Source organism: Nocardia pseudovaccinii, from assembly GCF_050942345.1.
Classification (GTDB): Bacteria; Actinomycetota; Actinomycetes; order Mycobacteriales; family Mycobacteriaceae; genus Nocardia; species Nocardia pseudovaccinii.
This window is the reverse complement of the sequence record NZ_CP192074.1, coordinates 3,040,367-3,098,037: the sequence shown is the minus strand read 5'-3', so window position 1 is coordinate 3,098,037 and position 57,671 is coordinate 3,040,367. Positions and strand designations below refer to the sequence as shown.

Genomic DNA, 57,671 nt, shown 5'->3' with positions numbered 1-57,671 from the left:
TCTATCGTGGAATAACCTTGCAGCAATTTGCCGAACTGACCGATAGATCGGTGACCGCGATAGTCAATATCGAGAACGGGGAGAGCAGACCTGGCATTCTCTTCCTGCGGAAGCTCCGAGACTCGGTCGGCATGCCGACGAGCGTCTTGCGCGACGTGCTGCTGTGCTTCCCGACACACCCGGATTCTCCGGCCGCGGACTCGATTCAAGAACTGCTGTTCTGGAAACTGATCGACGCCAGCCCCGGCAGTATCGAGGAATCGCAAATCCAGGATCAGATCTTCCGGGAGTTCACGGAAGTCGCCGATGAGCTGGCGAGCGGCTGGAATGTCACCACACAGGAGCGTGCGGCCCTCGCCGAAATCGGCCGGGACGCAATCCGAACGGCAATTCTCAATTTCGTTCCCCCAGGGGATTTCGCACCGGTGGCAGGGTCGGCGGCGCGCTACGCGATGCTCAGATCCACCTACTACGCCCAGCCGTCGACGAGTGCGACTGTCCCGGGCGCCGATCAACCCCCGGCGACTCCGTGGCAGAAGTCTGTTTCGACCGAAGGGCCAGAGCTGACAGATAATCCGGGGCCCGATCAGGCACTCGATATCGTCGGCGGCAGGCCGGGAGAATTCAGCGAGCCGCCGCGGGGCGATCGGTCGGACACGCTCGACGTGCTGCACGCGTACGGAAAGGACAGAAGGAGTCACGCGCACCGGCCACCCGGGGGCGATAGGCACGTCCGCTCGACCAATGATGGCGGCACCCCGTGGTCGGCGTTGAAACGCAATGCCGACAAGCGATTCCGGCACGCACGCGCGACTCCGGCCACGAACCCGGCCATCGAGACGGACGCGATCGAAACCGAACCCGTGCCGCCGGACCGTGTCCAGGCGCTGGTGGACCGGCTCGGGCTGAGCCCAGTCCAGTTGAGACAGTTGGCCGCTGGCGCCATCGCCCTGCTGCGGAATTATCTGGGTCCGGACGCGACGCTGTTGTCCTTGACGACACCGGTGGACCCCGACGATGTGGTGCAGGCGTCGGCCGCCCGCGCCCACGCGGTGGCGCGGTGGTGGAATTCCCTCACCCTTCCGCAGCAGGCTGCCCTGATCCTGTTGCATCCGCATCAGATCGGCAATGCCGACGGTGTTCCGTACTCGGTCCGGGACGAGGCGAACCGTCGATCGATCATCGACGACATCAAGGGCTTCCTGAAACGTAGGGACGACGCCGATCAGACGGGACTCCTTGCCGAGGCGAGGACACTGCTCGGTCTCGGACGGCCCGGCCTCGCACTCTCGCCTGAGCAGAAGGTCCATCTGACCAATCTGGTCAGAACCCTCCAGCATTTGGCCGCATTGGAGCAGGATGTGCGCGAGTTCGGTTCGCCCCCAGTGCAATTGATCGCATTCGACGCGACCGCCTACGACGGCGACGGCCGGATCATCGTGTCGATCGACGATGCGGACGAGGCGGCGATCGTGACTCGGCACCTCGGCGGAGTGGGCAACACGTTGCTGAAATTGCCGAAGCGGGCGCAGGCCGGTATCGCGCAGTATGTCGAGTCGGCCCGGCACAACCCGGGCGTCCCGACGGCGACCATCATCGATATCGGTTTCCATCATCCGAACACGATCGAGGAGATCAGGTCATCGGAACTCGCCGAGCAGGGCGGCCATGTGGTCGCCGCCGACATCGCCGCCTATGACGCGACACGCGCCGCCTGGGCGAACCTGCCCGGTGGTGCGGCACGGCCGCGACTGAGAACCGTTGTCGCACACAGCTATGGGTCGACCACGCTGTGCTACGCGGGCATCGGGGGACGCTTGGCCGCCCATCTCGATCAGGTGGTACTGACCGGATCCCCTGGTGCCGGGCCGATGGCTCACGCGGACGAATTCGGCATCGGCGCCGACAACGTATTCGCGGTGGCCGACGACCGCGATCCGGTGACGAAAGCCGGGGGCGCAACCCCGGAGCCGACCGACCGATACTTCGGCTTCACCCATGGCAGTAGCCCGGTCGGCCCCTGGGGGGCGATCCGGCTCGCGGCCGCGATGCCGTCGACCGTCCGCAGTGTCAAGCGGATCCACGGTGGCTACCTGGCCTACCTCGAACCGGGGCAGCCCACAGTATCGCTGCGTAATATCGCCCTGGTCTGTGCGGGTAAAGCCGACTCGGCCGAACGTGCGCAGCACCGGCCCGCCGCGGATGCGACCGGCCGACTGCGTGATCTGCGCTGGTGGCAAGCGAACGAGACGGCGCTCGCCGTCGTCATGGGTGACGATGAACCCGAAGGTGCGGCCGAGCCGAACCGGCTGACGGACAACGGAAGCCAGCTTGTGCTCGGCCCGGCGGCACCCCCGGCCACATCGTCGCCGTGGCGGCGGCGCGGAGCAGGCGAACCCGTACGCGCCCCCGCGCGTGCCGGTGCCGTACCTGACGTGGCAGCGGCTTTCGACCTTCCCAAGGGCAAGCGTCCGGACCTGACCGGCATCGATCGCGATCCACTGGAGGCATTGCGCGAGCGACACCGCACCGGGGTGGTATTCGCGGCCGACCCGAATCTCGGCGACGACGCGCATGCCTTCGAGCCGACCGGCAGAAAGCCGAATCCGCCTGCCGAAGAACCGGTTTCGCTACGACAACTCCTCAGCACGAACAAGCCGTACCGGCGGCTGTACATCTCCAACGCACTCACCGGCGTGGGTGACAACGTGCAACGGTCGGCGCTCCCGCTGCTGACACTGGATCTGACCGGCTCACCGATGGCGGCCGGTGTGACCTCGTTCGCGCTGTTCCTGCCACAAGTCCTCTTCGAACTCCCCGCCGGTTATATCGCCGATTTCCACGATCGGCGGCGGACCATGCTCCTCGCGCAGGCCGTCGGTCTCACGAGTACCGCGGCCGCCGGTGCGATGGTCCTGGTCGGAGCGTCGGATCTCGGCACCGCGCTTGCCACCGCAACCTTGGTCGAGGGCACCGCGGCCGTCTTCTACCGGCGCAGTCTGCGGTCGGCGGTCCTGGACCTGGTCACCTCCGCACAGCGGCCACGAGCGAACCGGCTCTCCGAAATCGAAGTCGGCATAGCGACTACCGGTGGACGTGCGCTCGGCCCCATCCTGCTGGACGCGGCGAAGTCGTTGCCGTTCATCACCAACGGCGCGACCTACGGGTGGAACCTGGCAACGCTGTTTCGGATGCGCGACTCCCTTCCACTCCATGCCGCGGCGGACTCACACAGCTTCGGAGATTCACTGCGCCGCATGGGCGAGGGGATGCGGACGGTATGGCAGGAACCGTTCCTCCGCGAATATTCCGGTCTCACGATGCTCACCAATGCCAGTTTCGCGGCCCTCAACCTTCGGACCGCCGCCGTGCTCGACGCTGCGTCAGCGCCGGGTCTCGCCGCCGGAGCGGTGTTGGCCGCCGCGGGCGTAGGTAGCGTCGTGGGCGGACTACTGCCGAACCGGTTTATCGAGAAGGTGCGCGCTGATGTCGTGTATCCGGCGCAACTAGCCGGTTTCGCCGGTGTCGCCACGCTGCAGGCGGTCAGCACCGACCCCATCGCGATAGCGGCGGGCGCATTCGGCGTCGCGGCGCTCGGTGTCAGTATGAATGCCCGGGTCGCGGCCTACGAGCAGGCAGTCCTGCCGCCGAGTCTCTATGGCCGGGCTACCAGCGCGAAGAGTATGGTCCTCGGGGCGGGCCCGGCCATGGGCGGCCTACTCGGCGGCGCCGTGCTGTCGTCCCAGGGCATCACCCCGGCCGGCTGGATTCCGGTGGCCATCATCGGCGCCGCCGCGGCCGGAGCTGCCACCCGCAGACTGGTCAACCGAGGCCGTGGGCTGCTCGGATTCCGTTGGCGCCGAAACGAAGCCACGCCCGCGGGTACTGCGGAAGCGATCCCGGAACCCGTATCCGCGGCCCAGCGGGCACTGCCCGGCCACGCGGATTCATTCACCCAAGGCCGAGCCGGTACCGACCGCGACTTCGCCGCGGCGGCGCACGCCTATCTGGCAGATCTGATCACCGTCACGAGGCACCACCTGACCCACGCCGACGATCGCGCCACCGGACTCGATCTGCTGAGCCGAATCACCGATGTCCTGTCGGTGGTCGATACGCGGCTGGCACTCGGGCAGGCGCCGGGGACAGCCCATCACGAACTGCGGCAATTGCACAGCGAACTCACGGCGCTACTCGACGATGCGGCGCAGGACCGCGGCGACGAAATAACGGACCTGGCGTCCACCCGGCTCGCGCCCGCAACGCCCGGCACGACCGCACTGGACCGAACACTGACGCGGTTGCACCGAGTGGGTCACCCCTTCGGGGATTGCATCACCCGGGTTTCCCGCGCGGCCTGGGCGCTCGGCGTCGACAACGGAGTCCAACCCGTGCCCGGCGAAAACGACTGGGAAGCCCTCGAGGAGGCCGTCACCGCACAGCTCACCCCGGTGTACCCGCCGACCACCCCGACCGGCGGCGATCCACTCGCGTCCATCGTCGAGGCCGTCCGCAACAGGCACAACGGAACCGACAGCGCGGTAGTCCTCGTCGATGACGGCACCGAGATGCACAGCTATCTGGTCACCGAAGTCGACGGCGAGGTCGTCGTATTCGACACCAACGTCGAGGACCCGGACTCCGACGAGCCGTCGACGCCCCGTATCCGAACACAGGACAAGTGGACGCAGTCCTTCACGCACATCGAGGAAGCCTTCGTCGCCTATCTGAAATCCGGCGACAACAAGCTGACCGCGCGCGACGAGCCCATCCCCGACGCCGCCCGATCATTCCCCCGCCGGGGCCCGATCACCGGTCCACCAGCCGCCGCCAGCGCCGCCGCGAACGACATGCCACCCACCCCGGAGGTACCCGAGAGTCCGCGGACATTCACCGCCGAGGAGCTCGAAACCATAGCCGACCTGAAGCGGCAACTGCTCGAGATCGATCCGAAGGCCTTCGAATACATCCGCGACCTGCCATTACCCGAGCCCGGGGAGCCCTCCGGCGACGAGTGGGTCAGCAATCGGGGCGCATGGTTCGACGCGTTGTTCTCGGACGAAGTCGAGAAGCTACGAGAAGTGGAGCTCACCGAGAAGGACTACCTCGAGTTGGGACGCATCCTCGAGCGATTTCCGGTCTATGTCACCCTGACCCTGCTCGTCGCAACGGGATTGAAGGTCGAGCAACTGCTGCATCTTCCCCGAACCAGCCCGGGCTCGCTGTTCTTCAAACAGGTCAAGCGGGTACAGGGCGATAAAACAACTATCGTCTACAAGTTCCGGACCATGCCGGAGGACGAGCAGGAAAAGCCGAGCAACCGCGATACCGCCGACCGCATCAGCCGGGGGCAGCAGTTCGTGCGCGACACCTCGTTGGACGAGCTCCCCCAGCTGCTGGCGATCGCGCGCGGCCGGATGCAGTACTACTCGGGCAGGCCGATGCTCGACGGCGACCGCGAGCGGATGCGCAGGGTGCTCACCCCCGACGAGTTCGCGTTCTGGGATGCGCACCCGAAGGACGACCTGTGGTCGGCACTGCATTTCCCCGGCTGCCGCGCGCTCGACCCCGATTCGGACGAGTACCTGCGCTCGCGGTATCTGGCGGCGCGGCTCTGGTCGATGATCGGCAGTCGACGAGCCGAGGAGTACATGATGCAGGTCGTCGACCGGTACTTGCTCGGCATTCTCCCCGGAAAACTGCGCGAACTGGTGTGGGGCACCGGAACCGATGTGCTCGCCGGTGTCGGCCACATCCTCGGGCGGATCGGCAGCTGGACCCAGCGCGTGGCCCTCAGCGTTTTTCCGGATCCCGACGCATCGGCGGCTGCCGTCGCCGACGGCCCGGCAGATGATCGAGCACCCGTCCCGGCGCGGGGCGCGATGCCCCCTGGTGCCGACACGATTGCGGCTGCCCTCGGCATCAGCCCGCAACGTGCTCGCGAAATCTGGGTGGACCAGGCGATCACCCCGGTGCACGGCGGAGCGAACCCCATGGTGCTCACCGGGTTCGGTCCGGGAGACGCCGGACGCCGGTACTGACAAACTCCGCCGACACCGGCAGGTGCTGCCGAACACGAGCGAAGGGCCGGACGGGACTAGGGCTAGGCTTCGAACCGAAGGGAACAAGGCCGAATGGAGAGGGCTGATATATGGCGTCCGCAACAGCATCCGCACAGATCGGGGTTACCGGCCTGGCGGTCATGGGTAGCAATATCGCCCGTAACTTCGCCAAGCACGGCTACACGGTGGCACTGCACAACCGCAGCATCGCCAAGACCGACGCGCTGCTTGCCGAACACGGCGGCGACGGCAACTTCGTGCGCACCGAGACGATCGAGGAGTTCGTCGCGGCCCTGGAGAAGCCGCGCCGGGTGCTGATCATGGTCAAGGCGGGCGACCCGACCGATGCCGTCATCGCCGAACTCGCCGACGCGATGGAGCCGGGCGACATCATCATCGATGGCGGCAACGCGCTCTACACCGACACCATCCGCCGCGAGGCCGCCATGAAGGCGCGCGGCTTGAACTTCGTCGGCGCGGGCATCTCCGGTGGTGAGGAGGGCGCGCTCAACGGTCCGGCGATCATGCCGGGCGGCCCCAAGGAATCCTACGAATCCCTCGGTCCGCTGCTGGAATCCATTGCCGCGCAGGTGGACGGCACACCGTGCTGCACGCATATCGGACCCGACGGCTCCGGGCACTTCGTCAAGATGGTGCACAACGGCATCGAATACGCTGATATGCAGCTCATCGGCGAGGCATACCACCTGTTCCGCGACGCGCTCGGCTTCGACGCCAAGCAGATCGCCGATGTGTTCACGCAGTGGAACTCCGGCGAACTCGAGAGCTACCTCGTCGAGATCACCGCCGAGGTGCTCGAGCAGGTCGACGCCAAGACCGGTCAGCCGCTGGTGGACGTCATCGTCGACGCGGCCGAGCAGAAGGGCACCGGCCGCTGGACCGTGAAGTCCGCACTCGATCTGGGCATCCCGGTCACCGGCATCGCCGAGGCGGTCTTCGCGCGAGCGCTGTCGGGCTCGCGGGCGCAGCGCAAGGCCGCGGTCGGTCTCGCCGCGGGCAAACTCGGCGAAAAGCCCACCGACGTGGCGCAATTCACCGAAGACATCCGCCAGGCGCTCTACGCGTCGAAGATCGTCGCCTACGCGCAGGGCTTCGATCAGATCGCCGCGGGCAGTGCCGAATACAACTGGAACCTGCGTCCCGGCGATATGGCCACCATCTGGCGCGGCGGCTGCATCATCCGAGCCCGCTTCCTGAACCGGATCAAAGAGGCCTACGACCAGAACCCGGAACTGCCGAGCCTGATCCTCGCCCCGTACTTCCGCGAGGCGATCGAAACGGCCATCGACAGCTGGCGCCGTGTGGTCGCCACCGCCACCCTGCTCGGCATCCCGGTACCCGCGTTCGCATCCTCGCTCTCGTACTACGACGCTTTGCGCGCCGAACGCCTGCCCGCAGCCCTCACCCAGGGCCAGCGCGACTTCTTCGGCGCCCACACCTACGAGCGCATCGATGCGCCGGGCAAGTACCACACGCTGTGGAGCGGCGACCGCAGTGAGGTTTCGGCCGACTAGCCGAGCACGATTCCCAATCGTGGCAACGCCTTACCGTTGTGGTCGTGCCGCGGGATGATCCGGTTTCCGGCCTCGGACGATGTTCGATGCCTGTGGTGACATCTCGCGGCCCAACGGAAGTTGAACAGGGGCTTTCCACAGTGTTGTGTCGGCCCAGACCTACGAATAATGCGGATATTTCTGCCCGAGATGGCGGATGATCTCACTGCGCCACTGCCCTAAATTTCGAATTGCAGTAGCCCGGTCCCGGCGAAAAGCCGGGCGGGCACAGCATTCGAGCGCAGAGGAATCGGGTATGCGGTTGATCGTGGTCGACGATAACGATGATGCGGGCGAGGCGCTGGTGCACAAGCTGCGCCTGCGTGGGCACCACGCCGATCGCAAACGTAGAGGCTCGGACCTGCTGGTTACCCACCATCGCTATCACGCGGTCATCCTGGACCTCGACCTGCCGGATATGTCCGGGCTGACGGCGCTGCGCAAGCTGCGCGAGGTCAGCTCGGTGCCGGTGGTCGTGCTCACCGCGGATACCGATGAGCGCTCGGTGGTGCGGGCATTGCGCAGTGGTGCCGACGACTACCTGGTGAAGCCGCCGCGGGTAGCCGAGTTGGCGGCCCGGCTTTACGCGATCACCCGACGGCTTCCGGTGCCCGCCGTCCCCACCCCGACAACGATGGTCGTCGCGGGCGATGTCCGGGTGGATCTGGAGGCCGGGACGGTTGAGGTCGGCGGTCGAGGGGTGCAGCTGACCCGGGTCGAATTCGCGGTGCTGCGCGCGCTTGTCGAGCAGCCGGGTACGGCGGTCAGCCGTGAGCAGCTGCTCGACCGCATCTGGGGCGATGCGTTCGTCGCGGTATCGCATGCGCTGTACGTGCACGTCAATGCGCTGCGCACGAAGCTGAACCGTCCTGGACTGATCACCACCATCCACAGCTACGGCTACCGGTGGAATCCGAGTGCCGCCGTGGCGAATTCGGTCGATATCGAGGAGTCGATGGCGGTGGGTGCCCTGGCAGGGCGCACCGCCTGACCGGTCACCCCATTGGCGCATCCGACGATCGCGGCATCAGGGCCGCGGCAAGTAGCGCGCCGGTGAGAAGCAGTGCGCCACAGATCAACAGGGCAATGCGGAAGCCACTGCCGAACGCGACGGCATCGGTGATTCTCGCCCCCGAAATGCCGACAAGCCCCGGCAGCGCGGCGACGGCGAGCAACTGAGCAGTGCGGGCGACAGCATTGTTCACCCCGGAGGCGATCCCGGAATCCCTTGCGGAAACCGCGGCGAACACCGCACCTGTCAGCGGAGCCACGAACGCCGCCAATCCGATACCGAGCATGACGGTCCCCGGGAACACCGCACTGAGATAGGTTGCGCGCGAGCCGATCCCGGTCAGCAGAACCGCGCCACACGCCGCGAGCGCAGGCCCGAGGATCATCGGGATCCGTGCGCCGCGCCGCTGCGCCCACCGACCGGCCGACGCGGACGACACCAGCATGATCCCGGTAATCGGCACCGTCGCCGAGCCCGCCGCCAGCGGCGAATACCCTGCGACCACTTGCAATTCCAGTGGCAGCAGGAAGTACACGCCGCCGAGACCCGCATATACCGCAGCTGTCACCAGATTGGCCGCGGTGAACACACGCGAGGTGAACAGTGCGGGCGGCAGCAGCGGATGATCACCGCGCAGCTGGACCCACGCGAATAGCCCGAGCAGTGCCACGCCGAGCAGCGACATCCACCCTCGCCCGCCGATGAACCCATAGGTCAGCGCACCCAGCCCGGCCACGGCGGTCGCCGCACCCGGCAGATCGAGCGGCCGCGCATCCGCATCCCGCGATTCCGGAAGGTAGCGCACCGATACGACGGCGACCGCCACGGCGAAAGGCACGTTGACGAGAAATACCGTGCGCCACCCGGCCAACTCGGTCAACCAGCCACCGGCAATGGGTCCGACCGCCTCGATAACGCCGATCAGCCCAGCCCACATGCCAATTGCGGCACCATGGTCCCGACGATCGATTGTCGCCGAGATCAATGCCAGGCTGCCCGGCGTGATCAGCGCACCCGCGATCCCTTGCAGCACCCTCCCCGCAACGAGCATTTCCATCGAGGACGCGACACAGCACAACAGGGATGCGAGCGCGAAACCGACACTGCCCCAGATGAATACCGGGCGTCGCCCCAGCCGATCCCCCAGCGCCCCACCTACCAGGATCAGCGATGCCAGGGCCAAGGTGTAGCCACCGACTACCCACTGCAGATCGGCCACATTGTCGCCGAGACTCGAACCGATCCGCGGCACCGCGATATTGACGACCGACGCGTCGAGCACCACGACCGCCGAGCCGAGCACCGACGCCGCGACAACCCAGCGTCCGGTGACCGAACGCAGGCGCGGTGGTGCGGGCGCGACCAGGTTCGGTGCGGCGAGATCGCTCATCGTCCGCGAGAGCCGCGTTCGATCAGTTCCCCGGCCTCCGCCGCCACGAGCACATCGGCGGATCGGCGAAGCAGCCATTCGCGGCTGCCGGTCAGTCCCCGCAGGATATCGGCGCGCAGCGTGGCCGCGAGATCGTCCTCGGTGAGCTGTATATCGATGCTGATGTGAGGCCGCACTGGCTTACTCCGATGGATGCTTGATCGCCGACGCAGGATCAGGTGTCGCGTACAAACCTTGCGGTCCACTTCTCCGACAACGGAATTCTCGACGCTGTCACCACGCCCCCGCCAACCGGCGAATCGCAGATTTACATCGGCTTAAGTTTGGCCGCGCTGCGGATCAATGCCGAGTTCGGAGAGGTTCATGGCCATCTTCTGGTGCACTGCGGGGACCCAATCCAGCGCACGCAGCACCGTATTGCGCAGACCGCGCAGGGGTGCGCTGCCGACGGTCGCGACGCGCGTCATCTTGTCCGTGAATGCGACGACGCTCTCCGCGACCGGCCGTCGTTCGGCCTCATAGGTATCCAGGACACTGTCGTCGGCACCGTCACGTATGACCGCGGCGAGCTTGGCGGCCAAATTCAGCCCGTCCTGCAGTCCGGTGTTCATGCCCTGTCCCCCGGCCGGACTGTGCACATGCGCGGCGTCACCGGCGAGGAAGATCCGCCCGGCGCGGTAGTGCTCGGCCAAGCGGTGGTGCACACGGAAACGGGAGCTCCAGACGATTTTCTCGACGGTGGCCGGATTCCGCTGCGGGCCACGGGTACTCAGCAGATGTTGCACGTGGAAGTGGTCGGGCTGCGGCGGGGCATCGTCCACGGTGGCCACGATGCGATGCCGTCCGCCCGGCAGCGGTGCGATGACCGTGACGCCTTCCGGAGAGAAGTACAGCCGGATCTCCGCATCCGGCACATCACCGCCCAGCACCGCATCGGCGAGGACGAAGGACTGTGCGTAGGTGTCCCCTTCGAAAGCGATACCGGCCTGCTCGCGGACCAGACTGTGCATCCCGTCGGCGCCGACCACATAGCGTGCCCGGATCGCCTCGCCCGCGGCTGTCGTCGCGGTGACACCGTCCGGATCCTGGGCCAACGACGTCAGCTCACACGGCCGCGTGACCCGGGTGCCGGTGGCCTCCAGTCGCTCCAACAGGATCTGCTCGGTGCTGTCCTGCGGAATCAGCAGCGTATAGGGGTAGTCGGTGGGCAGATCGTCGAAGCCGACATGCAGCAGCACCCGGTCGCGTTCGCGAACGGTGGCCTGCGGCACGACTATTCCGCGCGCGATCATTTTCTCGGTGACGTCCAACTCGGTGAGCACCTCGAGCGTGCGGGCGTGTACGACGGCGGCGCGGGAGGTGTTGTCGCCCGCGGCCTGTTTGTCGATGAGGACGGCGGAAACGCCCTTATCCGCGAGGGACGCGGTCAGCGCCATGCCGACCGGTCCGGCGCCGACGACGAGCACATCGGTCTGGGTGGGAATGTTCATGTCGGTGACGCTACGGTCGGACACCTCGTGGCCGCGTCCGTCGAATGACTGTAGTAGCCAGGGTGATTCGCACGTGCGCTTAAGTCATGGCGTACCTGGCGAGCTCGGCGCGCGAAGCCACACCCAACTTGGGGAACGCCTTGTACAGGTGGTAGCCGACGGTCCGCGCGCTGAGGAAAAGTTGAGTGCCGATCTCCCGGTTGGTTGCTCCGGTCGCGGCCAGTCGAACCACCTGGAGTTCCTGCGGAGTAAGCGAAGCCAGCGGATCGGATTCGCGGCTCTGATCCGATATCGATATCCCGGTCGCCCGCAATTCCGCCGCCGCACGCTCCGACCACGGGACGGCGCCGAGCAGATCGAAGGTCGCCATGGCCGCCTGCAAATGTGTCCGCGCCTCGACACGCCGGTTGTGACGGCGCAGCCATTCGCCGTACATCAGCTCGGTCCTGGCCTGTTCGAAGGGCTGATCGCCGCGCGCGTGCAATCGCAGTGCGCGCTCGTAGAGATCGGCCGCATCGCCATCGGTCAGCAGGGCGTGACAGCGATGCAGGACCGCCAGCGCCCACGGCTGGCCGATTGCCTTGGCCCAGTTGGCGAACCGAGTCAGCGCCTGCTGCGCGCGCTGGGGATCGCCGGTGCGGACGGCGGCCTCGACATAGTCCGGATAGGCGTAGCGCCAGACGAATGCGTGCCTGCCCGGACCCGCTGCCGCCTTGTCGAGCCGGTCCAGCACCTGCGCATACCGGCCGTAACCGGAATCGAGTGCGGCAAGGGCGTAGGTGGCCCAGGCCAAGCCGGTCATCCACATCCCGCCCTCTTCGATCGCTTCCGCCGCGAGTGCCGCGCATTCCTGCTCGGCACCCGCCGCTCCCGTCAACCAGGCGGCGATCCCGGCCAGGTAGTACTTCCAATAGTGCTGACCGATGTCCTCGGCGAGCCGCCGTCCCTCGGCCGCGGTGGCCCTGGCGGCGCGATGTCGCCCGGTCGCGAGTTCGGCGATCGCGAGCATCATCATGGCCTGTGGCATCCGTCCGATCCGCCCTGCGCGGCGGCAGGCGTCGACCAGCCGCGTCGCGTCCCGGTACATACCATCCACATCGCCGCGTGCGAAGCCCAGATAGGCGGCGACGACGTGCAGGTCGATCGGTAGATCCGCGACATCACCGAGGTCGTGCGGGGCAATATTGACCGCCAGCCGATCGCCCTCGAGCAGCAGGCGGATATCGCGGGCGAGCGCGTGGATCGCGTGCTGCGGCCCGCACACCCGGGCGGCGAGTTCTTCTGTGCGGCGGGCCAATACGAGTTGGTCCGGATGCGGTCGGCTGGACCACGTGTAGATCGCGGCCCAGCCGAGCATCGCCCAGGCCTGGTGATCCTGTGTGGCGGCCAGTGCGAGCACACCGTCGTGCAGCAGGCGCGTGGCCTCGAGCGGATGCCCCGCCTCGAAGGCGAGACCGGCGCGCACCCTGGCGAGTTCCGCGACGATCGCCGGCTCGATGAGCGGCGCCCCGGAGCCCTCACGCTGCGCCGATTCGGTTGTGCGCTCGATCGAGCCGGGGTTCGCACGCTCGGCTACCTCGGGCGGACACTGGGCCAACTCAGCGGGGAACTGGGTCGATTCGGGTGCACGCCAGGCCAACTCAGGCGGGACCTCGGCCAACTCGGGCGCACCCTGGGCCACCCCAGGCGGGAACTCGGTCACCTCGGGCGCACGCCAGGCCAACTCAGGTGGAACCTCGGCCAACTCGGGCGCACCCTGGGCCACCCCAGGCGCGAACTCGGATGCACGCTCGCTCAGCTCGGGCACGCGCTCGGTCAACTCGGGTACGGGCTGCGTCAACTCGGGTCCCCGCGCGGTCGAAGTATGTGCACTCTGCGCCAGGTAAGAGGTCGGCTCTGCCAAATCAGTTGCCCGCTGGGCCAATTCGGCTGCTCGCTGCGGCAGCCCGGCCTCATATGCGGCGGCGGCCGCGATCGTCCAGCGCCGTGCCTTGTCCACGGTGGCTGGCGATAATTCGGCGGCACGGGCATAACCGGTACTCACCGCGATCTGCCCACCGCGCCGCCGCGCGCGCACCGCGGCCTGCTCCAATTGCGCCGCCACCGCCTCGTCCGGCAATGCGGTCACCGCGGCCAGATGCCAGGCTCTGCGATCGTCGTCCACCGCACCGGCCAACGCCCGATGCGCAGCGACCCGCTCGGCGACATCGCACGCCAGCCGTGCCGCGGTGCGGATGAGTGGGTGGTGGAATTCGATTCCCGACGCGGTAACCCGAACCAGCCCGACCTGTTCGGCAGGCGCGAAATCCGTCAGTGTCGCACCGAGCGCCGACAGCGCGCGGGTCACCGGCTCGATGAGTCCGCTGTCATCCAACGCGGCGACCAGCAGACAGCATCGGGAAGCCGCGGGCAACGCCCGGATCCGTTCGCGGAATCCGGTCAGCACCCGGCTCGACGGCGGCTCGGACCCGCCGAGTGAATACGCGAGCGGGGTGCTGTCTCCAGCACGCTGCGCGGGCGTCAGCGTGCGTGGAATCTCCAGCAGGGCAAGCGGATTGCCACCGGACTCGGCGATAACGTGATCGCGCGCGGATGGTGCGAGGGTGGCATCGACGAGCTGTTCCGCGGCCGCGTGATCCAGTCCCGTCAAAATCAGCTCGGGCACACCGGGTGCGGGAAAGGGGCGTTCCCCGTCGCGGGCAGCGAAGATCAGCGTCACCGGTTCGCTGTGCAGTCGGCGCACTGCGAACAGCAGCGCGTCAGCCGATTCCTGATCGAGCCAGTGCGCGTCATCGATCAGACACAGCAGTGGTCCGTCCATCGAAAGTTCGGTGAGCAGGCTCAGGGTGGCCAGGCCGATCAGGAAGCGGTCCGCCGGTGTCGCCGAACCGAACCCCAATGCTGCCAGCAGCGCATCGGATTGCTGTCGCGGCAACTGCGTAACCGTCTCCAATACCGGACTCAACAGCACATGCAGTGCGGCATAGGGCAATTCCGTTTCGGACTCGATCCCGGTGACGCGGAGCAGTCGAGCATCCGCCGACTCGGCGTATTCCAGCAGCGCGGACTTACCGATGCCCGCTTCACCTCGCACGACCAGAGCACCCGGCTGCCCCGCTACGGCGTCGGCGAGCAGCTCATCGATCCTGCGCTGCTCCGCCATCCGGCCGTATAGCATCCACCCGCTCCTGCATCTTGCGCACCATCGATCAGATGCGCACCTTAACAATTCTCAGTGGCGGTGGGTGGCGTCCAGTTCCAGAGACGTGCGGCTTTGCGTGCGGCCACCCCGCCACCGGCGAGCCGGGTGAGCCGAGTCAGGAGTCCGTAGACCAGCGGACTGGTGGACAGGCTGATGCGCGGATCCTGGCGGGCCATCCGCTGCACCCGCTGACTGCGCGGCCTGCGTTGCCGATCGTATTGCGCCAGTGCCGTGGAAATTTCGACAGCGCCGGTGAGTTCGGCGGCGAGTACCGCGGCGTCCTCGAGTGCTTGACATGCGCCTTGGGCTAGGAACGGGGTCATCGCGTGGGCGGCGTCGCCGAGTAGGACGATCCGGCCGTCGACGTAGGTCTCGAGCGGGTCGAGGTCGGAAATATCGTGGCGCAGTATTGAATTCGACGGTGTCACGTCGAGCAGTGCGGGAATCGGATCGTGCCAGGAGCCGATGCGACGACGGACCTCGGCGAGATCGTCATCGAAGCGCCGACCGGGTTCGTTCTGCCGAATGGCGAGGAACCTAGTTATTTCAGTAATAACTGAAAATCGTAGTTTCGGGCAAGGTGGTCGAATGGGACTGGAACGAACCGCCGGGACGCCGTTCGCGCCGGACGACGTATCCGATGTGATGGTCGTGGCCGGACCGGCACGGTCGTATCGGAACAATGTGCACGAAGAGATCAAGCTGGTTCAGGTGACCGGCTCCGGCTTCACGGTCCGCAGGCGTGGCACCGTCCATCACGCGGCGCCGGGCGAGCTGATCGCGCTGCATGCCGATGACGCGCACAGTGGGGCGCCCGACGATCTCGACTCGGGGAGCTGGCGCATGATGTGCCTGTCGCCGTCGGTGATCGCCGAGGTCATGCCGACGTCGGCGATGCGGTTCGAGGATGTCGTCATCGGTGATCGCGCCCTGGCGAACCAGTTCCGGTCTCTGCATAGGCTCCTGCATCAACCCGGCGGCAGCCCCGGTTCCGCGCTCAGTCGAGAGGGTGGCCTGCTGGAGTTCGTCTCCGCGCTGGCGCTGCGCTCGGACCATGAGGATCGCGGATCGGGTGGGGTCGGCCGGACCGCAGCGGAAATTCGGGATTACCTGCGCGAGAACATCTCTCGCAATGTGACGCTCGACGAGCTCAGTGGCGTTACGGGTACCAGCAAGTATCAGCTCGTTCGAGCCTGCACGGCGCATTTCGGTCTGCCGCCGCACAAACTGCATGTCCGACTGCGCCTGGACTACGTCCGATGGATGTTGCGGCGGGGTATGGATATCGCCGAAATCGCCTATACGACAGGCTTTCACGATCAGCCGCACCTGACGCGGGTGTTCACCGCCGCCTACGGAATCACACCGGCGAACTACCGGTCGAGCTTTCAAGGCACTGCGCGGCGGAGCTGGACTTCGAGTGCCGCGCAAGAACGTACAAGACCGACCGAACCCAGTGCGCCTACTGTCTTTGTCCGGTCATAAGAGAGGGAAAACCATGACGCGGATCGAAAAGATCGAGTTCACCAGTGACGGACATCGGATCGTGGGCGATCTGCACCTGCCCGAACCCGGCACCGAGCGCGGCGCGGTGGTGCTGACCGGACCGTTTTCCGGTGTGCGCGAACAGGTTACGGGCTACTACGCGGAACGGTTCGCCCAGCGCGGCTATGTCGCATTGTCGTTCGACCACCGCAACTGGGGCGATAGCGAAGGGCTGCCGCGCCAGCACGAGGATGCCACGGCCAAGGTGTCCGATCTGCGGGACGCGGTGAGTTTCGTGGCCGCACGGCCGGAGGTCGACGCCGACAAGATCGCCGTGTGCGGCGTGTGCCTGGGCGGGATCTACGCGACGCAGCTCGCGGCATTCGATCCGAGGATCAAGGCCGTCGCGCTGATCGCCGCCGCGTACAACAATCCGACGCTGATCCGAAATCGCTTCGGGGCGGACAATTTCGCCGCGCTGATGGATCAGTTCGCACAGATTACGCAGCGCCAGTCCGACTCCGGTGCGGTCGAGTACTGGCCTGCGGTCAATCCGGAGGGGATGCCCGCGGGCAATCCCGGACCCGAACCGTTCGAGTACTACGGCACCGATCGCGGTGCGCGCCCCGGCTGGGAAAACCGTTGCACCGCAATGTCGGTGCTCCAGGAACTGACCCTGGATGTGGACGCATACCTGCCGCTGCTCACCACCCCGTTGCTGATCGTGCACGGCCGCGGTGACCAAGCCATCCCGGTCGGCGATGCCGAAGCCGCCTACGCGAAAGCCCCCGAACCCAAGCAACTGCTGGTGCTGGATACCACCAACCACATCGACCTCTACGACGACGACACCTACGTACTGCCCGCCATCGACCAAGCCGTCGCCCACTTCGACCGAAACCTCTGATGCCCTACCGCCCGCCGCGACTCCGGCCCGCGAGGCATCCCGGAGCCGACTAACTGGACAGATGATCACCGTGTAACCCAGGAGGGGCACTCTCGGGCGATGCCGCCGAGGATGCATGGTGATCGCCTGACCCAGTTGGGTTGGGGTTACGTCGGGTGGGATGGGGTGGGAGGATCTGGGGTATGGCGGATTCTTTCGAGGGGCGGCGTCCGACGAGTCATGAGCGGATGACGGGGGTGCCTTGGGATGCGTCGTATCAGGATGGGCCCGCGCCCTGGGATGTGGGCGGGCCGCAGCGGGCAATAGTGCGGTTGGGGGCCGACGGCGGGTTCGCGGGGACGGTGCTCGATGCAGGGTGCGGGCGTGGGGAGAATGCGCTGTACGTTGCGGCGCTCGGGTTTTCGGTGCTCGGCGTTGATGTGGCGGAGACGGCATTGGCGACGGCACGGGCTCAGGCCGTTGAGCGTGGGATAGACGTCGAGTTCGTTGCGGCTGATGCGTTGCAACTGGAGCGGTTGGGGCGCAAGTTCGAGACGGTGCTGGATTGCGGGCTGTTCCACACCTTCGACGGTGACGAGCGGCGGGGATATGTGGCGAGTCTGGCCGCGGTGACCGAGCACGGTGGCACGTTGTATGTGTTGTGCTTCAGTGACGAGGGTCCCGACACCGGCCCGCACCCCGTCAGCCGGGAAGAACTCGAGACAGCATTCGATTCCGGCAGTGGATGGAATATCACTGCCCTCGAACCGGAACGGATCGAGACGAGATATCACGACGACGGCGCACCTGCCTGGCTCGCAACGATCAACCGGGTCTGATGCTCGCAGGCAGGTTGCGCGCCGCGTGCCTTCGCTCGCAGCGCACATGAATAAGCATGCGCGGCGCGCGATCTGGTGCGCCGGAGCGAGCTGAGTCCAGCTCCGGGTGTCGGCGTTAATTCCTGGACAGCGCCGCCGCGATGTCGCGGCGTGATCCGATGCCGAGTTTCGCCAGGATATTCGATACGTGGGACTGAATCGTCCTGCCCGACAGGAACATCTGCGCGGCGATATCGGAGTTGGAGAAACCTTCGGCCACCAAGGCAGCGACCTTACGTTCGGTATCGGTCAAAGCGGCCCGCCCAGACTTGGGACGGTTGCGGGGTCCGCGCACGCCGCGGCGAATTCCATACGCGCGCATGCGCGCAACCGCGCGGGCGGTATCCCAAGAAGCGCCGAGGCCGTTGTAGAGCTCGACCGCCGAATCCAAGGCGCTGCGCGCATCGGAGCCACGCCCATCCGCGGCGAACAATAAGGCGGCGTTCTCATATGCCTGCGCTTCATAGAACGGTCGCCCCGCCTTCCGGAAATCAGCGGCCGCCGTACGCACGACCGCAGGGTCGCGCTCGGCGACACCGCGACACAGCAGCGCGGTACCGGTTCTGGCCGCCGTCGGTTGCCGCCGAGCCGACTCCGCCGAGGCCGCCACCACCGAACGCGCCGCCGCCTCGTCACCGACATCGGCAGCGAGACGGGCGATATCGGGGAAAATGTAGTACAGCGTGGACGAGGCCAAACCGCCCGTGAGGCGCTCGTTTGCGTCGACGAGAAGATCAAGTGCGCCGCGCGGATCACCCTGGGTCTCGAGCATCAGGGCCTGGACCCACGGATAGAACTGGCCGTAACTACTGCTGCCGGGTTGGTCGTTCGGTGCGGGGATGGCTTGCGGATCCGACAGGAAGGTGCCGCGGTGGATGCCGATCAGCGCGGACAGGCTGTGCAGAATCGGGGTGTAGCCGATGGCGTCGGGCACCGATAGACCCGAAGTGCATTCGACGACCGCATCATCCCAGCGTCCAGCCAAAAGATAGAGCCGCGCCTTGGCGACCAAACTCGTACCGAGATAGACACCGTGGATGCGGCGACTGTGCCCGATCGACTTGTGCAGCACCGCTTCCGCTTCGGCGAGCCGATCGAGCTCGATCAAGCAGTGTGCGTTGAGGACGTACGGGTCGAACTGATCGGAGCCGAATCCGTTCTCGAGGACGGCCAGGATACGGCTGCTCAGTTCCAGCGCCTCTTCGAGATATCCGTGGCTATACCGCACGCCCCCAACGGTCAACAGTCCGTATCCGGTCACCAGCGGATTCTCGATCGCCTCCCCGATCGCCAACGCCTTCGCACCCGCCGCCTCCGCCGCATCGAGCCGGTTGAGGAAGACGTTGTTCAAGCCGATCATCCCATGGATTCGGCCCGCCTCCTCCTCCGTGAGATTCGGTGTGGCCAGGGCCTCTTCGGCCACGACCACGACTTCACGCAGATCACCGCGGGCGTGACAGGCCTGCATCAGTAACCACCGCAGTTCGAGATCGTTCTCCGGCTGGTTCAGCAGCGCCGTGCGCACCAAGGCCTCGGCCTCGGCCGCACGACCGTTCCACAGCAGCGCTTGGGCGTGCAGCTGCAGCAGTATGGGACGCATGCCGAGATCCGCCATGCCCGCCGCACGCTGTAACAGCTGCAGCGCGATCTCGGGTACGCGCACGATCAATTTGTCGGCCACCGCGACCAACCAGTCGAGCGTCCGCGTATCGAGCTCGTTCTCCCCCGCCAACAGGTAGTACGCGATCCGCTCGATGGGTGCGTCGGTGGCCAGCAGGATCTGTCCGGCCCGGCGCAGCAATCCGGCGCGCAGCGAATCGGGCAGCTGATCGGCGAGCACCTGACGGATCAAGTCGTGGCGGAAGATCAGTTCGGAGTCGGCGCGGGTGAGCAAGCCACCGTCGGTCGCCTCGGTGACCACATTCCAGATCTCCAGGATCGGACTGTCCAGCACCGCGGCCAATTCCGCGACGTATACGGTCGGCCCGAGTGCGGCGGCCATCGGAAGCACCTGCCGCGCCGACCGTGACAGGAATTCCAGCCGCTGCGCGATCGCCCCCGCCAACGATGCGGAGGGACCATCGGCCAGGTCGGTCGGATCGGCGGTATCGGCGACCACCGTGATCGCCTCGTCACGCAAAAGCGAGGCCACCAATTCCGTGATGTAGAGCGGATTTCCGCCCGCACCGACAACTTGCCGCATCAGACCCGGCCCCGGAGCCGCACCGACCATATGCCGAACCAGTTCCGACGCAGCCTGTTCCGGCAGCGCACCGAGCCGAATCGTCGACGCACGGCCTTCCACCAACTCGGCCGTCAACGCGACCAATCCGGTATCCCGTGGCAGCGGGCGCGCCGCCAGCACCAGCAGCAGCGGCGAATCCCCGACAACCCCACAGAGCCGGTTCAGCACCGTCAGACTCTGCCGATCCGCCCAGTGCACATCGTCGATGATCAATGCGACAGGACCGGCGGCACACCAGGTATCGACCAGATCGAGGATCGCCTCGGTGATCGCGAACTCGTGCGTCGCCGCACCGTCGCCGGCTCGATCCCCACTGCGCAGCAGCGCACGCACCGGATCGGTTCCGCGATCGCTGTCCAGCCACGTGCACACCGCAGCGAACGGCACCTGCCGCTGCAATTCCTTTGCGGCGCCCCGCCGCACACTCAGACCGTCTGCCGCATATCCGGCAACGGCCGCATCGAGTAGCGCGGTCTTGCCGATACCCGGCTCGCCCTCGACGAGCACCACCATCCCCTCCCCCGCGACGGCGCGCCGACCTAGCGACACCACACGCTCGACCTCGGCATCGCGACCGACGAAGACGGAGGTAAGGGGACCCTGCACGGAGAGGATCCTATGCGTCCGCGCGCCGTTGTGCAGAATGCACATCCCCCGCTCAGCGCGATTTCCGGCCGCCCGATGCGGATATTCCCACCCGCTATGACGGATGTTCCCGGCGCAGGGTTGCCCTAGGGTTCGCCGATGACGGCCGACCGCGACCCGGAACCGGCCGGTTACAGCACATCCGATCGGCCGCCGACCAGAGGAGAACCGTTGCAGTCCGAGGCACCTACCCGGCACCCCGCACTCGCGGTTGTGCGCGGAATCACCCGCATCGGTGGTCATCTCGCGCGGGAAGCGGTCACCCGTCCACAGGCCATGCATGCGGCCGATGTGCCGGTGACCGGTCGAGAATTGACCACCGATTGGCTGACCGCCGTACTGTGCTACGACCATCCGGGTGCGGTGGTCGAGGCGTTCGATATCGCGGATAAGAGCAGCGGTACCTCGACACGGTGGAAACTCACCGTCGGATACAACGAGATCGGCCGGGCCGCGGGCCTGCCGGAAAACCTGTTCGCGAAGACGACCGCGGGTTTCAAACAGCGGTTGACCCTCGACTTGGCCGACATCATGCACGGCGAACCCGGCTTTTTCAAACATGTACGGCCCAATCTGGAAATCGAGGCCCCGCGCGGCTATCACAGCGCGGTCGACAGCCGTTCGGGGCGCTCGATCTCGCTGCTCGAGGACATCGTCAGCACCAAGGGCGCCAGCTTCTGCACGCCGGGCACCCCGATCGGGCGCGAGCAGATCGAGGACCTGCTGCGCACCATGGCGACCTGGCACGCTCGCTACTGGGACGACGAAGGACTCCGGCTGCACACGTGGCTCAAAGCGCCGCGAGCACATTTCGCCAATCTCGACCGGTTGATCGGCATGTCCAAACGGGCGCGCGTCGGGGCTCGACGCGCGGCCTCGGTGATTCCCGATGTACTACCGGCGCAACATGATCGGCTGTACCGCGCCCTGGAACGTTCGCTCGAGATCGCCAGCACCGGACCGCAGACCTTCCTGCACGGCGACAGCCATATCGGCAATACCTATGTCACCGCCGCGGGCCGGATGGGTTTCACCGACTGGCAGGTCGTACTGCGCGGCAACTGGGCCTACGACTTCGCGTATGTCGTCACCTCCGGTCTGGACGTGGCCGACCGGCGCGCCTGGGAACGCGAGCTACTGACCGGGTACCTGGCACGACTAGCGGACTGCGGGGCACCGGCCCCCGACTTCGACACGGCCTGGCTGGCCTACCGCCAGCAGGCGCTCTATCCGTATTTCATTTGGCTCTCGACCATCGGCCACAGCGCCATTCAGCCCAAGTACCAGCCCGATGAGGTCTGCCTCGGCATCATCGAGCGCACGGCGACGGCCGTGGTCGACCTCGATGCCGCCGGAGCCGTCGAGGCGACCGGATGAGCGGGCCGGAGGTCGCCGATGCGCATTGTCAGTAATCGTTGCCGCACTGTCGAATACACGGTGACGACGGCGAGCCCGTGCGCCATTGATATCGAACCGTCGGTCATCGGGACACGCAGATGCTTCCACGACTGCCTGCTGGTGACGATCGGGGTGGACCGCGGCGACCGGGCACTGACGGGCACCGTCGTGCAGTTGCTCCGGCACGTCCTCACCGAATCCGATGCCGGACCGATTGTTGTCGAGGGGTTCGCCCGTCTGCCCGGCCCCGGCGAAAGACACAGCACCCCAGTGGGATTCGATGTGCTCGCCGAACTCGCCGATGCCCTCGACGTGCTGACCGAGGTCGCCGAGCGGCTCGAGGAACGCGGCGAGCAGGTGCATCTGATGCCGTTCGGCTGGCACAAGAATTGTCGCGTCGAACCGCTCGACGGCATCGGCACTCAGCATGTGGTCCACATGTCGGCCGACGACAACCACCAGTGCGAGCCGGTTTTGCGCTGGCCCGGCCCGCGTTCGCAGTTTCTTGCGCAATCAGCGCTGGCCGCCCGGGTCAGGAAGGTGTGCGTCACCCCCGAGCTCGGCCGACGCTGAACCGAAGCGCCTGTCCCCGCTCCTGAGAAGCATCCGGGCACGGCGCCCACTACTCTCCGTGCGTGGCCGAATCCATTTGCCACACAGGCGTTCGAATCAACGTGCACCGAACCCACGCCTGAGTCCCGAAATCTGGAAAGATGCGAATCTCCTAACGTGTCACTATTGATTGTGCCGCTGAATAGCGGCACAATAGATACCAGACAACCTGCATCCCCGGCACACCTACTTACCGACCAAGTCCGGGCCCGGCGGGACGAAGGAGATATCGGTAACCATGAACCTCAAGTCGAAGAAGGTCGTCATTGCCGGCGCGGTCGTCGGCGCACTGGTGATCACCCCTGCCGCCATGGCGATTCAGTCGACCGTCGCGGCCCCTGGGAACCACAGCAACAGCAATGGCGGCGGCGCCCGCGGCGGCTACGGCAACAGCACCAGCGGCGGCAACCGGCGCGTCGCCGATCAGGATCACTCCTCCACCAGCTCCGACGCCAACGACAACAGCCGGGGCTCCAACAACAGCGGGCGCTGGGTCTGGGTTCCCGGCGAGGGCCGCTGACCCGGTTGTCGTTGCGACTGTTCATATTCCGAATGCGACCGCCACCCCGACGGGGTGGCGGTCGCATTCGTATGTGCACGCCTGAATGACGGCCGACACAGCGCGATGCCCTCCCGGACGGTCGTGCACGAATTGCACGACCGCCCGAAAGGGCATCAGCAGCAAAAGAATTCGCGTCAGGTATCTCAGGTGAGGCTGCCGTCGACACACAGGCTCGACGACCGCCACGACGGCCCCGGCCGGTTCGCGGCCATATCGAAGGTCCAGTTCGAAATCGACCCGGCCGCACGCCAATACAGCCCGCCGCGGCCGTCCGCAACGGCCTCGTACATGTCCTCGCGGCCCTCGATCAGCTGACTGCCGACACAGTAGTCCATGTAGTCGGTACCCGGCTGCTGCGCCCCCGGGCTGAACTTACCGGCCGGATTGCCGTTGGTACCAGGGTTGTACACGGAGCTGCGGCCGCGGGCGTAGCCTTCGCGAGACCAGCGCGCGAAGCCGAAGAAATCGGACTCGCACCGGTATGTCCAGCCACCCGCCGAGATCGCCACACCCTGCGGAATGGCGTCACCGGCCCACAGGCAGCGCACGCCGATATCGGCACTGGCCGTAGGCGTTTCGATGCCGACACCGAATCCACCGACGCCCGCCGCGACCGCCGCAAGCAAGGAGAGTACTCGAATCTTAGTGCGCCCCTTGGCATTACGAGCCTGGTCGGGACATTCAGTAGGTCTGGTTGCGTCGCACAGTTCGCTGACGTTGATCATCGACGTCTCCTTCATCATTGTCTCGCCCGCCGGCCGACGTCGATACGGACCGAACGGGAGGTGCTGTTCCCGCTGTCTAATGTAACGCTATTTAACGGCACGTTGAGCTAAGTATCGCCAACTGTGGGAACGATGAAAGAGGAAGATCCTGGCCAGGGACGCGCGGAACCGAAGGATCGGCCGCAAGCCAGGCAAGAAATTGCACGTGTCGGCGTGAGCCGAGAGCGCGTCAGGCGTCGGGCAACGCTTCGATGAGTTCGCTGTCCTGTTCGAGGTACTTCGCGACAAAGCGGTTCACGAGTTCGCCGGCCGCCTGCCCCGGGCGGACCTGCGCCTCGGCCACCCGGTCGGCGAGTACGGCCTTATCCGCGGGTGTGCGCCCGGAGTTCTGATACGGCTCCCACGCCGACCGATGGAACAGATCGATGAAACGGCGGGCGATCCGATCGCAGTCCGCGCGCAGCCGCTCCAGTTCGCCGAGCAGTGCGTCGACCGGCATGCCCGCGCCCTCCAACTGATCGAAGATGCGGATCAGCTGCGGATCGGCGATGCGGTAGGTCGCGGCGTCGATCGGTTCGTACAGTCCCGCCGAGACCACGCGAGCCAATCCATGGGGCACGTCGCGATAGCGCTGCTCGAGTTCGGTCGCCGCGATCGTATCGCCAGGGGACGGCGCGGTGGATTGCGTCGCATCGGGCTCCGCGACGCCGAGAATGTCGCCGAGATCGTCACCGCGATCCCATGCCTCCAGCAGTTCCCGGATGCCGTTGAGCTTGATCCCCCGGTCCAGCAAGCGGCTGATCGTCTGCACCCGATTGAGGTGATCCGGTCCATAGAAGCCGGTGCGGCCCTTCACCTGCGGCGGGGGCAGGATGCCGCGCTCGGCGTAAACCCGCAGGCTGCGCACGGTCGTACCAGCCTCGCGCGCCAGCTCATCGATCGTGTACTCCACGTCCCCTGCCATATGTCTAGGAAACCACACAGAAACATTACTCGTAGGTAAGCATACGTCAGTGATGTCGGGCACCTATGGTCCGAGAGGCCGCCGTCCAGCCCGGATGACATCGCAAACTATTCCCGCCGTTGGCAATTCGCTACGCCGGATCCAACGCCGCCGGGGCCTATCCTTCGGATATGACCGAGGCGCAGGCTTCTCGAATTACCGTGGCGGAGCGGGAACGGGCGCTGGAACAACTGTCGCACCATCTCGGCACCGGGCGACTGAGCCTGACCGAGTTCGACGAACGCAGTGCCATTGCCGCGGCGGCGACCACCAAAGGACAATTAGCGGAATTGTTCGTGGACCTGCCGGGTGCCACACCCGCCGCGCCCCAGGTACACCCCGACAATCCACTGCGACAGCTCTCGACGGTCGCCGCGGTGATCGCGATCATCGCGGTCGTACTCGCCGTCGCAACGGGGAACTGGCTGTGGCTGCTGGCCGGCACCGGCATCGTCGCCGTATGGGTGGTCGAGCGGCTGCGCTGAGCGGCCGCCCTACCACCTCGTGTGCGGCCGGACGTAGTTCGCCAGATCGACCAAGCGGTAGCGATGCCAGCGATCCGGCGCGGTCCGGGCCAGCGCGCGCAGACTCGTCTCCAGCCCGAGCCGCAACCCCGCGTGCGTGAGCGGAAACCCCAGGATGGTCTGACTCGATTTCCGTGGTCGGCCGCCGACGCGCAACCACTCCATCGCCGCACCGACCACGATGACCTGCAGTTGCAAGGTGCGAGCATCATCCGGCAGCGCCTCGAGCCGCGCCGCGGCGGCACAGATATCCGCCTCGGTGATATCGGCGATCGGCCGCGAGACCAGTAGCAGGCAGCCGGTGGTATGCGCGACGCCGTGATGGCGGGAGGCGGCGGGCACCTGATCGAGCACCGCGACGGCCTCCAGCAGTTCCCCATCGGCCGCGAGCCGCCGGGCCAGACCGAAGGCCGCACTCACCACACCGTGGTTGGTTCGCCACACCGCCCGATAGTGCTCCATCGCGGCACGGTGCCAGCGCTCGGTATCGGCCGGAATATCGAGATGCTGCAGGACGAGTTCCGCCGTTGCCGCCAGCGCCAGCTCCGGGCCGATTTCACCGGGCAGCATCGCGTGCACGATATCGAAATGCTGCCAGGCCCGGTCATAGTGCCCGTCGAGCAACGCGGCGACACCCTCGTACCACTCGATGCGCCAGTCGGCGCCGTAGTTGGGTCGCAGGCCCGCGAGCTGTTGGCGGGCCGTGGCCGTCTCCCCCAGGTCGAGGTAGGCGCGCACCGCCGTGAGCGGCCCCTCCAATTCGAAGGATTCCGGTGCGACGATCGTGCCGGAGCGGATGCGTTCATGGGCGCGGCGCAGGGCATCCAGCGCATGCCTCGGCTCTCCGTGCAGCAGACTGGACAGCAGTTCGACGCTCGGATCCTCGCTATCGATCAAGGGGGTCGGCAGCGCCGCCACGACATCGCCGACACTGAGCATGGGCATGCGGGTCACGCCGTCGGTGATCCCGTCGGTCTGGCCGATGAGCGTGTCGGTGCCGAAATCGTCGCGCATGGCGCTCAATTCAACCGATGGCTGCGGATGTTCCAGGCCGGTATCGATCGCGAGCACCATCCGCAGCGCGCCGGCCAGCTGACAGTACATCGAATACGCGGACGGGAACCGGCGCTCCGGCTCCGGATCGGTGGCGCGCAACAGAATTCGGTACAGGCACTGATAGCGCGCCAGCAGCGGATCCTCATCGGGTTCGGGAATACCGCCGAGAAAGTGACCGTCGCGGTCCCTCGGCAGATTCAGCGCAAGGGCCGCCAGGGTCCGGCCGACGGTGTAGATATCCGATACCACGGTGGGCCCCGTTTCGGTGATCTCGGGCGCCTGGAAGCCGGGCGTGCCGTAGATGCTGCCGTAGGAGTCCATTGCCGCGACCGCACCCAGATCGATGAGCTTGACCTCGTGCTCACTCACCATGATGTTGTCGGGCTTCAGATCGTTATAGGCCAATCCGAAGGAATGCAGATAGTCCAGCGCGGGCAGAATTTCCATTATGTAGGCAATGGCCTCGACGACTGGAATGCGCTCCTTGCCCCGCGTGTCGAGTAGCTTCTTCAGCGATTGGCCGCCGACGTATTCCATGACGATATAGCCATCCGGAATATCACGCGCGGACCGATGCTTGACGAAGTTGTAAATCTTCACAACGCCCGGGTGGGCAACTTCGGAAAGAAATTGCCGTTCGGCCAGGGCGACCACATGCGCCTCGAAGTCGAGCGGGTTCTGCAATCCCTTCAGCACGACCCAGCGATCGCTCACATTGCGGTCGACGGCCAGATAGATCCAACCGAGGCCGCCGTGGGCCAGCGAACCCTGGACCTCGTACTGGTCGGCCACCAGTTCGCCCGGCTGGAGCGCGGGCCGGAAGTTGAACGGTGATCCACAGCGGCTGCATTCGCCGACGACTTCACCGGGTCCGGCCGCACTGCGGCGGCCCACCGGTTCCTGACACTTCCAACAGAACCGTTTCAGCTCCGGCACTTCGGGATTCGGGAGTATGGCACTGCGCGGGTCGACGGGCGCCACCCGCGGCATCGGCACCAACCCGGCGCCGAGCCGGCGCACGCTCGGGCGCGAGCGGCCACTGCGCCCGGAACCGGGCTCGTCGTCCTCGTCGAGTCCGACGATCGGACCGGAAACCGGCTCCGAGGTATCCGTGATCGGCTGGGTCATGCTCGCCTCGACCGGCGAACCCCGCGACCCGAGGCCTGGGAGTGGGAAGCGTTGCGACGGTATGCCCTCGATAGTGCGCGGGCGTGACCACGGGTGCGGAAGACGTTGGGACGGCTCGACTTTCGACATGCCCCGGGTTGCCCAGGGGAGCGGAGTTCGCCGCGGCACTTCGGTGCCGCGCATCCGCCGATTCGCCCATGGGTGCGGCAGCGGATTCTCGGAGGGCGTGCCTTGCTCCGGCATGGGAACCTTTCGAGCCTGTTGAATCGGGGTCCCATTCTCTTCCGCCATCCGCCGCCGTGCTTCTACCCTGTTCCCCCCTATGGGAATAGCTCCGCCCCGGACATGTTGCCCGGGGCGGAGATCCCGTAGCGACTGCTTGCAGGTCGCTCGAAATGATCTGCTTACTACTCCTCGTCGGGCTTGTCGAGAACGACGACCGGCTCACTCTCGCGGCGCGGCCGCTCGGCCAGCACCGGGAACTGACCGGTGATGCCCTCACGCTCCTGCGCCACCTGCAGCACCCGCTTGCGAGCCAGGAACCAGCCGCCGACGAATGCCGGAACCACGACCACCGCCATGGCGATCACAGCACCGCGCTGCTCGACTTCATGGCTGCATGCCATCAGCACGATCACCGTGACCAGGAACGCCAGGGTGGCGTAGCTGGTGTAGGGCGCACCGATCAGCCGGAACGACGGCCGTTCGATCAGCCCCTTCTTCGACCAACGGAACAGCTGCAGCTGGCAGACCACGATCGCACCCCAGGCTGCGATGGTGCCGAGAGCGGACATGTTGAGCACGATCTCGAACGCCTTGTCCGGCACCATCGCATTGAGTCCGACACCGACCAGTGCGATCGCGCCGGTGGCGAGGATGCCGACGTAAGGCACACCGCCGCTGGACATCCGCGAGGCGATCTTCGGCGCGCTGCCGTTCATCGACATCGAGCGCAGGATGCGGCCGGTCGAGTACAGGCCCGCGTTGAGGCTGGAGAACGCCGCGGTCAGCACCACCAGGTTCATGATCGAACCCGCACCGCCGACACCGAGCTTGGAGAAGAAGGTGACGAACGGGCTTTCACCGGCCTTGAAGACGACGTAGGGCAGCAGCAGTCCGAGCAGCACCAGCGAACCGACGTAGAACAGACCGATGCGGGCGATGACCGAATTGATGGCCCGCGGCATGATCTTTTCCGGGTTCTCCGCCTCACCGGCGGCCGTACCGATCAATTCCACTGCGGCATAGGCGAATACGACACCGGTGGTGACGGTGACCAAGGGCAACAAACCGGTCGGGAACAGGCCGCCGTTATCGGAGAGCACGGTGAAACCGGTAGTCTCGCCGTCGACCTTGAATCGGCCCGCCAGGAAGATGGTGCCGACGATCAGGAAGGCGACCAGCGCGACAACCTTGATCAGCGCGGCCCAAAACTCCAGTTCACCGAACCACTTCACCGAGATCAGGTTGATGCTGACCACGATGGCGAGCGCCACCAGCGCGATCAACCACTGCGGTATCGCCTCGGTCGCTCCCCAGAAATGGACATAGGTGGCGATCGCGGTGATGTCTACGATGCCGGTCATGCACCAGTGGAAGAAGTACATCCACCCGACCGCGAAAGCCAGCTTCTCGCCGTAGAACTCACGCGCGTAGGAGACGAACGAGCCGGAGGACGGACGATGCAGCACCAGCTCGCCCAGCGCCCGCAGTATGAAGAATACGAAGATGCCGCATACCGCGTACACGAGGAACAATCCGGGACCGGCAGTGTGCAACCGACCACCGGCACCCAGGAACAGTCCGGTTCCGATCGCGCCCCCGATCGCGATCATCTGCAGCTGGCGCGGGCGCAACGCCTTGTGATAGCCCGCATCCTCTGCGTGCAGACCATCCGCGGGCGCCGGCACTTCCGCGGAGTGTTGAACGGTTGTCATGGTGGTGCCTTTCACGTGACGGCGATCATATCGCTGCTTAATGTAACGCTATTCAACGGCACGTTCAATAGCGAGTCAAGACTTGTAACCGCGCGGAAACGTTGGGGCGCCGCTCTACCTACCGTGACCTCGGCGTTAGTTGATCGTACCGCTGAACATCGGTACGCTGGATACGTTTACGGCTGATGGAGCGCGAGCATGGCATGGTTCGAACGGGAGTTCATCGCGGTCCCTGAGGGCCGCAAGAATCAACTGATCTACAAGTGGCCGGATGTCAACATCCGTCGCTACAGCCGTGCCATTGTCAATGCCGACGAGATCGCCCTGTTCGTCAAGTCCGGGCAGGTGGTGGCCGCGATGGGGCCCGGTCGGCATCGGATCGACGCCGACGAGCTGCCGGTCCTCGGCGCACTCGTGGATACGTTGACCGGCAACAACTTCTATCGCGCCGAACTGTATTTCGTCTCCACCCGCGAGTTTCCCGGCATCAAGTTCGGCGGCCGCCTGGCCGATATCGCCGATCCGGTCAGCGAGCAGGTCGTGACGCTGCGGGTCTTCGGGGAATTCGCACTGTCGGTGCGAGATCCGGCCGAACTGGTCACCTCGCTGGCGGGCACCACCGACCTGAGCGTCCCGGCCACGGTAGAGTCCTGGAGCTCGGACTTGCTGCTGAAGGCGATGAAAATTGCTGTCACACAGGGCATTTCCCGGGGCGACTGGCCCGTACTCGGGCTGTCCGGACAGTTGGAGCCGATCGAGGCCGCCGTAGTGCGCCAGACCAATCTGACGCTATACGAATACGGCCTGCGCATCCCACGCCTGGGCAACTTCGACATCACCCTGGCCCCCGAGGACGCGGACCGTATCAAGCGACTTGCCAAGGATGTCACCTATATTCGTCTGGCTGGAGACTTCCAGCGCTACGCGGCAGGCGAAATGGCGCTCGGCGCGGGCCAAGGCTTCGCCAACGGCCATGGCCATGGCGGCGACGGATTCCTCGGCGCCGCACTGGGTTTGAACGCGATCCAACAGCAGGCGCCGACCAATCCATGGCAGCGGCAGGCGATTCCAGCTGCCGCACAACCGATTCCGTCTGGCACACCGCCGGTGTGCACCAGCTGCGGAACCGACAACCCCGCGAACGCGCGATTCTGCATGAACTGCGGTGGCCCGTTGGCGCCCCGCCCGCGCCACTGCACCGAATGCGGCACGGACCTGACCGCGGCAGCCAAGTTCTGCGGAAGTTGCGGCACCGCCGCCGCGAGCTGACCTGTGCTCGAATAATCCGCCCCGCTGAAACCCGGTCGCCGCTGAGAAACGTATTCACCATCGCGCATACCCGCGGCGCTGCCGCGCGTGAGACTCAGGGCGACACACCAGTTCGAAACCAGAAGCTAGGCACACGTCTTGATCAGGCCCTGTCCCGCGATCAATCGTCGTAGTGGCCTCGGCACATGATGATGTTCACACTGTCGTCGTCGGCGCGATAGACGATCCGGTGCTCGCTGTCGATCCGCCGCGACCACCAACCAGAAAGATTGGCGCGCAACGGTTCCGGCTTGCCAATACCCTCGGCGTTGCCATTGCGCCGAATATCTTCTATCAGAAGATTAATGCGCCGCAACATCTTTCGGTCTTCGCGCTGCCAGTAGAGATAATCGTCCCAACCGTTGGAGTTGAACCGAACTTTGAGACTCACTCGTCGCCGCCCGCATCCTCGGACGGTACATCGATCAGCTCATGGACCTCGGTACGCCCCGCGTCGAAGTCGGCGACGCCTTCAGCCAACCTGCGTGCCGTGGCCGGATTCGACAACAAGTAGTTCGTCTCCTTCAGTGCCGAATACTCGGCCAATGAGATCACGACCGCAGCGGGCTTGCCGCCGCTTCGCGTGATGATCACCTCGTCGTGGTCCTCGGTGGCCGCGTCCAAGACGGCGGCGAAGTTGGCGCGTGCGTCACTGGCATGCATGGCCCGCATAGGATGCCCTTTCGATCAGATCTTGCCGGTACCGATCAGTGTATCGAATCCCGTACAGAATTGCGTACGTGGCGCGATTCCACCGAGGGCGGCGCTGCACCTCGACCAAGACAAGAATGTCTGTGACCGGCACGGATCCATGTCCTTTACCAGCTTCGAATCGCAGCTCGGAGTACTGGCTCTGGGTCGTGACCGTGCAGCTTCGTCGCGAGGGCGAGGCGTAGGAGAGACGCAGCCTGGGTGAATATCACAGGCGACTCCGGCACTTCGGCTGATCATCACTGTCGAGCATTTCGAACGCCGCGACTCGCACCTCGGTCAGCGTCGTCGAGCCGTTGCTGACGACGAACTCAGCCCCGAGCAGTGCACGTGGCGCGATACCACCGAGGCGGCGCTGCACCTCGACCAAGACACGAACATCACGATCAACGCCAAGATCAACCGTCGCTGGACTTGCGAAGGTGAGTACATGCGACGCCGAGTACATGGCGTCTTTGTCATCCTCGTCGATGGCAGCGATTCCGTGCCCGACGACATCGATCATCATCATTGCTGCGGCAATCCGTTCATTTTGCGCCACCACGGGCCGAATTCCGGGTATGCATTGCAGAGGGGGGCGGCGAGAGTGACTATGTCGCAGGCATTCCGGTCATATGCGGTCGTCCACGGCTCGGACTTCTCGTGATCCCCAGCCATACCGCCGCAGCCATGGACGGGAGTGCGTTGCAGCGGGCCCAACGCAAACGAGATGTCGCTGGCCAGGGACTGGCATTTCTCAGCGGCATCGAAGTACATGCCGGAGTCGATGACCCAGGTGTCACCCACGGGTTTATTCGCCCCGCGGCATCTGCTTGTTGACGTCGGCCGCGGTGCTGTACCGCGTGTGCGCCTTGCGGGCGGCGTCACTCATCTCACGGACGCCATCGGCGAACTCGCGCGCTCCTGTCATCCACTGCTGGTGTGCTTCGGAATATTGCTGGGCTGCAACGCTTTCCCAGCCGATTCCGGTATGCGCGGCCACTTCGTCATCGATGTCGTCGAGATGATCGTTGATGAAATCGGCGAGGCCGGACAACCGGGCCACGATGTGGTCCAGGTCTTCGAGATCGACCGAGAACTCGCTCATGGCAATCGAAAGCGGACATCGCACCAGCCATCGGCGAACTCCGCTGCCAGACGACCGGTCCAACTGCCGTTGGCCACCGTATCCACGTCCGTGGCGGCGGAATCCAATGCCGTGCGCAGTTTCTCAGCCAATTCGTAGACATACTTTCCGACGTCGCGCACCTGCTCGGGCACCACCGAGAGCCGGTTGCCCGAAGCTGGAGTCCCCCCGTCGCTCACGCTAACGGACGCTACCGACCACGAATGCCGGTGTCGAACACGAGACATCCGCGGCTTGTAGGCGGATCAGCCTGCCGGTACGGTCGAACCAACTGAACAGGGGCGGGAGCCGTTCCAGGCATGATCGATGCCGTCGACACCGCTGGTGACCAGGAGGAACGCATGATCAGCAGGGGGAGCACACTGCTCGGCACTGTGTTGGCGGTTGGTGCTGTTGTCCTGTTGCCGGGGTGTGGGTCGTCGACTGGTGGAGACGCGAAACCGGTCACCACTTCCACGAGTGCGGAAGCGTCGCTGGCAGCCGACGCGCCTAATGGCTATGCGCCTTGCAACGACGTCCCGCAAAGTGTGCTGGACTCGGAGAAGCTGGGTATGAAGATTGTCGCTAATAACGACGCCAGCGGTGGCGTAGCGTGGCGTGGGTGTCGATGGGTAAGGCCGAATGGATATTCGGTCAGCATCCGAACGACGAATCTCACCGTGGACCTCGTCCGGAGTCGCAACTTCCCGGAGGCAACCGAATTCACGATCAACGGTAGGCGTGCGATATCGACCCGCCAGTTCGATGGCCCTTTCGTCAAGGAAGCTTGCACCGTGGATGTGGAGATGAAAGGCGGCAGTCTCGAGTTCAATCTGAACAACCCGCCATCGAATCGCGACACCGGCAGCATGGACTCGTGCGTGCTCGCTCGTGAGTTGGCGGAGAAGGTCGTGCCCAGCCTGCCCGCCACCGCCTGACTGATCCACGGAATATGGGAGGGGACGTATGGCAAACGACGACAAGACTCCAGCGAGCCCACTGGCGAATCTCATCACCGAGGCCCGTGAGGGCCGAATCACCATTCGGATGGATCTCGAGAAGTTCGTCTACATCGACCGCGACTGCGAGTACTTCAAAAGCGTCATCCGGTTGATTCAAGGAACGATGACTGACATCTCTAACCAGGAGAAATGGGGTGTCGGTGAGGGTTTCCCGAAGGATGGGGACCGAGACCTGATCTCCGCCAAGACGATGGTCAAGCGATGGAGAGAGAAGTCCCAAGGCTCGGAGAACAGCGTTTACGCGGTGATGGAATCGCACTACAAGGTCATCGAAGACTTCCAAACCCTCTTCCGCACCGTCCGCGAACGCATCACCGGCGTCGACACCGAGCAGGCCGCGAAATACCAAGACCTGGAAGCGAATCTGCCGCACCAGGCACCCGCCCAAGCCAAGATCTTCTCCTGGCCAGGACTGTAGGTTTCCGACCTCGCACACCCTCGGTGCTGTCGCACATCGACTCTCCGCGCAACACTCCGATGCGAAAACCAGAAGCTTTGCGCGAGTTTCGATTTGACCGAGATTTAGACAGCAGACGGCCCCATCATGACGTCGGACTTGTCAGGATGGGGCCGTTGCGGTGCCAGGCTCAGGCGCGGCGGTCGAACTCTCCGTCCGTTACGCCTGCGGTGAAGGCATCCCATTCGCCGGGCGTGAAGACCAACGCCGGGCCGTTCGGGTTCTTGCTGTCGCGCATTCCGACCATCCCGTGGTCGAGGAAGGCGACTTCGACGCATTCCCCGGTCTGGGTGCTGTAGCTGCTCTTGAACCACTCGGTGTTCACCGAGGTAACTCCTTCACGATCTTTGACAAGTAAGCACGGGTCTTGGCCGCGCTCAACGTGGACCGCTCTATGTCGGCCCATGAGTGACGATACCGGGCGACCTGTTCAGGCTTCTCGAAGTACACGGCGCTCCCGACGCCAGCTTCGATGTACACGACCGGGGGTTCTGGTTCGAGGTCAGCCGTCCCAGCAAATTCGAGGATAATGAAGGGGCCCGCCTCGGTACCGCGATAGATGCCTACCTCGAAGGGCACAAGCCGAACGCTGACATTGGACAACGCAGAGACTTCGATGATGCGTCGCACCTGACCGGCGGCGAGTTCCGGTGCACCGAGCGGTCGACGGATCACACTCTCGTCGAGGATCACATCCAACTTCGGCTTGGCTTCGGTGAGAACGGCTTGTCGGTGCATCCGGACCTGGACATGGCGTTCGATCTCGTCGGGCGTCAGGTCAGGGCTGGTGCGAAGCAGGGCCCGGGCGTAGTCCTCGGTTTGCAGCAGACCGGGGATGCGGGCGCTCTGGTACATCATGAGGGCACTGGCAGTTCCCTCGAGGGCGATGTATGTGCTCAGCTTGTCCGTCGAATCCGTGTCACTGAAGGCATGCCACCAGCCCCGAGCCGATTCCGCCTCTGCGGCAAGAGTTTTCACGTTCGCCCTGGTCTCCGGTGTCGCATGGTAGATATCGCAGAGTTTGTCGACGTAGATCGGCTTGAGCTTGCACGGCTGCCCCTTGAGCATCTTCGTCACCGTGACGTGATGCAGGTTGACCTGTTCCGCCACATCTTTGATGTAAAGCCCGGACTCTCGATGCAGCTTGGACAGGATGCGCGCCACCTGCCGACGAGGAACCGATGGGGCGGCGGGCTGTGCGGGCATGCGATGACCTCCTTGGCTTGACCAGGTAAAACTCTCGTCCGCCACCAGGCTACTACGTTTTTTCGAAGTGAATAATCTTGCCAATAGAGATTGTGAACTTCCCTCCATGGGTGTGAGCTGAACATGCGCTTCGAGAGTGCACCAATCGCTCACGGCAAGGCTCCGAACGCCCCATCGACCACACCACCAACCAGGTTCTGGGGGAACCATGACACCCAACCAAAGCATCGAGTCGCCGCAGACGATCATTGCGGGCGACAAACCGAAAGCCATTGGCTTCGTTCGCAATGACGTCTCCGGCATGCATGCCCCACGCCACGCCTTGGAAGTGCAACGGCACGCGAACACCCTCGGGTATCAACACGTGTACACGGTCCGCCCACCTGCCGATGTCGACGACCCGATCGCTTATGCGCTCGGTATAGCGGCCGGGCTCGACGTGCGGGTGATAGTTGTCTTCGACCTCGGTCACGTCGATTGTCGGCCAGCGTTGATCTGCGATAAAGGGTTCGACCTGGAAACCGTTTGCCCGCAAGGCACTTGGGCGCGTTCGGCTCAGGGCTTGCCCGGCGTCGATAAGGGGGCAGCGTGATCAACGTGGATGCTCTGGTCAGTCCGCCGACCATCTGCGGCTTCGCCGAGGTCGAGTTGGCGCACGCGCAGATGCGGCAACACCGTGCGTGCCGGATATCGCGGTGCGCGTGGAAGCGGGTCGCGTACTACACGCTCGTGCGGCACGGCCGGATCGTGCCACCGAGGCTGAGCCCGCGCGAACGCGCCCGGTTGCGCGGCATCGACTTCCCTATCGACACCGACCGCGCCCTCTCCGAGGGAATACCCGAACTTCGAACACTGCACCAAGTACTCGACGGGCTCGCCCAACCGGCGCTACCGCCGACCTCCCCCGGCAACGGCGTCGAGAAGTGAACGGCTATGGGGCCGTGGCAAATAGTGCACAGCATCCTCGCGGTCGTCGGGGGCGGGGCATTCGCGATGGTCGGGGTGGCGTGCGTGTGGCCGATCAACCAGCCACGCCGCGCCCGGCCCGCCACACGGCGCTGCCGATTACGTCCGGTCGAATGGCCGAAAGCGTGGACGTGCGGCCCTCCCGAGCAACCGTTCACCCTCGCCGACGCCCACATCGCGATGCAATTGCACCGCGAGCACGACTGCGACCGCAAGCACGCGGCATTCGATGCGCTGGTCGCGGCCGGGCGCATCCACCCCGATTCGGCACGGCGACATCGGCTCTGGGGCAAACCCTGGTGAACCAGCGCGAAAGGCGTCATAACTCGCGAACGGGATTCGATTGCCGCAGCACAACGACAGCCGACATCGCACCCAGCACCCAGCACCCAGCACCCAGCACCCAGCACCCAGCACCCAGCACCCAGCACCCAGCACCGATTGGATCGGCCAAATGACCGAATGGACTTGGGAACCAGACGATTTCGCGGCACTGTGGTTCAACCCCATTAATGAACGCTTCCCCAATCCGCTCCGCTTCACCAGTCGCTTCGCCCACCGCGACGATTTCGATGCCCACCGGGCCACCATGCGCGAGCGCTACTCCCCCGACGAATTCGAAAAAATCCAACTCGCCCTACATACCCTGATCACCTCGACCATCCGCATCCAAATCTTCGGCGGCACAACCCGACACGAGAACCCCAACGGCGGTGTCCGCCTCTACCGCGTCGTCGGCGCGCGCACCGACCAGCACGCGATGTCGCTGGCCCAAGCCACCTTCGGTAATACCGACGGCCCGATTCGCTGCCATCTGTTCCCCACCGATCACCTCCCGGCACAACTCGCCGATTGCCTTCCACCCTGCAACCCCGGCACCCAACCGCAGAGCAGTTGCCACCCCGACAACGGCACCCCGCACGAACACGTTCAGCGCCTTCTGCACCGGCCCGCCGACGGCGGCGGGTCCGCTCTGCTCTACACGGGTCCCGTCGAGAAACCGAACACGCCCCTCGCCGCCGTCCAATGGCACGACATCACCGATGACGGCCGCTACACCGAACTCCACGACCAGCACATCACCGTCCAACCGACCACCCCCACCGACCTCGCCGCCCACTTCAGCACCTGGATCGCCCACGCCATCCAATCCCGACTCGAATCCGAACAGGACCGCATATAGGCCCGAGATGCTCCCGCGCACGGCATATTCCACGATTCCGCGCGCGGTGCAACAGAACACACTCGGCACCCCACGGATCGACGAGAGTACCGATTACACCGTCATCTCCGGCAGTGTACACAGGCGGTGTACACTGCGTATATGACCGAGCATGTGACCGTCCGCGAACTTCGTGCCGGACTAGCCAAAACCCTGGATGCGGCGGAGCACGGTGAGACCACCATCGTCACCCGCGACGGCCATCCCGTCGCCGCCCTGGTCCCTGTGAGCATGCTCCAAGCCCTGGAAAACTGGGAAGACGAACAGCTCGCCGACATCGCCAAGCACCGCTACCAGCAGTACAGGGGCGAGGGAGGGATCAACCTCACCGAGATGTTCGCTGAAATCCTGGACGAACCTAAGTGAAGTACAGATTCGAGTTCACCCCGGAAGCACAACAGGACATCCGCAACATTCCCAACACGGACGCCATCCGGCTACTTCAGAAGCTCGCACAATTGGGTGATGATCCTTACGCCCCGAACAATGCGGTCAAACCGATGGCGGGCGAATACGCCGACTTCTATCGGCTCCGATGCGGTGACTATCGTGCCATCTATCGGATAGAGAACAATCGGTTGATGATCCTGGTTGTCGCCGCTGGCGGCAGGGACATCATCTACCGGTAAAGAACACTCGCTCGGATAGCCGCTCGCGCAATCGATGTCGAGCTCTCGAGCGGTCCCGTCATCCCGACGAACACCGGGACCCACTGCGGAGGGGTGGGTCCCGATGTTCGCGGGGATGACGGAAACATTCGCCAAACCCTTTGTCTATCAGCGCAGTCTCGGCGGACGTTCGCCGAGACTGCGCGGATACGCGGCTGGCTAGCTCGAAACAGGTGCTGCCGCAGCGGATTCCCCGCTGCTGACCATGCTGCGCACCTGCCGTGCGGCCACCGAGAGCGTCGCCAGGTCGTGGGTGCCCGCGGCGAAGATTTCGCCGAGTGAGGCACCGGCGCGCGCCAGGCGGGGGCGGTTGACCGATTCCCATTCGGCGATCTTGTCGGCGGTGCTCTCATCCGGTTCGGATGCGGTCAGCACGTCCAGGGTCAGCGAGCGCAGCGAATCGTAGAGGTCGTCGCGGACCGCGAGCCGGGCCAGCGTGCGCCACCGGTCATCGCGCGCGAGGTTGCTCACCGCGGTCAGCAGGCGCTCGATCTGGAAGTGATCGTCGAGCGCGTAGTAGAGCTCGGCGACCTCCTGTGCCTCCCGCTCGGCGATATCGGCCACGTCGACAATGTCCAGCAGGGGGAACATGTGGATCAGACGGAACACCTCCTGCGCCAATTCCGCCGGTGCGCCCCGCTCGACAGCCGACCGCGCATGCGTGGCCAGATCCTCGGCGTGGGCCGCGGGGAGCCGGGACGGCCGCATGTGCTCGGCGAGCTTGCGGACGCCGTCGCGGTAGCGGGCGATATCGGCGCCGATGGCGATCGGTTGCGGGCGGCTGGTCAGCAGCCAGCGGGATACGCGATCGAGGGTGCGCCTGGTCTCCCGCTCGAGTTCGTCACGCGCGGCCGTCGGCATCGGCGTGGTGCGAATACGTTGCCAGAGCGTGTGCAGGTCGAAGATCTCCACGGCGACGGTGAAGGCGCGCACCGCGTCATCAGTGCTCGCACCCGCCTCCTCCGCCAGGCGGAACGCATAGGTGATGCCGCCGTGGTCCACCATGTCGTTGACCACCATGGTGGCCACGATCTGACGGCGCAACGGGTGCCTGCCGATCGCGTCGGCGAACCGCGCGCGCAGCGGCGCGGGGAAGTACGCCAGCAGCGCCGAGTTGAATGCCGCGTTATCCGGCAGATCCCCGGCCAGCAGGTCGTCCTTGAGCGAAAGCTTCACGTGGGCGAGCAGATTCGCCAGCTCCGGCGAAGTGAGCCCGCGCTCGGCCGCGGCACGCCTTTTCAGCTCGGCATCCGAGGGCAGTGCCTCGAGCCGCCGATCGACACCGCGCCGGAATTCGAGATCGGCGATCAATCGCCGGTGCACGCCCGACATCGGCACCGCTTGCGCGCGCGAGAGCCCCATCCGGAAGTTCTGCGAAATATTGTCGCGCAGAACGAGTTCGGATACCTCGTCGGTCATCGCGGCGAGCAGCTGAGTGCGATCGGCGGCGGCGAGTTCGCCAGCGGAGATGACCGCGTCCAGCAGCACCTTGATATTGACCTCGTGGTCCGAGCAATCGACACCTGCCGAATTGTCCAGCGCGTCGGTGTTCATCCGGCCGCCGTTGGCGCAGTATTCGACGCGGCCGAGCGCCGTCGCACCCAAGTTGCCGCCCTCACCGATCACCTTGGCGCGCAACTGGTTCGCATCGACACGCACCGCATCGTTGGACTTGTCACCGGCGTCGGCGTTGGTCTCGGTGGAGGCCTTGATGTAGGTGCCGATACCGCCGTTCCAGAACAGATCGACCGGTGCGAGCAGAATCGCCCGGATCATCTCCGGCGGGGACAGGGTGGTCACGCTCGGATCCAAGTCCAGTGCCGCGCGTATTTCCGGGCTGACCGGAACAGCCTTGGCGGACCGATCGTAGACGCCGCCGCCCGCGCTGATCAGTGACTTGTCGTAGTCGGCCCAGGACGAGCGTGGCAGTGCGAACATCCGCTGCCGTTCCCGGAACGACTTCGCCGCATCGGGATTCGGATCCAGGAAGATGTGCCGGTGGTCGAACGCGGCTACCAGGCGAATGTGCTCGGACAGCAGCATGCCGTTGCCGAAGACATCGCCGCTCATATCGCCGACTCCGGCGACGGTGAAATCGGTTGTCTGCGTGTCGATATCCATCTCGGCGAAGTGCCGTTTGACGCTCTCCCACGCACCCTTGGCGGTAATGCCCATCGCCTTGTGGTCGTAACCGACCGAACCACCCGAGGCGAAGGCGTCACCCAGCCAGAAACCATATTGGCGCGCAACATCATTGGCGATATCGGAGAAGGTGGCGGTGCCCTTGTCCGCGGCGACGACGAGGTAGGTGTCGTCGCTGTCGCGGCGCACCACCCGCTCCGGTGGCAGCACCTCGCCGGAGGCGTGGTCGACGTTATCGGTCACATCCAGCAGACCGGAGATGAAGGTGCGGTAGCACGCGATGCCCTCGGTCAACTGCGCCTGCCGATCGACGGTCGGATCACCGGTCGCCGTCGGCGGCTGCTTCACCACGAAACCGCCCTTGGCACCCACCGGCACGATGACCGCGTTCTTCACCGCCTGCGCCTTCACCAAGCCCAGGACCTCGGTGCGGAAATCCTCCAGACGGTCCGACCAGCGCAACCCGCCACGCGCCACCGGACCGAAGCGCAGATGCACACCCTCGACCCGCGGCGAATACACGAAAATCTCGAATTGCGGCCTCGGCCGGGGCAATTCGGCAATGGCGTGCGGATCGAACTTGAACGACAACGATTCCGGCGCATTGCCGTCGGCGTCGAGCCGGAAGTAGTTGGTGCGCAGTGTCGCGGTGATCAGTCCGAGCACGGCGCGCAGGATGCGGTCGGTGTCGAGGCTGACGACCGCATCGATCTCCGCCTGCAACCGCTCCGCGATACCGGCGGCCCGAGCCGAGGCGACGGCGCCGACGCCGTCGGGATCGAAGTAGGCCTCGAACAGCTCGGTGAACAGCCGCGCCATCGCGGGCTGCGCCAACAGGACCCGGGAGATATTGCCGAGGGTGTAGGCGAATCCCGCCTGCTGCAGATACTTCGCGTAGGCGCGCAATATCGAGATCTGCCGCCAATGCAGACCGGCCCGCAGCACCAGTTCGTTCAGGGCGTCGACCTCCGCACGGCCGAACCACATGGCCGCCACCGCCTCCGGGAACCGCCTGCGCACACTGCCTTCGGCGATGGGCTCGTCGGCGGACCGAGTCAGATCGGCTTCGAGATCGGCGTCGATCGCGGTGCGCAGCAGCGTGGCGGGCACGCGCAGCCCGAAGTCGTAGATCCACTTCTGCTGCCCGTCCTCGAGCGCGACACGATACGGCCGCTCATCGACCACTTCCACGCCGAGGCTGTGCAACACCGGCAGCACCCGGCTCAACGACACCCCCTCGCCCGCGACGTAGAGCGTGAATCGCCATTCGCCCGAGGGCGATTCGGCATTGCGGTACAGATTCGTATCGATCGCGCCGTCGGCAAGGTTTTCCAAACGCTGCAGGTCGGCCAGCGCGCGGGCCGGTTCGAACTCCTGCTGGTAGCTCGCCGGGAATGCGGCCGCATAGGCGGTGGCGACCTTCGAGGTCACCGCGCTCACTCCGGTGGCCTCGGCGACCACACGGTCGGCCCAGGTCCGGGTGGTCGCGAACAGCAACTCCTGAACGCGCTCGCGGTTGGACTCGGAGACATCGGCCGGATCGGCATCCGGACGGCGGTGCACGGTGAAATAGACCACGGCCAACTCGGATTCGCTCGCACGCGCCGAGTACGCCACCTGTTCTCCGTCGAACTGGTCGCGGAGAATGGCCTCCATGCGCAACCGGACCTCGGTCGAATAGCGGTCGCGCGGCAGATAAACCAGGCAGTACACGGCGCCGCTGCGCCCGTCGCGCCGGATGAACAGCCGGACCTGCCTACGCAGTCCCAAATTCGTTACAGCGGAGACGGTTTCGAACAGCCGCCGGGCATCGGTGGAGAACAGCTCGACCCGTGGGAAGGACTGCAGGATCTCCAGCATCGCCTGCCCGGAGAACGAATTCAGTTCGAAACCGGCCCATTCGATGACCTGGTGCACGCGACGGGAGATGACCGGAATGTCGAGGATGTTCTCGTGCAGTCCGGTCACCGTGAAGGAACCGACGAATACGTGCTCCCCCTGCACCGGGCCCAACGCCTTGGCCGCCCCGCCGCCGCTGCCGTAATCGGCCACGCTGACGAAGTAGAGCTCGCCCGACCCGGGCATCAGGGAATCGACCGAACCGTTGGCCAGGCGCAGCACCGGACGCGAGCCGCCGAGGACCGGGACGTCGATATCGATATCCGATCCGTTCCACAGCACGCCGAGCCCGGTGCCGGGGGCTTGCTGCGGCTCGCTCGCGGCGGCCGCGGAACCATGCCGGTAGTACCCGTAGCCGAGCACCGTGAAGTGGCCATCGGCCAACCAGCGCAACAACTTCGCGCATTCGGGAATCTCGGGATCATCGGACCGGTTCGCGATGTGGTCGAGCCGACCGGCCAGTGCGACCATCGCATTCGTCATGCTCGGCGTATCGTCGACGACCTTGCGCAACACTCGCAGCAGAGCAGGCAGTTCGCGATTGATCCGGTCCAACTCCGCGGCACCGACCGAGGAGCTCAGCTGCACGTGGATCCAGGACTCGGGCAGGGTGTGACTGTCGGGCACCTGTCCGCCCTCGCGCTCGCGGGGGGCGATCGCGCGCAGCCGACCGCGGCGGTCGCGGACGATATCGAAGACGGGGTGCACGACCTCGGTCACCGTGGCCCCGAGCCGGCGCAGCGCGGTGGTCACCGTGTCCACCAGCAGTGGCATGTCGTCGTTGACGATCTGGATCGCCGCGCCGAGACCGCTGCCGTCCTCGGGGCGGTATACCCGGGTGATCGCCACTCCCGGCAGGCGGGTCGCCGCCAACTCCAGGTGGTGGCGGAAGATCTGTTCGGCCCGATCGGTGATCGTCGGCGCGGTGGCGCCCGGCTGGATCCAACGGAAGTAGGCCGCCTCGAGATCGGTTGGATCATCGCGGAACCGCTTGAAAGAAATCGTCTGCTGGGTGGGTGCCGCCATCGACCCGTGCCTTCCCGAGATTTTGAGACCGTTGTGTACGGTTCCCATACGTTACCTGTTTAATGTGCCGTTGTATAGCGGTACGTTAGATGCGTAACAAGCATGGACCGGTCGATCGGTCCAGGTCAAGCGTCATAGATCAACTCGGGACCGGCGGCTCACCGCGCCAGACCCGATCGCGTCAGGAAGGTCTGCGCACCGGCACGGCCGGTGAACGACCCCGTTTCGATCCGCACGCCGGATGCGGTGTTCGCGTACCACACCGTTGCCGACGGTCCGATCGCCACGAAGACCGGACCGTCCGCGATCACCGTGCCGCCCGCCGCGCGCCAGCGGGAGATGTTGGCGGGCAAGCGATCCGGCGAATCCACTGTCACCGATAGCGACAGTTCCCGCCCACCGGTGATACCGCCCGCGAGTAGCGGACTACCGGCCAGAATGACACATTGCTCGGCCGCGGTGGAGATTTGCTGACAGGACGCGGCCGTGCGCACCGTTTCCGGCAGGGCCCCGGAGGCACCGACCGAGGCACCGAGATCGGGCATCGACGGAACCAGCGGCCCCGAACACGAGTGCACGATCGCGAAGACGAAGCCGAGCAAGGTCGCCACGATCCCGGCGATGGCGGCGCGCCATTGCCAGTGCTGCGGATATCGCTGGACGAACTTTTCCACACCGGACGCGATAGGCTTTTCCACACCGGCAGCGACGGATTCGGCACCCGCTACGACGCTCGCGGCACCCGCTACGGCCTTCTCGGTATCGCCGACGACACTCTCCCCCGCTCTCGCGGCCGCACCGGTCGCGGCCGCCAGGCGGTGCAGCGGCGCGCCGCAATGCCCGCACCGGGATTCCGTGCCCGCACTCACATGCGAGCAGTACTGACAGACCCGTTCGGCGAAAGTCAATGTCCCGTAATCACAATCGATGAGATGGCGACGGCATTGATCGTCTGATCGCCCTTCGATTGCAGGACCGTGAGAGTTATTTTCGTGGCACTCACCGGCGGCTCCATCTTCGTGACCACCAGGGTGCGCTGATCCAACGTCTGCTGGGTATAGGTGGTCTTGTTCGAATCGTCGAACTGGTACGAAACCCGGCTGACCGTACGGAATTTCGTCCACTGGTCCGAACCGTCGGTACCGACGCCGTCCCAGCCGGGGACGATGCCGATCGAATCGACCTGATAGGTCTTGCCGAGATCAATGGTCAGCACCTGTCCGTCGACCTTGAAGGCGCGCACGCACGACCAGGCCTTGCCCTGCTGCCCGGTGAAGGCATCCATACCCGGCGTACTACCCGAAGGGCAGTGCGACTGTGCGCCTTTCACCGTCAGGGGTCCGCCGCTGACCGGGACCGCGCTCGACTCCGGCTTGGCCGACGCGGTCGCGGTCGAGGTGACGACCGCGAGTTGCTGCGGTCGCTTCGTCTCTTCCTTGCCGCCGGTGGTCATCAGCGCGAGCACCAGCAACACCGCCATCACGGCGCAGACCGCCAGGGCCACCTTCGGGTTCTTCAGGTGGGTGACGACCTTGGTGACCCGCTCGGAGAACTCCGGCTGGCGCGCGGACGATCCCCGGTTCCCGGCACCACCGGACGCGGACTCGGACTCGGCCGGTGCCGTCCGGCTGGCGGCCTCCGAGAAATCCGACGAAAAGTCCATTGCCGGTGCGGAATCCGACGTCTGGCCGTTCAGCAGCGCGATGATGCGTTCACTGGCCTTGGGCCCGTCGGCCGAGGATCGACGAGCGGCCGCCTCGACCGGCATAGCGCCGATCGCATTCGACAGATCATCCAGGGCATCGGTCGGCTCACCGGTCAACGGCCCGCTGAGTGTCGATGTGTCGGTCTCCGCACCGGCATCGCCGAACGACGGATCGGACAGCAGTGCGTCCAAGACCGCGGTTCGATTGCGGAGAATCACATCCCCAGAGTCCTCGGCGGGCATAATCCGGATCGTATCCAGGCCGGACGGCGCACCCGAGGAAGGCTATTCCCGCTGGAGGGAACAGCCGTTGGTCAGCGCTGCTTCTCCTCGGTGACGAAATATTCTGGCGGAACATCGAATACGCGAGCCAGCGCGATGATCAGATCGAGCCGCGGAATCGCGTCACCGTGGATCAGCCGATACAGGCCGGATTGGGAAACCGGGACATCCGGATATGCCAATTCCAAATGCTGCGCCAACGAGTACAGCGTCAAACCGCGCGTCGACCCGTCTTCGGTCGAAACCACCGATTCCGCGATCAATTCCGATAGTCGACTGGAAAAGATCGAAGCCGCGGCTTGCCTTGGGGTAAGCGCATCCTCGCCATCCTGGGAGGAAATCTGGCCGCTATCCGACTGGGGGTCCGCTACCACACCGACAAACATTACCGCCTCGATTCGTCCGTCATCGCCGCCCCCGGTTGCGGAACCGCTGTCGGCTGTGCGGGCATATTTCCGTTGCCGTTGCGCGCGGGTGGACCGATCGAGGGGTCGTAGTACCTGGTCTCGCCGCGTGGCTCGATCAGATCGACGCGGACCGTGCGCATCGGAATACTGACATCGACCGCGGTGGCACTGACCTGATTGATGGCCAGATCCACCGACCGGCGCCGCGGGGTGCCCGGTTCGCTGATGGTGACGGTCGTATGGGCCGCCGACACCTGCGGTGGCACCTGGTCGAAGACCGCGATGGTCGCGGGCGGCGTGGCCGAATCCGCATCCGGATTGACTTCCCGGCCATCGGTGGCCAGTCGCAACGAATTGGGATCGCCGACCGCGGATACCAGCTGCGACCACCGATCCGGGCGGGCCGAGTGAACCTCGACATCCGCGCCGACGACCATCGCCCGCAGCACGATCTGTTGTGCCACCGGCAGGTTCGCGTGCACATCGATAGTGCGCCTGCGCGGGTTGTAGCGCGCCGGATCGAATAGCGGCAGCGCCAGGGTATGCCGCGGCTGTCCACTGATCGCGCCGAGAATCTGGCCGTTGGGACCGATGGTGACGGCGAGATCGAGCAGTTCGCCGGGCGTGATCTCGATGCCGGGTTCGTCGACCGTCAGGTCGTGCACCGACGTGCCGGTCGGCAGGGTCGCCAGCAGCGCCGTCGATTGCCGTCCGCCGAGCGGACGCAGGAATCCGGGCGGTTCGCTGGTCGCCGCGGGCCCCACACAGCGGACCAGGCCGCGTGAGCCGAGCGCACCGCCCGCCAGACTCACCACGACGGTGGTCCGGCCCCGGTTCCACGACCAGCAGTCATCGAGTCCGGTGTCGTCGAGCTGGGTCCAATCGATGAGGAAGCTGGTCACCAGCCGACCCGGCGCCGAGGATTCCAGATGGCCCCACCTCTCCCGCAGGTCGGACAGTTCGACACCGGCATGCAGCAACCGGGTCGCGTCGCGCAGTGCGTCCGCGGGCAGCGCGTGGGCGGCGATGCCGCGCTCACGCAGCCTGCCCGCGATCCGGTGCGCCGCGGAAGCCAAGGCCTTGGGCGCCGCCACCTCGACCGGACCGCGCCGGGACAGCGCGGACAGGTTGCGTTCCTGGTCCAGGCGCACGACCAGCCAGGTCACCCGGCTGCCGACTACCGGATGGGAACCGATGAGCTGGTCGTAGAGCATGCTGTAGCTGCTGGCCGGACGAACGCGCTGACCAGTGGTCACGATATCGATATCGACGGCGATGCCGAACTGATCGCGCAGCGGCAGCAGCGCGCCGACCGGCACCACATCCTCGGTGTAGAGGCTCTTCTCGGAAATGACCGTCGGCAGATCCAGATTCGGTGCCAGCTGGATCATCGCGACCAGCGTCGAGCCCGCCTCGTGCACACCGCACACCCCGGCTGCCACCTCGACATCACGCAGCGTCAGCCGTTCGGCGCGCTCGCGTGCCCTGGCCTCGAGGCCGAACCGATACGCACCCCAGTCCAGCAGCCAGCGCGCCGTGGTACGGCCGTTGATCCGCACAACCACGGTGACCAGCAATGCGGTCACCACCGCGGGCCCGACCCACAGCGGGACCCGCGCCCAAAGACCAACCAGCACAAAGCTACTGCCGATCACCACCGCGGCGACCGGTCCGCGTTCGAGACCGCCGGCTCGAATGCTCGGAAAGCTCACCGACGTCTCCCGATCACCTTGTTCGCATAACTCGCGCCCAGACCGAATACGACGGCCGCCGCGATGATGATCGTAGCCACGACCGCGGGGCGGCGGTCCCGCGCGCGCGGCGGATCCGGCATGACCAGAGTCGACGATCGGAACAGCCCGGCGGGCGGCTGGGGCGGTGTGCGAAAGCTCAGCGCCGCAAGGGGATCGATCACACCCGCGCCGACGGTATTGTCGATGCCGCGGGCCGGAGCATGTGCACTCGCCTGCAGCCGCGCGCTGATCTCACCGGGGGTCTCATTCGGAAAACGCGACCGCAGCAGCGCGGCAGCACCACTGACATACGCCGCGGCGAAGGACGCGCCGCCGACCGGTACCAGCTTGTCGGGCGAGCCGACGCCATTGATCAGCCCGCCGCCGCCCGGACCGAGCGATTCGATGCCGGTACCCGGCGCGGCTAGCGAAACCCATGGCCCGGATAGCGAATCCGCCATCGGCGCACCGGTCGCGGTGGTGAAACCGACCGTCAGCACGTCGGGTGCGAACCACCCGGGCGCGGAAATGGTCTTCACCTGTTTCCAGTTCCGGGAATCGAGCGGCTTGGCCGGATCGATCGCCGGGTTCTGCTCACAGCCCGAGGTACCGGTATTGCCCGCACCGGCCACGATGAGCGCACCGCGAATGTGTACCGCATACCCGATGGCCGCCGACAGGATCGACTGATCGACCTTGGCATCCACCGGCACGCAGACCGGCAATGCCACGGTGATGACCCCGGCCCCGAGATTCGCCGCATGGGTGATGGCGCGGGCCACGGTCCGGATCTCGAGCGAAAGCTGTTGATTCGCATCGCTATTGGCGTTGTTCTCCGGGCTGAACGCACCCGAGCGGACGCGGATGGAGATCAGCTGCGCATCAGGGGCCACGCCGATGAAACCGTCGCTGGTACTCGCCGATGCCCCGATGATGCCCGCGATCAACGTGCCGTGCGCATCGCAGTCCGACAGCCCGTCGCCGCCGGTCGCGACATAGTCGCCACCGCCGACCAGGTTCGGCAGCCGCGCCCCCGGCGATACGCCCGTATCGATCACCGCGACGGTGACGCCACTGCCACGGCTCAACGCCCGCGCGCGCGGCAGATCCAGCGCCCGCTCCGGCGGCGGCGCCTGGGACAGATCACTGTCGGGCAGCACACCCGCGGCCAGGCAACCCTTGTCCTGTTTGGTCGGTGCCTCCGGTCCGGGCGGACCATCCGCGGGCGGTGTACCGACCACCACCTGCGGTGGTTCCAGCGCACTCGCGGGCGCGGCGCCGATGGCCAGCGCCACCGCGGCCAACCCGACGGCCGCGGCCTTGCCGATCCGCATCAGATCGCTCGCATCGCCGTGTAGATGCCCATGATCCAGAACGCGATGACGGGAACGATCAGGATCAGCGCGTATTCGACGAGGTCGATGATCCGCCGGGTGACCGGCGAGAGCCGCCGTCCCGGCAACCGGATCGCAGCGAAGCACCCGGCGACACCGGCCAGCGCGACCACCAACGCGACCAGCAGCCGTGCGAACGCCGTGTCATAGGCCCCGACCAGCACGAAACCGACGCCGACCACCGTCACAGCTGCGGCTGTGAGCAGGGCGATGGCCTGCACCAGGTCCGGATACCAGCGCGCCCGCATAGCCAGCAGCCCGGCGACAGCGGCGGCCATGACGATCTCCCGGATACCGCCCGGACTCGCCGCAGCCGACAGCACGGCCGATACCGACAGCAGTACCGATATCGCCGCGATCAATCCACGCAGACTCGTCACCGCCAGCCGCGCGCGGCCCTCGATCCCGTGGCCGAGTTGTTCGCGGTGCAGTTCGGCATCATCATGCTCCGGCTCCGCATCCCTGGCGGCCTCGGCATCGAAGATGTCGGTCAGGCTCGTCGGGGCCACATCGGTGCCGGGGTCCGGCAGGTCGGGCGGGCGGATCCGGGCGGCCACCACCGCCAACCTGGGGGCCGAGGTCAGCAGCACCAGCCCGACGAATACAGCGCCACCAGTGACCTGCCGCACCGAAATATCGAGATAGGTCACCGGCAGCACCGTGGCGGTGACCACGACACCGAGCACCGTGACCGCCATCAAGGTGGCGATGCCGAGTCGGGTCAAGCGCAGCATGGTCGCCGCCGCGATGGCGGCCACCACCGAACCAGCGGCCACATTCGCCGCGGCGAAGGCACCAGGCGCGCCGTAGGCCGGTGGCACCAGCATCGCGCCACCGGCGAACAGCAGCGGAAGCGCGCTCAGGGCCAGGCCGAGGCAGATCCGCGCCGCGGCCCTACGACGACCGGCGGCCAGCGCGGCGCCCCAGCAGATCGCGCCGAGCAACAGGGCGGGCAGGCTACACCACAGGATCGAAGCGCTCTCGGTCCACGACCACGACAGCAGGCCCGCCACCGCGGCCGAGCCGACGCCGAGCGCACTCAGGCCGACGATCGCCGCGGTCTCGGCGTTGAATTCGGCGAATTCGCGCTCATTGATCATGGCGAGCGCATCGGTGATGTCCTCGACGACCGGTGTGAACACCTCCGCCGATTCGACCGGCGACAGCATGAGCACGGTGCCGTCGACGACATCGTGATCGGCGAGGCTGCGCCAGCGCGGCATCGGCGGTTCGCCGGGACGGCCCAGGCTCCACTGCCCGCTCGGCGGCGTGAAGTCGACGGTGTCGTCACCGATGGCGCGGGCCAGCACGCCGAGCAGATCATCGATGAATGTCTCGATCGTGAACTTGGTCGGTACGACCACGTCTACCTGGTAGGACGCGACCATGACCGCGATCCGGGCGCGCGCGACCTCCGCGGACGGCTGCGGTGCCGACGGTGAGGGCGCAGGTGGCGGCGGCGCGATAGCAGTGCTCATCGCCACTCTCCGCGATCCTGGGACGGGCGCTGGGTCTGGTAGCCGTCGAAGCCGTCGGCCAGTGCCGCGGCCAGTTCCTCGAACGCGAGCAGGGTTTCGGAATCGAGCAATCGCAGATCGATCGGCCCACCCTCGGCCAGGTGCGCGTCATAGGGCACCACGGCCGTCGGCCGCTGCGCCGTCGCGAACAACTTCTCGATCTGGTCGACCTCGACGGTCGGCTTGGTCGGATGATGGTGCATGATCGCGACGATCGACTTGGCGATCAAATGCTGCATGCCGTGCGAGTTCAGCCAATTGAGGGTGGCAACCGCACCCTTGACACCGCCGACCGTGGCCGGGGTGGCCACCACGACCGCATCGCTGGTCTGCAGTACGGTGCTCGTCGCCGAATCCAGCACACCCGTACCGCAATCCACCAGCACCAGGTTGTAGTGCCTGCGCAGGATCTCTACCGCCATCGAGTACTCCCGGCCCGAAAGCGCCTCGGTGGCTTCGGTATTCCAGGGCGAGGCGATGACCGCGAGATCGGCGTCATTGATCGAGGTGAACGAATGCACTGCGGAAAATGCTTCGAGATTCGACGAACGCACCAGATCACGCAGGGTCAGGCCGTACGGATGCGGGCTCGTGCGGGTCGGCAGATCGCCGAAGTCCGGATTCGCGTCGACGGCCACTACCCGGTCGGGACGCAGATGTGCGAACGTCGAACCGAGGGTCGCCGCGAGAGTCGTCCGGCCGACGCCGCCCTTCACACTGATCACCGCGATCTGATACGGGGCGGTGAGCTGTCGGCGAATCCGGCCGCGCCGGTCTTGCTTACGTTGCTCGGCCGGTGACAGGCCCAGATTGAAGCCGACCTTGTTCAGCGCGCCGCGCATGCCGCTGGTGGACTTCAGCTGCGCACGCCGGGCTGCCGCGATATCCGAGAGCAGATCCGCCGATGTCAGCGCGGGCAGCACCTCGACACGCTCGGACGGATCATGAGACGCCTGCTGGATACGGTCGGGCAACCACGACGCGGGTTGCTCCGCGGCTCTCGGAGGTTCCGCACTCGCGGCGGATTGCCAAGGCACACCGGCAGTTTGGGCAGACTGTGTGGATTGCCATGCCGCACTGGATGTTTCGGTCGGCGCAGCCTGGGCCGGATACGACGGCGGCGGGGTCGCGGCGGTAGGCGGTTCGACGAAGGCCTGCGGCTGCGGCGCGACGGCAGGGGATGGACTCGGCACGGGCGGTGGGCCGACCACGGACGCGGCAGCGCTACTCGCCTGCGGCGGTTGCGCAGCGGATACCGGAGTACCGGCACCTTCCGACGCGATGGTCTGGCTCGGCGGCTGCGGTGGGGCTCCGATCACGGGCTCACCACCATCGAAATGCGGCACGGGCGGAACCGTACCGCCTGGAACGCGATCCGCCCCAGTGGAAGGCACAGGGGCCGCCGATGCACCGGCCGCGCTCGCGCCCGCGGGAGCCGATCCGTCCGCGGCCGGAGGACCGCTCTGTTCGGGTACAGGTGAGAAGAAGGCATCGTATCCGCCTCGAGCCCGGACGGACTCGGTCGAATGACCGTTCATACTCGGTGCTCGGTTCACTTCGCTCATCCTCTCGAAAACCCTGGCGGCACAATTCAGTCGGCGCGGCTGGTTTCGAACCAGCTGCGGCTGGGTAAAAGATCGACCAGTGCCCCGATGCCCGCATGCAGTGCCACGTCGTCGCCGGGTGCGTATGTCGACCACAGCTGCCCGTCCATCGCAACGCTCGGAGTCACGATGATCCGCCCCGACGGGGCGTCCAGCACGCTCACACAGAACTCGGGCTGCGCCTCGCGGCCGTCGTGGTGCTCGATCACCACCACCTCGGCCCGGCGTACCACTTCGTCCATCACCCGGCTCAGCACTCCGGCAGTGTGTGGTTCGGCACCGAGTTCCACCAGGGCGCGCCGCCGTTCGTCCTGGTCGTCGGGCACTTCACCGAATTGCTCGGCCGTCGCCGTCATCGGCTCGAACCGCACAGCGGGCATCGGACCGAGCGCAGCGGCGATCGCCGCGGTGAGCGTGCCGAGTTGGCGATCCGGCAGGAATACCGACTGGATGACGACGTGGTCGTCGGAACGCACCGCGAGCACATGTGTCTCGCCCGCGCGTACCAGCGACAACCGCAGCATTGCCTGCGGTTCGTCCTCCGAGCCGGTATCCAGGATCCGGGCAACCAGTTCCGCATCCGGCCGATACAGACACCGCAGCCATTGCTCGACGACCGGGTGCACCCGCCCGTCCTCGAGCACGCCCACCTCGGTGAGCTGTGCGCCGACGACGGCGTCTACACGGTCCCGGTCTTCGGGCCGATAGATATTCGGCAGCAGCGCCAATACCGGCGGATAGGAGTCGATGCCGACCAACTGCTGGAGCAGCAGGGCGGCATCGACATTCAGGTCGATTGCGATTGGATCGTCTTCCACACCTTCACCGAATGTCGAGTCATCGGAAACAGCCCGTGCGCGCCGCGAAACATGCGACGGCACGGAAGGAAACTGCGCGATCGTTAGGCCCTGCCGAGGCCCTGGAACAGCGCGCCCGCCCGGAAGTCGGTTTGCTGGATCTCGCTGGTGCTGTGCTGGACCGCGGTGTTCAACTTCTTGACCTGGGCATCGTAGGCAGACAGGTCGTTGTTGTAGTTGGTCATCGTGCCGTGGTACGCGTCGCCCATGGCGCCCTGCAACACGGCTTCCAGCCCCTTCTGGAGTCCACGCAATCGCTCGGTGTTCTCCATCATCGCACCGACGAGCGCCGTGACATCGCCAATGGCGGCCGCCGCGGTGGCGTGATTGAGGTGAATAGGCTTGGTCATCGAACTAATCCTTCCTGACTTCGATTAAGTGGTTTCCGAAACCTCATGAAAAATTCAGGTTTACCTTGCTTGCCTCAGCCTTGATAGCACCGTCGCTGAGCCAATTGGTTGCTTCCCCGGAGTTGACCCCGTCGCCACCCATCTGCGCCAAAACCCTTTGAGCTTGGTCCATATCACTCTCATCGAAAGTGACGCCGTTCTTGTTCATCACATTGATGATTTCCTGCAAGTCCTTGGCGAGCTTCTTACCCTGCTGGTATGCCTCGCTCATCGTGTGGTAGACCGCATCACCGGTATTTCCCCTGACCGCGACGTACAACTCGTCCTGGGCGGCCTGCATCTTCGCGAGATGCGTTTCGAGCTCGCCCATACCGATGAACGTGTTGTCCGCGGTCGTCCGGACCAGGGTCGGATCGACGTCCGTAATGGCCATTGTTATTCCTCTCCATCAATTGGATATTCGGCCTCGGTGCGCTTCACCGGGGACGTTCTGCCGAGGCGAGCACCGCTTCGTCTTCGATTCGCTCGATGACGCCGACCGCCAAGACCGGTTCGAGCACGGGCTCGTCGCGGTTACCATCCGCATACTCGATAACCCCGACAACGGGAGCCTGCTCGAGCACTGGAATTTCCTGAGGTTCGCCCGGTACGAATACCTTCGACGGCCTTTTCTCGTCGTCGCGGCGACGCCGCATCCGGGACTTCGGCGCGACCGCGCCACGCGGCGGGCCTTGGCGGGGTCCCATCGGACCGGTTCCCGACTGCTGCGGCATGGCACCGAAGGCTCGGCTGGCAAGCGGATTCCAGTTGCCCGGCATCCGGAATCCGGTCGAAGCGCCCGGCATCGATCCGACGCCGCCGCGCAACATATTGAGCGCGACGAGGCTGCCGACCCCGCCGTTCAATCCCGCGAGCGTTGTCGAATACTGTGACGTGCCGACGAGTTCCATCTGGTCCGACGACCCGTAGTCGAGGCCGTTGGCGCCCGAATCACCGTTCAGCGCACCGGGATCCGCCTGCGGCGCCAACTGTTCGGGATCGGTGGGCGTTGCCGAGTTCGTCGGATCCGTCGGTGTGGGATCGTTCGGCGTATCGTTGCCACCCGATCCCCCGTTATCGGATCCACCGGTCTGATTGTCACCACCGGTGGTGTTGGTATCGCCGGTGTCCGTGCTGTGCGGCGTCGTGGTTTGGGTTGTGCCGGTAGTGGTGTGTTCGGTCCCGCTATAGGTCGTCGGGTCGTCGTAAGATACGTAATCCATCTGCATGCCCGGATCGCCACCGGTCACGATGGGGGGCGCTTCGATCGGCGGCGGCAGTGCCGCGAGCGTGGGCAACAACGCCCCAGCGTAGGAGACCATAACGCCGGTGGCGGCCACCTTGATCGCGAAGTACTCCAACTCCTGCGCGAGGAGTACCGGACCGGTCGGCGCGCCCATGACGGCCGAAGCGGCCAGCACGGCTTCCTTCGCCCGGAATTCGGCCAGCCACACGGCCACGCCCTCCATGGCGGTCTGGGCTCCGGTATAGATGACGGCTACCTCATCGGCCAACACGGCTGTCTGCACCGCCACCATGGCCTGCGCACGCAACCACCCCGCGTGGTTGCGGAACGCCGACTGCGCCTGGTCAGCGGACAGCCCATGCCACGTTCCGCTCAACTCGGTCATCGACCCCTCGGTGGCCGCGGCGGCAGCATTCAATTGCATCGCCATCGCCTGATACGCACCCGATGTCACCAGCGTCCCGGAGATCCCGGGACCGCAGAGCAGGCGCCCGATTATCTCCTCGGGTGTCTGTGCGATGAAAAAAGGCAAGAGCATATCATCATGCTTTCGCTCGGGTTGCCCTCGATTACTTGCCGGCTATCACAGCGTTACTGAGGACCTCGCCACCGCCACCAACATCTGTGACCGCGAAGAAGACACCCACTCCGGGTAGCGCTTCCGCGCCATTGACTCCGTGCGCGACTCCGTTTGCGGTGCACGGCAATACCCGTGCGGCCTGGTTGCCGAATGCTTGGGGAATGCATGCGCTGACATCATCCAACCCGGGCGGCAGCGGGATCGAGGCCGACGCGACCGAACCGAGCATCTGTATGAGCTCAGCCGCACTGATACCGAGCTGCGCGGCGATAACCGGGAGATGATCCGGAACGATATCGAGGTTCATGGAAGTCTCCTAACGAGAGGTGCCGACTCTTCGCGAGTCGATACACCAAGAACGCTAAGGCATTCCCAACTCTGGGAATGTCGTACACAAATGGCCTTGACCAGGGATCATTCCGGCTGTGGGGTCCACGCGGCCTGTACGAGATCCTTGCGGGAGTGCAACGGCTCGACGAAGATCCCGCGGCCGACGGGCTGCTTGCTCGGCTTTACGTCACCGATGAGCATGCCGTCCAACTTTGAACCATCCATGATCAGTCCAGAGCTGTTGAGATTCTTGACCTGTCCGAGCACGTTGTCGTACAGCGCCATATCGGCCTGGGCGATATTGCGCGCGGCGATGAGATGGAAACCGGTATCGCGGCCGTCGACAATGAGGTCGCGCAGCGTGTCCAAGGGATTGATCGAACCACGTGGCGCCACCATGTGGTAGTCGTCGACGACCACAAAGATCTCCGGTCCGCTCCACCACGAGCGTTCCCGCAACTGCTGCGGGGTCACCCCATCTGGTGGGCGGCGTTCGCGCATCTTGGCGGCGAAGGGAGGCAGCCCGTCCTTCAGATCGCGCTCGCTGGTCAGATACCCGACCAGCTGTTCATCCGGAATTGCCTCCATGTGCTGGCGGCGGTAGTCCACCAGCAGTACCCGGGCCTGGTCCTTCGTGAACTGCGTCCGGATCGATTCCAGCAACGCCCCGATCACCGTCGATTTGCCACAGCCCGACGAGCCGAGCACGACCATGTGCGTCGAGACACCGAAATCGATGGCGGCAGGTCGCAGATCGGATTCCCGCACGCCGAACGGCACGACCAGCCGCTGCGCCAGGGTGGTCGGCTCCGGCCGATTCGCGCGGATCTCGGCCAGGGTGATCCGATCCGGCAGCAGCTTGACTTCCGGTGCCCGGCGTCCCTGGTATCGACGGGTGAGCTCGTCGATCGCGCCCGCGACACCGGCGGCCGCCGACTCGGCATCGCCGACACCATCGATGCGCGGCAGCGCGGTGAGCATATGCAGCCCATCGTTGGAAAGGCAGCGACCGGGACGATCCGCCGGAATCGCCGAGACCACCCCACGATGCTGGGAGAAGACGGTATCGGTGAGATCACCGAGACGCATCTCCAGCCGCGTCTGCAGCAGATCCTTGATGTTCGGCCGGATGGCGGCCCAGCGCGAACTGCTGACCACCAGGTGCACGCCGTAGTTCAGACCCTGTAGCGCGATCGACTCCATGACCGGCACATATTCGTCGTAGTAGGGCCCATTGACGGAGAAGCCGATATCCCACCCGTCGATGACGAAGAATACGTCGCCGTGCGTATCGCCGTAGGAGGTGAGCTCCGCCGATTCCCGCGGCACCCCGCGCCGACGCCGGAATTCGCGCATGGAGTCGATACCGAGTTCGGAGAACAGCGCCTGCCGGCTCGCGACAAGATTGGTGATCAGTGCGAAGGTGCGCCGGATCCGGTCGCCGTCGCGCGCCGAGGCAACCGATCCCACATGCGGCACATTACGCAGTGAGGTAAGACCACCCGAGAAGTCGAGGCAGTAGAACTGCACCTGTTCCGGAGTGTGGGTCAACGCGGCCGACACCACCAAGGTCTGCAGTGCGGTCGACTTGCCCGACTGAGGTCCACCGACGACGGCGATATGCCCACCGGCGCCGGATAGATCGACCGACCACACGTCCTGACGCTGCTGGCGCGGCTTGTCCACAATCGCCAGCGCCAGCTGCAGTGCACCGGGAGTGGTCGAGCGGACCAACCGATCCAGCGTGGGTGGTACACCGAGCGGAGGCAGCCACATCTTGTGCGCCGGGCGACCGTGACCCGCCAATTGCTGCAGCACCGTCTCCATCAGCGTGACGGGCTCGCCGTCGGGGTCCACCTCAGGCGCGACCGGCTCGGGTGCGACAACCGGCTCCGACCGGACATTGATGATCTGGGTGGCGGTGAACTGCTGCGGCGGCCGGTATCCGCCGCCGATCCGGCGCGCGCGCTGGGCGCTGGCCGCATTGGCCTGGGCGGGCGCGGTGTAGCTGGAACCCACATACGCGGCCTGGAAGCGCTGCAGATCACCCGAGCCGACCCGCAGATATCCCGAGCCCGGCT

Annotated in this window: 51 protein-coding genes (2 of these 51 running past the window's edge); 19 read left to right on the top strand and 32 right to left on the bottom strand. The window is 65.6% G+C overall.

The annotated features are described in order from the left end of the window. The 3 genes from ACQPZ2_RS13765 to ACQPZ2_RS13755 all read left to right on the top strand — a co-directional run. Positions 1–6,041, top strand: the 3' portion of a protein-coding gene (locus ACQPZ2_RS13765; RefSeq protein WP_433525882.1) for an MFS transporter. 10,948 nt of this gene lie to the left of the window's left edge; only the last 6,041 of its 16,989 coding nucleotides appear in the window; the start codon falls outside the window, past its left edge; it ends in the stop codon at positions 6,039–6,041. 110 nt (positions 6,042–6,151) lie between these two features. Beyond that, positions 6,152–7,597, top strand: a complete 1,446-nt coding sequence (gndA, locus tag ACQPZ2_RS13760; RefSeq protein ID WP_433525881.1) for an NADP-dependent phosphogluconate dehydrogenase — start codon at positions 6,152–6,154, stop codon at positions 7,595–7,597. 295 nt (positions 7,598–7,892) lie between these two features. Then, the gene (locus tag ACQPZ2_RS13755) at positions 7,893–8,627 is read left to right on the top strand and encodes a response regulator transcription factor (RefSeq protein WP_433525880.1); all 735 of its coding nucleotides are present in this window, start codon (positions 7,893–7,895) and stop codon (positions 8,625–8,627) included. A 4-nt stretch (positions 8,628–8,631) separates the two neighbouring features. Here ACQPZ2_RS13755 and ACQPZ2_RS13750 read toward each other — a convergent pair whose 3' ends face one another. The 5 genes from ACQPZ2_RS13750 to ACQPZ2_RS13730 all read right to left on the bottom strand — a co-directional run bounded on the left by ACQPZ2_RS13750 (position 8,632) and on the right by ACQPZ2_RS13730 (position 15,158). Continuing rightward, on the bottom strand, positions 8,632–10,038 hold the full coding sequence (locus ACQPZ2_RS13750; RefSeq protein WP_433525879.1) for a DHA2 family efflux MFS transporter permease subunit: 1,407 nt from the start codon (positions 10,036–10,038) through the stop codon (positions 8,632–8,634). Then, on the bottom strand, positions 10,035–10,214 hold the full coding sequence (locus tag ACQPZ2_RS13745) for a hypothetical protein (protein WP_433525878.1): 180 nt from the start codon (positions 10,212–10,214) through the stop codon (positions 10,035–10,037). Before ACQPZ2_RS13745 ends, ACQPZ2_RS13750 begins: the two co-directional genes overlap by 4 nt. Before the next feature lie 141 nt (positions 10,215–10,355). After that, positions 10,356–11,528: an FAD-dependent monooxygenase gene (locus tag ACQPZ2_RS13740; protein WP_433525877.1), complete on the bottom strand. Its 1,173-nt coding sequence runs from the start codon at positions 11,526–11,528 to the stop codon at positions 10,356–10,358. Between the two features lie 79 nt (positions 11,529–11,607). Further along, positions 11,608–14,706 carry an AAA family ATPase gene (locus ACQPZ2_RS13735; RefSeq protein WP_433525876.1) on the bottom strand — a complete coding sequence of 1,033 codons (3,099 nt, stop codon included), beginning with the start codon at positions 14,704–14,706 and terminating at the stop codon, positions 11,608–11,610. A 44-nt stretch (positions 14,707–14,750) separates the two neighbouring features. Further along, positions 14,751–15,158 carry an FAD-dependent monooxygenase gene (locus ACQPZ2_RS13730; protein ID WP_433525875.1) on the bottom strand — a complete coding sequence of 136 codons (408 nt, stop codon included), beginning with the start codon at positions 15,156–15,158 and terminating at the stop codon, positions 14,751–14,753. 160 nt (positions 15,159–15,318) lie between these two features. On the opposite strand from ACQPZ2_RS13730, the gene ACQPZ2_RS13725 reads away from it, so the two are divergent. The 3 genes from ACQPZ2_RS13725 (at position 15,319) to ACQPZ2_RS13715 (ending at position 17,940) form a co-directional block, all read left to right on the top strand. Then, positions 15,319–16,215: a helix-turn-helix domain-containing protein gene (locus ACQPZ2_RS13725; protein ID WP_433525874.1), complete on the top strand. Its 897-nt coding sequence runs from the start codon at positions 15,319–15,321 to the stop codon at positions 16,213–16,215. A 13-nt stretch (positions 16,216–16,228) separates the two neighbouring features. Continuing rightward, the gene (locus tag ACQPZ2_RS13720; RefSeq protein ID WP_433525873.1) at positions 16,229–17,122 is read left to right on the top strand and encodes an alpha/beta hydrolase; all 894 of its coding nucleotides are present in this window, start codon (positions 16,229–16,231) and stop codon (positions 17,120–17,122) included. A 227-nt stretch (positions 17,123–17,349) separates the two neighbouring features. Next, positions 17,350–17,940 carry a class I SAM-dependent methyltransferase gene (locus ACQPZ2_RS13715; protein ID WP_433527415.1) on the top strand — a complete coding sequence of 197 codons (591 nt, stop codon included), beginning with the start codon at positions 17,350–17,352 and terminating at the stop codon, positions 17,938–17,940. 115 nt (positions 17,941–18,055) lie between these two features. On the opposite strand, the gene ACQPZ2_RS13710 is transcribed toward ACQPZ2_RS13715, so the two are convergent. Continuing rightward, the gene (locus ACQPZ2_RS13710; RefSeq protein WP_433525872.1) at positions 18,056–20,830 is read right to left on the bottom strand and encodes a helix-turn-helix transcriptional regulator; all 2,775 of its coding nucleotides are present in this window, start codon (positions 20,828–20,830) and stop codon (positions 18,056–18,058) included. Positions 20,831–20,968: 138 nt separating this feature from the next. Here ACQPZ2_RS13710 and ACQPZ2_RS13705 point away from each other — a divergent pair, with 138 nt between their 5' ends. The 3 genes from ACQPZ2_RS13705 to ACQPZ2_RS13695 all read left to right on the top strand — a co-directional run bounded on the left by ACQPZ2_RS13705 (position 20,969) and on the right by ACQPZ2_RS13695 (position 23,399). Beyond that, complete coding sequence (locus tag ACQPZ2_RS13705) at positions 20,969–22,246, top strand: phosphotransferase (protein WP_433525871.1); 1,278 nt, start codon at positions 20,969–20,971, stop codon at positions 22,244–22,246. 18 nt (positions 22,247–22,264) lie between these two features. Beyond that, complete coding sequence (locus tag ACQPZ2_RS13700; RefSeq protein ID WP_433525870.1) at positions 22,265–22,840, top strand: hypothetical protein; 576 nt, start codon at positions 22,265–22,267, stop codon at positions 22,838–22,840. Between the two features lie 277 nt (positions 22,841–23,117). Next, positions 23,118–23,399: a hypothetical protein gene (locus tag ACQPZ2_RS13695; RefSeq protein WP_433525869.1), complete on the top strand. Its 282-nt coding sequence runs from the start codon at positions 23,118–23,120 to the stop codon at positions 23,397–23,399. Positions 23,400–23,584: 185 nt separating this feature from the next. Here ACQPZ2_RS13695 and ACQPZ2_RS13690 read toward each other — a convergent pair whose 3' ends face one another. Beyond that, the gene (locus ACQPZ2_RS13690; RefSeq protein WP_433525868.1) at positions 23,585–24,166 is read right to left on the bottom strand and encodes a hypothetical protein; all 582 of its coding nucleotides are present in this window, start codon (positions 24,164–24,166) and stop codon (positions 23,585–23,587) included. 229 nt (positions 24,167–24,395) lie between these two features. Further along, positions 24,396–25,130 carry a MerR family transcriptional regulator gene (locus tag ACQPZ2_RS13685; RefSeq protein WP_433525867.1) on the bottom strand — a complete coding sequence of 245 codons (735 nt, stop codon included), beginning with the start codon at positions 25,128–25,130 and terminating at the stop codon, positions 24,396–24,398. 170 nt (positions 25,131–25,300) lie between these two features. Between ACQPZ2_RS13685 and ACQPZ2_RS13680 the strand changes: the two genes are divergently transcribed. Continuing rightward, a complete protein-coding gene (locus ACQPZ2_RS13680) occupies positions 25,301–25,654 on the top strand; it encodes a DUF1707 SHOCT-like domain-containing protein (RefSeq protein ID WP_433525866.1) in 354 nt (117 codons plus the stop codon). Positions 25,655–25,663: 9 nt separating this feature from the next. On the opposite strand, the gene ACQPZ2_RS13675 is transcribed toward ACQPZ2_RS13680, so the two are convergent. Beyond that, complete coding sequence (locus tag ACQPZ2_RS13675) at positions 25,664–27,877, bottom strand: tetratricopeptide repeat protein (protein WP_433525865.1); 2,214 nt, start codon at positions 27,875–27,877, stop codon at positions 25,664–25,666. A gap of 407 nt (positions 27,878–28,284) precedes the next feature. Next, positions 28,285–29,814: an amino acid permease gene (locus ACQPZ2_RS13670; protein ID WP_433525864.1), complete on the bottom strand. Its 1,530-nt coding sequence runs from the start codon at positions 29,812–29,814 to the stop codon at positions 28,285–28,287. A gap of 198 nt (positions 29,815–30,012) precedes the next feature. Here ACQPZ2_RS13670 and ACQPZ2_RS13665 point away from each other — a divergent pair, with 198 nt between their 5' ends. Then, positions 30,013–31,083 (top strand): SPFH domain-containing protein, encoded by a 1,071-nt coding sequence (locus ACQPZ2_RS13665; RefSeq protein ID WP_433525863.1) that lies wholly within the window; start codon positions 30,013–30,015, stop codon positions 31,081–31,083. A gap of 160 nt (positions 31,084–31,243) precedes the next feature. On the opposite strand, the gene ACQPZ2_RS13660 is transcribed toward ACQPZ2_RS13665, so the two are convergent. The 6 genes from ACQPZ2_RS13660 to ACQPZ2_RS13635 form a co-directional block, all read right to left on the bottom strand. Further along, positions 31,244–31,513, bottom strand: a complete 270-nt coding sequence (locus ACQPZ2_RS13660) for a Txe/YoeB family addiction module toxin (RefSeq protein ID WP_433525862.1) — start codon at positions 31,511–31,513, stop codon at positions 31,244–31,246. Beyond that, positions 31,510–31,785: a type II toxin-antitoxin system Phd/YefM family antitoxin gene (locus ACQPZ2_RS13655; RefSeq protein WP_433525861.1), complete on the bottom strand. Its 276-nt coding sequence runs from the start codon at positions 31,783–31,785 to the stop codon at positions 31,510–31,512. The genes ACQPZ2_RS13660 and ACQPZ2_RS13655 overlap by 4 nt, the downstream gene beginning before the upstream one ends. A gap of 256 nt (positions 31,786–32,041) precedes the next feature. Continuing rightward, positions 32,042–32,338 (bottom strand): hypothetical protein, encoded by a 297-nt coding sequence (locus ACQPZ2_RS13650; RefSeq protein ID WP_433525860.1) that lies wholly within the window; start codon positions 32,336–32,338, stop codon positions 32,042–32,044. 2 nt (positions 32,339–32,340) lie between these two features. Further along, entirely contained in the window at positions 32,341–32,619 is a 279-nt protein-coding gene (locus tag ACQPZ2_RS13645; protein WP_433525859.1) for a hypothetical protein, read from the bottom strand. A 4-nt stretch (positions 32,620–32,623) separates the two neighbouring features. Next, the gene (locus ACQPZ2_RS13640) at positions 32,624–32,920 is read right to left on the bottom strand and encodes a WXG100 family type VII secretion target (protein WP_433525858.1); all 297 of its coding nucleotides are present in this window, start codon (positions 32,918–32,920) and stop codon (positions 32,624–32,626) included. Beyond that, the gene (locus ACQPZ2_RS13635) at positions 32,917–33,138 is read right to left on the bottom strand and encodes a type VII secretion target (RefSeq protein WP_433525857.1); all 222 of its coding nucleotides are present in this window, start codon (positions 33,136–33,138) and stop codon (positions 32,917–32,919) included. Before ACQPZ2_RS13635 ends, ACQPZ2_RS13640 begins: the two co-directional genes overlap by 4 nt. Positions 33,139–33,258: 120 nt before the next feature. Between ACQPZ2_RS13635 and ACQPZ2_RS13630 the strand changes: the two genes are divergently transcribed. Next, positions 33,259–33,876: a DUF3558 domain-containing protein gene (locus ACQPZ2_RS13630; protein WP_433525856.1), complete on the top strand. Its 618-nt coding sequence runs from the start codon at positions 33,259–33,261 to the stop codon at positions 33,874–33,876. 28 nt (positions 33,877–33,904) lie between these two features. Beyond that, on the top strand, positions 33,905–34,378 hold the full coding sequence (locus ACQPZ2_RS13625; RefSeq protein WP_433525855.1) for a hypothetical protein: 474 nt from the start codon (positions 33,905–33,907) through the stop codon (positions 34,376–34,378). A 169-nt stretch (positions 34,379–34,547) separates the two neighbouring features. Here ACQPZ2_RS13625 and ACQPZ2_RS13620 read toward each other — a convergent pair whose 3' ends face one another. Both ACQPZ2_RS13620 and ACQPZ2_RS13615 read right to left on the bottom strand, forming a co-directional pair. Continuing rightward, on the bottom strand, positions 34,548–34,742 hold the full coding sequence (locus tag ACQPZ2_RS13620; protein ID WP_433525854.1) for a DUF397 domain-containing protein: 195 nt from the start codon (positions 34,740–34,742) through the stop codon (positions 34,548–34,550). Further along, positions 34,739–35,623, bottom strand: coding sequence for a Scr1 family TA system antitoxin-like transcriptional regulator (locus tag ACQPZ2_RS13615; RefSeq protein WP_433525853.1), 885 nt, complete (start codon positions 35,621–35,623; stop codon positions 34,739–34,741). The genes ACQPZ2_RS13620 and ACQPZ2_RS13615 overlap by 4 nt, the downstream gene beginning before the upstream one ends. A gap of 208 nt (positions 35,624–35,831) precedes the next feature. On the opposite strand from ACQPZ2_RS13615, the gene ACQPZ2_RS13610 reads away from it, so the two are divergent. From ACQPZ2_RS13610 to ACQPZ2_RS13585, 6 genes are all read left to right on the top strand, one after another. Further along, positions 35,832–36,215: a hypothetical protein gene (locus tag ACQPZ2_RS13610; protein ID WP_433525852.1), complete on the top strand. Its 384-nt coding sequence runs from the start codon at positions 35,832–35,834 to the stop codon at positions 36,213–36,215. Next, a complete protein-coding gene (locus tag ACQPZ2_RS13605; RefSeq protein WP_433525851.1) occupies positions 36,212–36,550 on the top strand; it encodes a hypothetical protein in 339 nt (112 codons plus the stop codon). The genes ACQPZ2_RS13610 and ACQPZ2_RS13605 overlap by 4 nt, the downstream gene beginning before the upstream one ends. Positions 36,551–36,556: 6 nt before the next feature. After that, entirely contained in the window at positions 36,557–36,892 is a 336-nt protein-coding gene (locus tag ACQPZ2_RS13600; protein ID WP_433525850.1) for a hypothetical protein, read from the top strand. A 151-nt stretch (positions 36,893–37,043) separates the two neighbouring features. Continuing rightward, positions 37,044–37,772, top strand: coding sequence for an ESX secretion-associated protein EspG (locus ACQPZ2_RS13595; RefSeq protein ID WP_433525849.1), 729 nt, complete (start codon positions 37,044–37,046; stop codon positions 37,770–37,772). Between the two features lie 141 nt (positions 37,773–37,913). After that, positions 37,914–38,177, top strand: coding sequence for a type II toxin-antitoxin system Phd/YefM family antitoxin (locus ACQPZ2_RS13590; protein ID WP_433525848.1), 264 nt, complete (start codon positions 37,914–37,916; stop codon positions 38,175–38,177). Next, complete coding sequence (locus tag ACQPZ2_RS13585) at positions 38,174–38,440, top strand: type II toxin-antitoxin system RelE family toxin (protein WP_433525847.1); 267 nt, start codon at positions 38,174–38,176, stop codon at positions 38,438–38,440. The genes ACQPZ2_RS13590 and ACQPZ2_RS13585 overlap by 4 nt, the downstream gene beginning before the upstream one ends. Positions 38,441–38,638: 198 nt before the next feature. On the opposite strand, the gene ACQPZ2_RS13580 is transcribed toward ACQPZ2_RS13585, so the two are convergent. From ACQPZ2_RS13580 to eccCa, 14 genes are all read right to left on the bottom strand, one after another. Then, positions 38,639–43,546, bottom strand: a complete 4,908-nt coding sequence (locus tag ACQPZ2_RS13580) for an NAD-glutamate dehydrogenase (RefSeq protein WP_433525846.1) — start codon at positions 43,544–43,546, stop codon at positions 38,639–38,641. A 158-nt stretch (positions 43,547–43,704) separates the two neighbouring features. Next, entirely contained in the window at positions 43,705–44,415 is a 711-nt protein-coding gene (locus tag ACQPZ2_RS13575; RefSeq protein ID WP_433525845.1) for a hypothetical protein, read from the bottom strand. A 35-nt stretch (positions 44,416–44,450) separates the two neighbouring features. Beyond that, positions 44,451–45,494 carry a discoidin domain-containing protein gene (locus ACQPZ2_RS13570; protein WP_433525844.1) on the bottom strand — a complete coding sequence of 348 codons (1,044 nt, stop codon included), beginning with the start codon at positions 45,492–45,494 and terminating at the stop codon, positions 44,451–44,453. 71 nt (positions 45,495–45,565) lie between these two features. Continuing rightward, positions 45,566–45,796 (bottom strand): helix-turn-helix domain-containing protein, encoded by a 231-nt coding sequence (locus tag ACQPZ2_RS13565; protein WP_364488406.1) that lies wholly within the window; start codon positions 45,794–45,796, stop codon positions 45,566–45,568. A 122-nt stretch (positions 45,797–45,918) separates the two neighbouring features. Next, positions 45,919–47,652, bottom strand: a complete 1,734-nt coding sequence (gene eccE, locus ACQPZ2_RS13560) for a type VII secretion protein EccE (RefSeq protein WP_433525843.1) — start codon at positions 47,650–47,652, stop codon at positions 45,919–45,921. After that, complete coding sequence (mycP, locus tag ACQPZ2_RS13555) at positions 47,649–49,007, bottom strand: type VII secretion-associated serine protease mycosin (RefSeq protein ID WP_433525842.1); 1,359 nt, start codon at positions 49,005–49,007, stop codon at positions 47,649–47,651. The genes eccE and mycP overlap by 4 nt, the downstream gene beginning before the upstream one ends. Continuing rightward, a complete protein-coding gene (gene eccD / locus ACQPZ2_RS13550; protein ID WP_433525841.1) occupies positions 49,007–50,545 on the bottom strand; it encodes a type VII secretion integral membrane protein EccD in 1,539 nt (512 codons plus the stop codon). Before eccD ends, mycP begins: the two co-directional genes overlap by 1 nt. Next, positions 50,542–51,930: an AAA family ATPase gene (locus ACQPZ2_RS13545; protein ID WP_433525840.1), complete on the bottom strand. Its 1,389-nt coding sequence runs from the start codon at positions 51,928–51,930 to the stop codon at positions 50,542–50,544. Before ACQPZ2_RS13545 ends, eccD begins: the two co-directional genes overlap by 4 nt. 245 nt (positions 51,931–52,175) lie before the next feature. Then, the gene (locus ACQPZ2_RS13540) at positions 52,176–53,006 is read right to left on the bottom strand and encodes an ESX secretion-associated protein EspG (RefSeq protein WP_063046147.1); all 831 of its coding nucleotides are present in this window, start codon (positions 53,004–53,006) and stop codon (positions 52,176–52,178) included. Positions 53,007–53,089: 83 nt separating this feature from the next. After that, a complete protein-coding gene (locus ACQPZ2_RS13535; protein WP_433525839.1) occupies positions 53,090–53,395 on the bottom strand; it encodes a hypothetical protein in 306 nt (101 codons plus the stop codon). Between the two features lie 43 nt (positions 53,396–53,438). Next, complete coding sequence (locus ACQPZ2_RS13530; protein ID WP_433525838.1) at positions 53,439–53,828, bottom strand: hypothetical protein; 390 nt, start codon at positions 53,826–53,828, stop codon at positions 53,439–53,441. Positions 53,829–53,871: 43 nt separating this feature from the next. Then, positions 53,872–55,218 (bottom strand): PPE domain-containing protein, encoded by a 1,347-nt coding sequence (locus ACQPZ2_RS13525; RefSeq protein ID WP_433525837.1) that lies wholly within the window; start codon positions 55,216–55,218, stop codon positions 53,872–53,874. 31 nt (positions 55,219–55,249) lie between these two features. Continuing rightward, positions 55,250–55,567, bottom strand: coding sequence for a hypothetical protein (locus ACQPZ2_RS13520; RefSeq protein WP_433525836.1), 318 nt, complete (start codon positions 55,565–55,567; stop codon positions 55,250–55,252). 107 nt (positions 55,568–55,674) lie between these two features. Next, on the bottom strand, positions 55,675–57,671 hold the 3' portion of the coding sequence (eccCa, locus tag ACQPZ2_RS13515) for a type VII secretion protein EccCa (protein WP_433525835.1). Its footprint extends 2,014 nt past the window's final position; only the last 1,997 of its 4,011 coding nucleotides appear in the window; its start codon lies off the right edge, out of view; it ends in the stop codon at positions 55,675–55,677.

Coding starts and splice junctions, on each gene's coding strand:
- gndA (WP_433525881.1), top strand. CDS start 6,152: ATGGCGTCCGCAACAGCATCCGCACAGATCGGGGTTACCGGCCTGGCG.
- ACQPZ2_RS13755 (WP_433525880.1), top strand. CDS start 7,893: ATGCGGTTGATCGTGGTCGACGATAACGATGATGCGGGCGAGGCGCTG.
- ACQPZ2_RS13750 (WP_433525879.1), bottom strand. CDS start 10,038: ATGAGCGATCTCGCCGCACCGAACCTGGTCGCGCCCGCACCACCGCGC.
- ACQPZ2_RS13740 (WP_433525877.1), bottom strand. CDS start 11,528: ATGAACATTCCCACCCAGACCGATGTGCTCGTCGTCGGCGCCGGACCG.
- ACQPZ2_RS13735 (WP_433525876.1), bottom strand. CDS start 14,706: ATGCTATACGGCCGGATGGCGGAGCAGCGCAGGATCGATGAGCTGCTC.
- ACQPZ2_RS13725 (WP_433525874.1), top strand. CDS start 15,319: ATGGGACTGGAACGAACCGCCGGGACGCCGTTCGCGCCGGACGACGTA.
- ACQPZ2_RS13720 (WP_433525873.1), top strand. CDS start 16,229: ATGACGCGGATCGAAAAGATCGAGTTCACCAGTGACGGACATCGGATC.
- ACQPZ2_RS13715 (WP_433527415.1), top strand. CDS start 17,350: ATGACGGGGGTGCCTTGGGATGCGTCGTATCAGGATGGGCCCGCGCCC.
- ACQPZ2_RS13705 (WP_433525871.1), top strand. CDS start 20,969: ATGACGGCCGACCGCGACCCGGAACCGGCCGGTTACAGCACATCCGAT.
- ACQPZ2_RS13700 (WP_433525870.1), top strand. CDS start 22,265: ATGCGCATTGTCAGTAATCGTTGCCGCACTGTCGAATACACGGTGACG.
- ACQPZ2_RS13695 (WP_433525869.1), top strand. CDS start 23,118: ATGAACCTCAAGTCGAAGAAGGTCGTCATTGCCGGCGCGGTCGTCGGC.
- ACQPZ2_RS13690 (WP_433525868.1), bottom strand. CDS start 24,166: ATGATCAACGTCAGCGAACTGTGCGACGCAACCAGACCTACTGAATGT.
- ACQPZ2_RS13685 (WP_433525867.1), bottom strand. CDS start 25,130: ATGGCAGGGGACGTGGAGTACACGATCGATGAGCTGGCGCGCGAGGCT.
- ACQPZ2_RS13680 (WP_433525866.1), top strand. CDS start 25,301: ATGACCGAGGCGCAGGCTTCTCGAATTACCGTGGCGGAGCGGGAACGG.
- ACQPZ2_RS13675 (WP_433525865.1), bottom strand. CDS start 27,877: ATGACCCAGCCGATCACGGATACCTCGGAGCCGGTTTCCGGTCCGATC.
- ACQPZ2_RS13670 (WP_433525864.1), bottom strand. CDS start 29,814: ATGACAACCGTTCAACACTCCGCGGAAGTGCCGGCGCCCGCGGATGGT.
- ACQPZ2_RS13665 (WP_433525863.1), top strand. CDS start 30,013: ATGGCATGGTTCGAACGGGAGTTCATCGCGGTCCCTGAGGGCCGCAAG.
- ACQPZ2_RS13655 (WP_433525861.1), bottom strand. CDS start 31,785: ATGCATGCCAGTGACGCACGCGCCAACTTCGCCGCCGTCTTGGACGCG.
- ACQPZ2_RS13650 (WP_433525860.1), bottom strand. CDS start 32,338: ATGATCGATGTCGTCGGGCACGGAATCGCTGCCATCGACGAGGATGAC.
- ACQPZ2_RS13640 (WP_433525858.1), bottom strand. CDS start 32,920: ATGAGCGAGTTCTCGGTCGATCTCGAAGACCTGGACCACATCGTGGCC.
- ACQPZ2_RS13630 (WP_433525856.1), top strand. CDS start 33,259: ATGATCGATGCCGTCGACACCGCTGGTGACCAGGAGGAACGCATGATC.
- ACQPZ2_RS13625 (WP_433525855.1), top strand. CDS start 33,905: ATGGCAAACGACGACAAGACTCCAGCGAGCCCACTGGCGAATCTCATC.
- ACQPZ2_RS13615 (WP_433525853.1), bottom strand. CDS start 35,623: ATGCCCGCACAGCCCGCCGCCCCATCGGTTCCTCGTCGGCAGGTGGCG.
- ACQPZ2_RS13610 (WP_433525852.1), top strand. CDS start 35,832: ATGACACCCAACCAAAGCATCGAGTCGCCGCAGACGATCATTGCGGGC.
- ACQPZ2_RS13600 (WP_433525850.1), top strand. CDS start 36,557: ATGGGGCCGTGGCAAATAGTGCACAGCATCCTCGCGGTCGTCGGGGGC.
- ACQPZ2_RS13595 (WP_433525849.1), top strand. CDS start 37,044: ATGACCGAATGGACTTGGGAACCAGACGATTTCGCGGCACTGTGGTTC.
- ACQPZ2_RS13590 (WP_433525848.1), top strand. CDS start 37,914: ATGACCGAGCATGTGACCGTCCGCGAACTTCGTGCCGGACTAGCCAAA.
- ACQPZ2_RS13580 (WP_433525846.1), bottom strand. CDS start 43,546: ATGGCGGCACCCACCCAGCAGACGATTTCTTTCAAGCGGTTCCGCGAT.
- ACQPZ2_RS13570 (WP_433525844.1), bottom strand. CDS start 45,494: ATGCCCGCCGAGGACTCTGGGGATGTGATTCTCCGCAATCGAACCGCG.
- mycP (WP_433525842.1), bottom strand. CDS start 49,007: ATGCGGATCGGCAAGGCCGCGGCCGTCGGGTTGGCCGCGGTGGCGCTG.
- eccD (WP_433525841.1), bottom strand. CDS start 50,545: ATGAGCACTGCTATCGCGCCGCCGCCACCTGCGCCCTCACCGTCGGCA.
- ACQPZ2_RS13535 (WP_433525839.1), bottom strand. CDS start 53,395: ATGACCAAGCCTATTCACCTCAATCACGCCACCGCGGCGGCCGCCATT.
- ACQPZ2_RS13530 (WP_433525838.1), bottom strand. CDS start 53,828: ATGGCCATTACGGACGTCGATCCGACCCTGGTCCGGACGACCGCGGAC.
- ACQPZ2_RS13525 (WP_433525837.1), bottom strand. CDS start 55,218: ATGCTCTTGCCTTTTTTCATCGCACAGACACCCGAGGAGATAATCGGG.
- ACQPZ2_RS13520 (WP_433525836.1), bottom strand. CDS start 55,567: ATGAACCTCGATATCGTTCCGGATCATCTCCCGGTTATCGCCGCGCAG.